General features: G+C 34.7%; 62 protein-coding genes (1 of these 62 running past the window's edge). 4 read left to right on the forward strand and 58 right to left on the reverse strand.

What is annotated here, in order from left to right:
- The 21 genes from trmD to BJL90_RS16750 form a co-directional block, all read right to left on the reverse strand.
- A protein-coding gene (trmD, locus tag BJL90_RS16650) for a tRNA (guanosine(37)-N1)-methyltransferase TrmD (protein ID WP_070970598.1) crosses the window boundary here: on the reverse strand, nt 1-103 show its 5' portion. It extends 641 nt beyond the left edge of the window; 103 of the gene's 744 nt are visible here — the first part of the coding sequence; it begins with the start codon at nt 101-103; the stop codon falls past the left edge of the window.
- Nucleotides 100-600, reverse strand: a complete 501-nt coding sequence (gene rimM, locus BJL90_RS16655; protein ID WP_070970601.1) for a ribosome maturation factor RimM — start codon at nt 598-600, stop codon at nt 100-102. The genes trmD and rimM overlap by 4 nt, the downstream gene beginning before the upstream one ends.
- A gap of 113 nt (nt 601-713) precedes the next feature.
- Complete coding sequence (locus tag BJL90_RS16660; protein ID WP_070970604.1) at nt 714-941, reverse strand: KH domain-containing protein; 228 nt, start codon at nt 939-941, stop codon at nt 714-716.
- A gap of 28 nt (nt 942-969) precedes the next feature.
- Nucleotides 970-1,215 carry a 30S ribosomal protein S16 gene (gene rpsP, locus BJL90_RS16665; protein ID WP_070970606.1) on the reverse strand — a complete coding sequence of 82 codons (246 nt, stop codon included), beginning with the start codon at nt 1,213-1,215 and terminating at the stop codon, nt 970-972.
- A 30-nt stretch (nt 1,216-1,245) separates the two neighbouring features.
- Complete coding sequence (gene ffh / locus BJL90_RS16670; protein WP_070970609.1) at nt 1,246-2,592, reverse strand: signal recognition particle protein; 1,347 nt, start codon at nt 2,590-2,592, stop codon at nt 1,246-1,248.
- Nucleotides 2,593-2,613: 21 nt separating this feature from the next.
- On the reverse strand, nt 2,614-2,982 hold the full coding sequence (gene ylxM, locus BJL90_RS16675) for a YlxM family DNA-binding protein (protein WP_418219415.1): 369 nt from the start codon (nt 2,980-2,982) through the stop codon (nt 2,614-2,616).
- A 101-nt stretch (nt 2,983-3,083) separates the two neighbouring features.
- Nucleotides 3,084-4,412 carry a signal recognition particle-docking protein FtsY gene (gene ftsY / locus BJL90_RS16680; protein WP_070970615.1) on the reverse strand — a complete coding sequence of 443 codons (1,329 nt, stop codon included), beginning with the start codon at nt 4,410-4,412 and terminating at the stop codon, nt 3,084-3,086.
- 11 nt (nt 4,413-4,423) lie between these two features.
- Nucleotides 4,424-8,008, reverse strand: a complete 3,585-nt coding sequence (gene smc, locus BJL90_RS16685; RefSeq protein WP_070970617.1) for a chromosome segregation protein SMC — start codon at nt 8,006-8,008, stop codon at nt 4,424-4,426.
- 80 nt (nt 8,009-8,088) lie between these two features.
- Nucleotides 8,089-9,129, reverse strand: a complete 1,041-nt coding sequence (locus BJL90_RS16690) for an elongator complex protein 3 (RefSeq protein WP_070970621.1) — start codon at nt 9,127-9,129, stop codon at nt 8,089-8,091.
- A 6-nt stretch (nt 9,130-9,135) separates the two neighbouring features.
- Nucleotides 9,136-9,843, reverse strand: a complete 708-nt coding sequence (gene rnc / locus BJL90_RS16695) for a ribonuclease III (protein ID WP_070970624.1) — start codon at nt 9,841-9,843, stop codon at nt 9,136-9,138.
- Between the two features lie 262 nt (nt 9,844-10,105).
- Nucleotides 10,106-11,347 (reverse strand): beta-ketoacyl-ACP synthase II, encoded by a 1,242-nt coding sequence (fabF, locus tag BJL90_RS16700; protein WP_070970627.1) that lies wholly within the window; start codon nt 11,345-11,347, stop codon nt 10,106-10,108.
- A 58-nt stretch (nt 11,348-11,405) separates the two neighbouring features.
- Nucleotides 11,406-11,636 carry an acyl carrier protein gene (gene acpP, locus BJL90_RS16705; protein ID WP_070970630.1) on the reverse strand — a complete coding sequence of 77 codons (231 nt, stop codon included), beginning with the start codon at nt 11,634-11,636 and terminating at the stop codon, nt 11,406-11,408.
- Between the two features lie 37 nt (nt 11,637-11,673).
- Nucleotides 11,674-12,417 carry a 3-oxoacyl-[acyl-carrier-protein] reductase gene (gene fabG / locus BJL90_RS16710; RefSeq protein WP_070970633.1) on the reverse strand — a complete coding sequence of 248 codons (744 nt, stop codon included), beginning with the start codon at nt 12,415-12,417 and terminating at the stop codon, nt 11,674-11,676.
- Between the two features lie 12 nt (nt 12,418-12,429).
- A complete protein-coding gene (fabD, locus tag BJL90_RS16715) occupies nt 12,430-13,371 on the reverse strand; it encodes an ACP S-malonyltransferase (RefSeq protein ID WP_070970636.1) in 942 nt (313 codons plus the stop codon).
- 1 nt (nt 13,372) lies between these two features.
- Nucleotides 13,373-14,326: an enoyl-[acyl-carrier-protein] reductase FabK gene (fabK, locus tag BJL90_RS16720; RefSeq protein WP_070970639.1), complete on the reverse strand. Its 954-nt coding sequence runs from the start codon at nt 14,324-14,326 to the stop codon at nt 13,373-13,375.
- Between the two features lie 19 nt (nt 14,327-14,345).
- Nucleotides 14,346-15,344, reverse strand: a complete 999-nt coding sequence (locus BJL90_RS16725) for a beta-ketoacyl-ACP synthase III (protein WP_070970641.1) — start codon at nt 15,342-15,344, stop codon at nt 14,346-14,348.
- A 1-nt stretch (nt 15,345) separates the two neighbouring features.
- Nucleotides 15,346-16,344 (reverse strand): phosphate acyltransferase PlsX, encoded by a 999-nt coding sequence (plsX, locus tag BJL90_RS16730; protein ID WP_070970644.1) that lies wholly within the window; start codon nt 16,342-16,344, stop codon nt 15,346-15,348.
- Complete coding sequence (fapR, locus tag BJL90_RS16735; RefSeq protein WP_070970647.1) at nt 16,341-16,919, reverse strand: transcription factor FapR; 579 nt, start codon at nt 16,917-16,919, stop codon at nt 16,341-16,343. The genes plsX and fapR overlap by 4 nt, the downstream gene beginning before the upstream one ends.
- Before the next feature lie 223 nt (nt 16,920-17,142).
- The gene (rpmF, locus tag BJL90_RS16740; RefSeq protein WP_070970650.1) at nt 17,143-17,325 is read right to left on the reverse strand and encodes a 50S ribosomal protein L32; all 183 of its coding nucleotides are present in this window, start codon (nt 17,323-17,325) and stop codon (nt 17,143-17,145) included.
- A gap of 13 nt (nt 17,326-17,338) precedes the next feature.
- Entirely contained in the window at nt 17,339-17,863 is a 525-nt protein-coding gene (locus BJL90_RS16745; RefSeq protein WP_070970653.1) for a YceD family protein, read from the reverse strand.
- Nucleotides 17,864-18,083: 220 nt separating this feature from the next.
- A complete protein-coding gene (locus tag BJL90_RS16750) occupies nt 18,084-19,277 on the reverse strand; it encodes an acetate/propionate family kinase (RefSeq protein WP_070970656.1) in 1,194 nt (397 codons plus the stop codon).
- Between the two features lie 470 nt (nt 19,278-19,747).
- On the opposite strand from BJL90_RS16750, the gene BJL90_RS16755 reads away from it, so the two are divergent.
- A complete protein-coding gene (locus BJL90_RS16755; protein ID WP_070970659.1) occupies nt 19,748-21,019 on the forward strand; it encodes a nucleotidyltransferase in 1,272 nt (423 codons plus the stop codon).
- Nucleotides 21,020-21,284: 265 nt separating this feature from the next.
- Nucleotides 21,285-22,601, forward strand: a complete 1,317-nt coding sequence (gene ylbJ, locus BJL90_RS16760) for a sporulation integral membrane protein YlbJ (protein ID WP_156778835.1) — start codon at nt 21,285-21,287, stop codon at nt 22,599-22,601.
- 25 nt (nt 22,602-22,626) lie between these two features.
- Here ylbJ and BJL90_RS16765 read toward each other — a convergent pair whose 3' ends face one another.
- The 6 genes from BJL90_RS16765 to BJL90_RS16790 all read right to left on the reverse strand — a co-directional run bounded on the left by BJL90_RS16765 (nt 22,627) and on the right by BJL90_RS16790 (nt 28,457).
- Nucleotides 22,627-23,079, reverse strand: coding sequence for an ATPase (locus BJL90_RS16765; RefSeq protein WP_070970662.1), 453 nt, complete (start codon nt 23,077-23,079; stop codon nt 22,627-22,629).
- Between the two features lie 29 nt (nt 23,080-23,108).
- Nucleotides 23,109-23,582: a pantetheine-phosphate adenylyltransferase gene (gene coaD, locus BJL90_RS16770; RefSeq protein ID WP_070970665.1), complete on the reverse strand. Its 474-nt coding sequence runs from the start codon at nt 23,580-23,582 to the stop codon at nt 23,109-23,111.
- Nucleotides 23,579-24,142, reverse strand: a complete 564-nt coding sequence (rsmD, locus tag BJL90_RS16775) for a 16S rRNA (guanine(966)-N(2))-methyltransferase RsmD (protein ID WP_070970668.1) — start codon at nt 24,140-24,142, stop codon at nt 23,579-23,581. Before rsmD ends, coaD begins: the two co-directional genes overlap by 4 nt.
- A gap of 219 nt (nt 24,143-24,361) precedes the next feature.
- On the reverse strand, nt 24,362-26,413 hold the full coding sequence (gene recG / locus BJL90_RS16780) for an ATP-dependent DNA helicase RecG (protein ID WP_156778836.1): 2,052 nt from the start codon (nt 26,411-26,413) through the stop codon (nt 24,362-24,364).
- Nucleotides 26,414-26,462: 49 nt separating this feature from the next.
- On the reverse strand, nt 26,463-28,043 hold the full coding sequence (locus BJL90_RS16785) for a DAK2 domain-containing protein (RefSeq protein ID WP_070973353.1): 1,581 nt from the start codon (nt 28,041-28,043) through the stop codon (nt 26,463-26,465).
- Between the two features lie 57 nt (nt 28,044-28,100).
- Nucleotides 28,101-28,457 carry an Asp23/Gls24 family envelope stress response protein gene (locus BJL90_RS16790; RefSeq protein WP_070970674.1) on the reverse strand — a complete coding sequence of 119 codons (357 nt, stop codon included), beginning with the start codon at nt 28,455-28,457 and terminating at the stop codon, nt 28,101-28,103.
- Between the two features lie 357 nt (nt 28,458-28,814).
- Here BJL90_RS16790 and rpmB point away from each other — a divergent pair, with 357 nt between their 5' ends.
- A complete protein-coding gene (gene rpmB, locus BJL90_RS16795; protein WP_070970677.1) occupies nt 28,815-29,006 on the forward strand; it encodes a 50S ribosomal protein L28 in 192 nt (63 codons plus the stop codon).
- A gap of 296 nt (nt 29,007-29,302) precedes the next feature.
- On the opposite strand, the gene BJL90_RS16800 is transcribed toward rpmB, so the two are convergent.
- The 18 genes from BJL90_RS16800 to dapF all read right to left on the reverse strand — a co-directional run bounded on the left by BJL90_RS16800 (nt 29,303) and on the right by dapF (nt 46,748).
- Nucleotides 29,303-29,935 (reverse strand): thiamine diphosphokinase, encoded by a 633-nt coding sequence (locus BJL90_RS16800; RefSeq protein ID WP_070970680.1) that lies wholly within the window; start codon nt 29,933-29,935, stop codon nt 29,303-29,305.
- Nucleotides 29,936-29,947: 12 nt separating this feature from the next.
- On the reverse strand, nt 29,948-30,601 hold the full coding sequence (gene rpe / locus BJL90_RS16805; RefSeq protein WP_070970683.1) for a ribulose-phosphate 3-epimerase: 654 nt from the start codon (nt 30,599-30,601) through the stop codon (nt 29,948-29,950).
- Between the two features lie 3 nt (nt 30,602-30,604).
- On the reverse strand, nt 30,605-31,483 hold the full coding sequence (rsgA, locus tag BJL90_RS16810) for a ribosome small subunit-dependent GTPase A (protein WP_070970686.1): 879 nt from the start codon (nt 31,481-31,483) through the stop codon (nt 30,605-30,607).
- Nucleotides 31,484-31,501: 18 nt separating this feature from the next.
- Nucleotides 31,502-33,475: a Stk1 family PASTA domain-containing Ser/Thr kinase gene (gene pknB / locus BJL90_RS16815; RefSeq protein WP_070970689.1), complete on the reverse strand. Its 1,974-nt coding sequence runs from the start codon at nt 33,473-33,475 to the stop codon at nt 31,502-31,504.
- Nucleotides 33,476-33,490: 15 nt separating this feature from the next.
- Complete coding sequence (locus BJL90_RS16820; RefSeq protein WP_070970693.1) at nt 33,491-34,225, reverse strand: Stp1/IreP family PP2C-type Ser/Thr phosphatase; 735 nt, start codon at nt 34,223-34,225, stop codon at nt 33,491-33,493.
- Between the two features lie 97 nt (nt 34,226-34,322).
- Nucleotides 34,323-35,372 (reverse strand): dual-specificity RNA methyltransferase RlmN, encoded by a 1,050-nt coding sequence (gene rlmN, locus BJL90_RS16825; protein WP_081562065.1) that lies wholly within the window; start codon nt 35,370-35,372, stop codon nt 34,323-34,325.
- Nucleotides 35,373-35,402: 30 nt separating this feature from the next.
- A complete protein-coding gene (rsmB, locus tag BJL90_RS16830) occupies nt 35,403-36,740 on the reverse strand; it encodes a 16S rRNA (cytosine(967)-C(5))-methyltransferase RsmB (protein WP_070970697.1) in 1,338 nt (445 codons plus the stop codon).
- A gap of 203 nt (nt 36,741-36,943) precedes the next feature.
- On the reverse strand, nt 36,944-37,630 hold the full coding sequence (locus BJL90_RS16835) for a zinc metallopeptidase (RefSeq protein ID WP_070970699.1): 687 nt from the start codon (nt 37,628-37,630) through the stop codon (nt 36,944-36,946).
- A 6-nt stretch (nt 37,631-37,636) separates the two neighbouring features.
- Complete coding sequence (locus BJL90_RS16840; protein ID WP_236904942.1) at nt 37,637-38,251, reverse strand: DUF116 domain-containing protein; 615 nt, start codon at nt 38,249-38,251, stop codon at nt 37,637-37,639.
- A 160-nt stretch (nt 38,252-38,411) separates the two neighbouring features.
- Entirely contained in the window at nt 38,412-39,347 is a 936-nt protein-coding gene (fmt, locus tag BJL90_RS16845; RefSeq protein WP_070973357.1) for a methionyl-tRNA formyltransferase, read from the reverse strand.
- 11 nt (nt 39,348-39,358) lie between these two features.
- Nucleotides 39,359-39,802 (reverse strand): peptide deformylase, encoded by a 444-nt coding sequence (gene def, locus BJL90_RS16850; RefSeq protein WP_070970707.1) that lies wholly within the window; start codon nt 39,800-39,802, stop codon nt 39,359-39,361.
- 19 nt (nt 39,803-39,821) lie between these two features.
- Nucleotides 39,822-42,308, reverse strand: a complete 2,487-nt coding sequence (gene priA / locus BJL90_RS16855) for a primosomal protein N' (protein WP_081562066.1) — start codon at nt 42,306-42,308, stop codon at nt 39,822-39,824.
- 309 nt (nt 42,309-42,617) lie between these two features.
- Entirely contained in the window at nt 42,618-43,808 is a 1,191-nt protein-coding gene (gene coaBC, locus BJL90_RS16860; RefSeq protein ID WP_070970710.1) for a bifunctional phosphopantothenoylcysteine decarboxylase/phosphopantothenate--cysteine ligase CoaBC, read from the reverse strand.
- Entirely contained in the window at nt 43,808-44,029 is a 222-nt protein-coding gene (rpoZ, locus tag BJL90_RS16865) for a DNA-directed RNA polymerase subunit omega (protein ID WP_070970713.1), read from the reverse strand. Before rpoZ ends, coaBC begins: the two co-directional genes overlap by 1 nt.
- Nucleotides 44,030-44,044: 15 nt before the next feature.
- On the reverse strand, nt 44,045-44,647 hold the full coding sequence (gmk, locus tag BJL90_RS16870) for a guanylate kinase (RefSeq protein WP_070970716.1): 603 nt from the start codon (nt 44,645-44,647) through the stop codon (nt 44,045-44,047).
- A 21-nt stretch (nt 44,648-44,668) separates the two neighbouring features.
- Nucleotides 44,669-44,950 (reverse strand): extracellular matrix/biofilm regulator RemA, encoded by a 282-nt coding sequence (gene remA / locus BJL90_RS16875; RefSeq protein WP_070970719.1) that lies wholly within the window; start codon nt 44,948-44,950, stop codon nt 44,669-44,671.
- 11 nt (nt 44,951-44,961) lie between these two features.
- Nucleotides 44,962-45,843 (reverse strand): YicC/YloC family endoribonuclease, encoded by an 882-nt coding sequence (locus BJL90_RS16880; RefSeq protein ID WP_070970723.1) that lies wholly within the window; start codon nt 45,841-45,843, stop codon nt 44,962-44,964.
- 50 nt (nt 45,844-45,893) lie between these two features.
- Nucleotides 45,894-46,748, reverse strand: a complete 855-nt coding sequence (gene dapF / locus BJL90_RS16885) for a diaminopimelate epimerase (protein ID WP_081562067.1) — start codon at nt 46,746-46,748, stop codon at nt 45,894-45,896.
- Nucleotides 46,749-47,015: 267 nt separating this feature from the next.
- Here dapF and BJL90_RS16890 point away from each other — a divergent pair, with 267 nt between their 5' ends.
- A complete protein-coding gene (locus BJL90_RS16890; protein WP_070970726.1) occupies nt 47,016-48,788 on the forward strand; it encodes an Rqc2 family fibronectin-binding protein in 1,773 nt (590 codons plus the stop codon).
- Nucleotides 48,789-48,829: 41 nt separating this feature from the next.
- On the opposite strand, the gene pyrR is transcribed toward BJL90_RS16890, so the two are convergent.
- From pyrR to BJL90_RS22135, 13 genes are all read right to left on the reverse strand, one after another.
- Nucleotides 48,830-49,366: a bifunctional pyr operon transcriptional regulator/uracil phosphoribosyltransferase PyrR gene (gene pyrR, locus BJL90_RS16895; RefSeq protein ID WP_070970728.1), complete on the reverse strand. Its 537-nt coding sequence runs from the start codon at nt 49,364-49,366 to the stop codon at nt 48,830-48,832.
- 349 nt (nt 49,367-49,715) lie between these two features.
- The gene (locus BJL90_RS16900; protein ID WP_070970732.1) at nt 49,716-50,636 is read right to left on the reverse strand and encodes an RluA family pseudouridine synthase; all 921 of its coding nucleotides are present in this window, start codon (nt 50,634-50,636) and stop codon (nt 49,716-49,718) included.
- A 3-nt stretch (nt 50,637-50,639) separates the two neighbouring features.
- On the reverse strand, nt 50,640-51,089 hold the full coding sequence (gene lspA / locus BJL90_RS16905; protein WP_070970736.1) for a signal peptidase II: 450 nt from the start codon (nt 51,087-51,089) through the stop codon (nt 50,640-50,642).
- An 85-nt stretch (nt 51,090-51,174) separates the two neighbouring features.
- Complete coding sequence (locus BJL90_RS16910) at nt 51,175-51,843, reverse strand: TraR/DksA C4-type zinc finger protein (RefSeq protein ID WP_070970740.1); 669 nt, start codon at nt 51,841-51,843, stop codon at nt 51,175-51,177.
- 20 nt (nt 51,844-51,863) lie between these two features.
- Complete coding sequence (locus BJL90_RS16915) at nt 51,864-52,157, reverse strand: DUF5665 domain-containing protein (protein ID WP_070970743.1); 294 nt, start codon at nt 52,155-52,157, stop codon at nt 51,864-51,866.
- 210 nt (nt 52,158-52,367) lie between these two features.
- On the reverse strand, nt 52,368-53,066 hold the full coding sequence (locus BJL90_RS16920; RefSeq protein ID WP_070970746.1) for a 5'-methylthioadenosine/adenosylhomocysteine nucleosidase: 699 nt from the start codon (nt 53,064-53,066) through the stop codon (nt 52,368-52,370).
- 120 nt (nt 53,067-53,186) lie between these two features.
- A complete protein-coding gene (locus BJL90_RS16925) occupies nt 53,187-53,645 on the reverse strand; it encodes a DivIVA domain-containing protein (RefSeq protein ID WP_070970750.1) in 459 nt (152 codons plus the stop codon).
- 17 nt (nt 53,646-53,662) lie between these two features.
- Entirely contained in the window at nt 53,663-54,451 is a 789-nt protein-coding gene (locus BJL90_RS16930) for a YlmH family RNA-binding protein (protein ID WP_070970753.1), read from the reverse strand.
- The gene (locus BJL90_RS16935) at nt 54,445-54,726 is read right to left on the reverse strand and encodes a YggT family protein (protein ID WP_070970756.1); all 282 of its coding nucleotides are present in this window, start codon (nt 54,724-54,726) and stop codon (nt 54,445-54,447) included. Before BJL90_RS16935 ends, BJL90_RS16930 begins: the two co-directional genes overlap by 7 nt.
- A 20-nt stretch (nt 54,727-54,746) precedes the next feature.
- Nucleotides 54,747-55,193, reverse strand: a complete 447-nt coding sequence (locus BJL90_RS16940) for a cell division protein SepF (protein ID WP_070970759.1) — start codon at nt 55,191-55,193, stop codon at nt 54,747-54,749.
- Nucleotides 55,194-55,210: 17 nt separating this feature from the next.
- Nucleotides 55,211-55,909 carry a YggS family pyridoxal phosphate-dependent enzyme gene (locus BJL90_RS16945; RefSeq protein WP_070970762.1) on the reverse strand — a complete coding sequence of 233 codons (699 nt, stop codon included), beginning with the start codon at nt 55,907-55,909 and terminating at the stop codon, nt 55,211-55,213.
- A 20-nt stretch (nt 55,910-55,929) separates the two neighbouring features.
- Nucleotides 55,930-57,207 carry a biotin/lipoyl attachment domain-containing protein gene (locus BJL90_RS16950; protein ID WP_070970765.1) on the reverse strand — a complete coding sequence of 426 codons (1,278 nt, stop codon included), beginning with the start codon at nt 57,205-57,207 and terminating at the stop codon, nt 55,930-55,932.
- Between the two features lie 266 nt (nt 57,208-57,473).
- A complete protein-coding gene (locus BJL90_RS22135) occupies nt 57,474-57,629 on the reverse strand; it encodes a hypothetical protein (protein ID WP_156778837.1) in 156 nt (51 codons plus the stop codon).
- Nucleotides 57,630-57,671: the final 42 nt, after the last annotated feature.

Raw genomic sequence — 57,671 nt, forward strand, 5'->3', positions numbered from 1 at the left:
ATTCTATATCTAACAAACCTTTTTCCTGTGCGTTTTTTATGATGCTTACATTTAAAGGACCTTGAAACATTTCAGGAAATAAAGTCAAAACTTTTATAATCATTCTATCATTCCCTCAATTGGACGAACAATAATTTTACCTTTTTCTAAAGAGATTTCTGGCATAAATTCCTTTACAGCCGGAATCATGATTTCTTTTCCTTTATCATCTTTAATGATGTAAACTTCATTAGAGCCCGCTTGTAGCACTTGGACTACCTTCCCCAAATATTCATCCTGCAGGGTATAAACCGCCAGTCCAATAATATCTGCAATATAGTAGGTATCCTCTGGCAAGTCCCTCTTCTGACTTTCATCAATAAGCAAATATCTTCCTTTGAACTTTTCTACTAAATTAATATCCCCATAGTCTTTGAATGATAATAGGATATCTTTGGGGCGGTATTTTACTTTGTTGATATAAAATCTTTCTTCATAACCTTCTATGTACACCCACTCTAGCTCTTCAAATCGTTCATCATAATCTGTTAAAGAAAATATTTTCATTTCACCCTTTAGTCCATGGGTATTTAATATTTTACCAACTTTTAGATATTTCATAAGCTTACACCCTTTTAATTGATATATCTTAAGTATTGACCTAAAAACACTTTTTAAAACGCTTGTACAGAGTAAAATTTGAACAAGGATTAGGTTTGCCTAATCCTTGTGGGTTAAATAATTTCTACAATAACTCTTTTGTTTTCTTTGGTAGCAGCAGCCTTAACTACTGTTCTTATAGCTTTAGCAATTCTTCCCTGCTTACCAATGACTTTTCCCATATCTTCTGGGGCTACTTTTAGTTCTACTATAATTGATTGGTTGCCTTCAACCTCTGTAACAGTAACTTCTTCTGGATGATCTACTAGTGCCTTAGCAATTATCTCCACTAATTGACCCATGTGTATACCCCCCTAGTTTAAAAGATTATTATTCAATAATCCCATTCTTTTTGAATAAGTCCTTCACAGTATCAGTTGGTTGTGCACCATCATTTAACCACTTTGTTGCTTTTTCATTATCTATTCTAAGTTCCTTTGGTTGAGAAACTGGATTATAGTATCCGATTTCTTCAATAAATCTACCATCCCTAGGAGCTCTAGCATCAGCAACTACTATTCTGTAAAAAGGCTTTTTCTTAGCGCCCATTCTCTTAAGTCTAATTTTAACTGCCATCTTTTCACCTCCTTTAAATAATCACTTGTTTTATTTTCCAAAGAAAGGAAATTTAAATTTCCCACCTTTTTTTGCAGACTTTTCCATATCAGTAAACTGCTTCATCATCTTTCTTGTTTGTTCAAACTGCTTCATTAAGCGGTTTACCTGCTGTACTGTAGTACCACTACCAAGAGCAATCCTTTTTCTTCTACTACCATTAATCATGGATGGGTTCAGTCTTTCTTCTCTTGTCATAGACTGGATGATCGCTTGTATATGAAGTAGTTCTTTCTCATCAACTTCAAGGTTTTTAAGCTGTTTACCCCCAACCCCCGGAATCATTTCTAAAATTTGACTAAGAGGTCCCATGTTTTTCATTTGCTGTAATTGTTCTAAAAAATCTTCAAAGGTAAATTGTTGGGTTTTTATTTTGTTATGCAGATCCTTTGCTTTTTCTGCATCAAAGGAAGCCTGCGCTTTTTCTATAAGGCTTAAAACATCCCCCATACCTAATATCCTAGAAGCCATTCTATCAGGATAAAAAGGTTCTAGATCTTCAAGTTTTTCCCCTAACCCAACAAACTTTATGGGCTTATGGGTAACCGACCTAACAGATAGGGCAGCTCCACCTCTAGTATCTCCATCAAGTTTTGTTAAAACCACACCATCTATACCTAATTTACCATTAAACTCTTCTGCAACATTTACAGCATCCTGTCCTGTCATGGAATCTACTACTAATAATATCTCGTGAGGCTTAATCGTAGATTTTACATTCTGCAATTCTTCCATCAGTTCTTCATTAATATGAAGTCTGCCGGCGGTATCAATAATAATAACATCATTACCATGATTAACACCATGTTCAAACCCTGCCTTTGCAATATCTACAGGACTCATTTTGTCTCCCATTGTAAATACTGGAACCTCTACTTGACCCCCAACTACCTGCAACTGCTTAATAGCAGCTGGTCTGTAAATATCCCCAGCTATCAACAAAGGTCTTTTTCCTTGCTTTTTTAACAGTCCTGCTAACTTACCACAGGTAGTCGTTTTACCTGCCCCCTGTAGCCCCACTAACATAATCACCGTTGGCGGCTTAGAAGCAAAGGTAAGTTTGCTTTGGGTTTGCCCCATAAGCTCTGTTAGCTCTTCATTAACAATTTTTATAATCTGTTGCCCCGGTGTAAGACTTTCCAGCACTTCTGCGCCTACAGCCCTTTCCTTCACCTTTTGCACAAAATCTTTAACAACCTTAAAATTTACATCGGCCTCTAAAAGAGCTAGTTTCACTTCCCTCATCGCCTCAGCTACATCTTTTTCTGTCAACTTTCCTTTACCCTTTAACTTTTTTAGGGTATTTTGAAGCTTCTCCGCTAATCCTTCAAAAACCATTTTTTCACCTGCCTCGGGGACTCAATTATTTAATAACTCATCAAATACCAACTTCATAGCATTTATTTCTTTTTTTAGTTCTTCTATCGATGCGCCTTCATTAATTTTGTTTTCTAAGGCAAATACTTTTTCCTGAATTTTTTCTATATTGATCATTTTAGAATGAAACAAATGAAAGAGTTTTAATTTTTTTTCATAATCATACAAGATTTTTTCTGTTCTTTTAATGGTATCATAGACCGCCTGCCTTGACACATGAAGATCTTCTGCTATCTCTCCCAAAGATAAATCCTGATTATAATATAGGTCAATCATATCTCTTTGTTTTTCTGTAAGAAGTTGACTGTAAAAATCATAAAGCATAGATATTTCTACTTTTTTTTCTATCACCACAGTTCACCTCATACTTTTAATGTAAAGTATATTTCCTTTACATTAGGATTTTATACTAAAACATCTTAGCTGTCAAGTATTTTTTATTGACATTTTTTTTACTCTTCCCCAAATAGTGCCTTTACAAAGGCTTCTGAGGAAAACTCCTGTAAATCCTCCATTTGTTCTCCTACACCAATTAACTTTACAGGAATATTTAGTTCTTTGCTAATAGCAACAACAATTCCTCCCTTTGCAGTACCGTCTAACTTTGTTAAGACCAAACCAGAAATATTTGCTACTTCTTTAAATGTTTTAGCTTGCTGTATGGCATTCTGTCCTGTAGTGGCATCTAGCACTAATAACACTTCTTTGGTTGCTTGTGGGAACTCCCTTTCCACTACCTTAAACACTTTACCTAACTCATTCATAAGATTTTTCTTGTTATGAAGACGTCCAGCTGTATCACATATTAATACATCTACACTTCTAGCTTTAGCTGCTTGAATAGCATCATAGATAACAGCAGCAGGATCAGAACCCTCCTGGTGCTTAATTACATCCACCCCTACTCTATCCCCCCATATTTTCAATTGATCGATAGCAGCAGCTCTAAAGGTATCTCCAGCAGCCAACAACACCTTTTTACCTTGATTTTTTAACTTATGAGCAATTTTACCAATAGAAGTTGTCTTACCTACACCATTTACTCCCACAACTAAGATAATTGAAGGGGTTGGTTCAATATTCAAATCACTAGAAGCCAGTTTATCTAAAATTTCTGCTAGCTTTTCCTGTAATAGTTTTCTAATTTCCTGAGGATCAGTAATCTTTCGTTCTTTGATAGTATCTCTTAAATCATCAATTACTTCCATTGTTGTGTTTACGCCAAGATCTGCTGTGATAAGTATTTCTTCTAACTCTTCAAAAAGTTCTTCATCTATTTTTTGATAAGATTTAATAAGTACATCAATCTTATCAGTAATACCTTTCTTGGTTTTTGATAAGCCTTCCTTTAATCTTGCAAATAGGCTGACCTTTTCTACTGGTTTTTCTTTTTCTATTTCTTCTTCTATTTCTTCTTCTACTTCTTCTTCTATTTCTTCTTCTACTTCTTCTTCTATTTCTTCTTCTACTACTTCTTCTACTACTTCTTCTACTACTTCTTCTACTTCTTCTTCTATTTCTTCCTCTACTTCTTCTTCTATTTCTTCCTCTACTTCTTCTTCTATTTCTTCTTCTACTTCTTCTTCTATTTCTTCTTCTATTTCTTCCTCTACTTCTTCTTCTACTTCTTCTTCTATTTCTTCCTCTACTTCTTCTTCTACTTCTACTTCTTCTTCTACTTCTTCTTCTACTTCTTCTTCTATTTCTTCTTCTATTTCTTCCTCTATTTTCTCTACTTCGTCATTCTTGTTAAGTAGTTTATTCCATAGTTTCTTAAACATTAAATTTCCTCCTAACTAGCTATTTCTTTTTTTATTTCATTCTTCAATTTTACAGAAACAATCTTAGATATACCTTCTTCCTCCATAGTAACCCCATATAGCGCATCTGCATTTTCCATAGTGCCCTTCCTATGGGTTACAACAACAAATTGTGTCTCTTGGGAAAGTTCCTGTAGAAACTTTGCAAACCTACTGACATTGGCATCATCCAGTGCTGCTTCTATTTCATCTAAAATACAAAATGGAGTAGGTTTCACCAATAATATACCAAACAACAGTGCTATAGCTGTCAAAGCCCGCTCTCCCCCAGATAACAACGATAAGCTTTGCAGCTTTTTCCCAGGAGGCTGAGCAATGATTTCAATGCCACAGCTCAATAAGTCCTTCTCCTCTTGTAAAATCAGCTCTGCCTTACCCCCAGCAAAGAGTTTTACAAATACCTCATTAAAGTTCTTCTTAATTTTGTTAAACTCCTCAAAAAATTGCTTTTTCATGGTTTCTTCCATATCTATAATAACTTTTACTAAAGCTTCTCTTGCTTTTTCTAAATCATCTTTTTGCTGTCCTAAAAATTCGTACCTCTCTTTTACATTTTTATAATCTTCAATAGACTGAAGATTGATGGGCCCTAAATCTTTTATTTGATCCTTTAAAGCTTTAATTTCTTTCGTGATATTCAGTTGTTCTGGGATATCTTCTCTTATTTCCTTGGCATTGCTATAGGTCAGCTCGTATTCTTCCCATAACTTATTATAGAAGGTTTGTTGTTGCATTTCTAATCTAGTACACTTCATATCCAGTTTATAGATACTGTCATTTAAATCCTTTATTACTTCTTCAATTTGACCTAACAGTTCTTTCCTCTGGTTTTGCACCTGTAAAAGGCCATGTTTATCATTTTTTAGCTTTTCTAATTTATTCTGTAGGATCTCTAAGTTTTGGTTGAATTGTTGTAATTGATTTTTATTTTCACAAAGCTGCTGCTGTAACGCTTCATATTCTCTATTGCTCTTAATAATTTCTTTTTCTCTTTCCTGCGATTGAACTTCATTAACGCTAATCAGGGTTTGTAAATTCTCGATTTCCTGTAAAATTGATTTTTTTTGCTCCTTCATAGAGGCCAGATTAATTTTAACTTTGGTAATCTCATCCGTCAATATTTCCATTTGTTGTTTTCTACATGAAAGGTGTTTTTCATGGTCCTCCAACGTATGTTTTGTTTCAGAAATCTTCTCCTCCATATTTCGGATCTCTTGATGTATTTTCGTGTATTGTTCTAAGGTAGTCCCTTTAGCTGCTATAAGCTCTTCTGTTTCCCTTTCCATTTGTCTCATTAGACCAGCAATATGCCTGTTTTCTTCTTGTGCCTGTTGTATTTTGCTTTCCAGTGTTGCTTGCAGTATTTTATTTTCTTGTTGCTCTTCATACAAAACTTTTAATTTTTTATCTAGAATATCTATCGATGCTGCTAGGCTATCATACTTTGTTTGAATACTTACTTCTTGTTTTTTTAGCATTTCGATTGTCCCACTTAACTCCTCTAACTCTCTTTTTCTACCCAAGATGCTATTTCCTTTGAAGGCTGAACTTCCCCCCGTTAATGCTCCGCCTACATTCATCACATCTCCGTCCATTGTTACAATTTTAAATTTATATTTTAGTATCTTGGCAGCTTCTGTACCTACGTCCAAATTCGGAACAATCAACACCCTAGATAATAAACTAGAAAAAATCTGACTAAATTCATCATTAAAGTTTATTTTATCTATGGCGACTTCCACATTAGAAAGTTGCTTTAGAAGGCTTAATTCCTCTTGATTTATCTGTTTTTTTTGTATAGAAGTTAGTGGTAGAAGTGTAACTCTTCCTAAGTTATATTTTTTCAAATAGTGAATTAACCGCTTAGCATCTTCTTCATTTCTGGTAACAATATTTTGTATTGCTGGACCCAAAGCCGTTTCAATAGCAATCTCATAACCTTTTGACACCTTAAGCAAATTAGCTACAACACCGTAAATACCTTTCCCCAGCCCCAAATCCTTTTCACAAGCCCGTAAAGCATTTTTGACACTTTTATTATAGCCGTCATGGCCTTTTTCCATTTCTTCAAGAATACTTTTCTTGGATTTCTTATGGTTAACTTCATTTTTTATGGATTCCAGTTCCTTGTATGCTTGTTTTTTTTGATTTTCAAGATCGATTTTCTCAGCAGTTATTTTACTTACTTCTTTATTCGCATGACTTAAAACACCAGTTACTTCTTTTAAGTTTTGTTGTAACCCTCCGAACTTTTGTTGACCCTCTTCCCTCTTTCTTCTATAATCCATCTTATCTTTATCAACCTGTTCTATCCGTTGCTGCATTGTATTTATTAAGGTTTTAAAACTATTTTCTTCGCTCTTTTTATCCGCAATATCGTTTAAAGCATCAATAATGTAGGATTTTGATTTTTCCATATCCTGTTCCTTTAATGCGCTCAAATGGGATAAGTTTTTATATTCTAAAGTCTTATTCTCTAAGACACCAATCATATCTTGTATATCTGTATCGACTTTTTTTAATATATCAAGCTTCATCTCTAGCTCCTGCGTATTTTTGATGGTAGCCTTATGAATATCGTCAATTTCTCCTTTTAATCGCCCCTTATTTTGATCTAAGTGCATCAATTTCTCTTGATTTAAGTTGATCTCCCCCTCCTTTCTACCGATTTCATTCTGCGTATGGTGAAACTCACTTTGATAGATTTGTATTTCTTCTTCCCATGAGGTTATTTGCTTCTGCACTTCCATTAACTGTGCCTTATATGTTTCTTTTTCACTCTTTTTAAGGGCTAAGGACTTCTTAATCATCTCCACTTGTTGATGAATATGTTTCAATTCTATATCAGTTTTATCGATTTCCTTTATAAATAAATTTACTTCTAATTTTAATAGCGCTTCTTTAAGCCTCTTAAACTTTTCAGCTTGTATACTTTGGTTTTCTAAAGGCTTTAATTGTTTTTCCAGTTCTTGCAGTATATCTGTAAGTCTTGTCAGATTATCCTTTGTATTATCTAATTTTTTTTGTGCTTCATGTTTTCTATGTTTATACTTGACGATTCCCGCCGCCTCTTCAAATAATTGTCTTCGATCTTCTGATTTGCTACTTAATATCTCATCAATTTTTCCTTGGCCAATAACGGAGTATCCCTCTTTTCCTATGCCGGTATCCATAAATAATTCTCTAATATCTTTTAATCTACAGGAGGATTTGTTTAAATAATACTCACTTTCTCCAGAGCGATACATTCTTCTAGTAATGGTTACTTCTTCATAAGCTACAGGTAAAATTTGAGAACTATTATCCAGGGTTAAAGAAACTTCCGCTATACTTAAAGGCTTTTTGCTACTGGTACCTGAAAAAATAACATCCTCCATCTTACTACCTCTTAAGGATTTAACGCTTTGTTCCCCCAAAACCCATTTTATAGCATCAGAAATGTTACTTTTTCCACTACCATTAGGCCCTACCACAGCAGTAACTCCTTCTTCAAAATTCATCTCTATTTTATTTGCAAAGGATTTAAACCCATAAATTTCTAGTCTTTTTAAGTACAAAGAACCTACCTCCCAAACTTGCCTCAAAATAATTATAAAGCTATTTTAGCATAGAACATACAAATGACTCCATAAAGATTTTATAGATTTCTATCAAATATCAAAGATATCCTTATTTCTCCTTTAGGCATCTCAAGACAGTGCTTAATTATCATTTTTGATATTTTATATTTAGCAGCGAAATACTTTTTATTCCCCTGTTTAAAGCCAGCTACCTTAGAAGCGATACTAGGATGACAGTAGACCAGCAACATGGCTTCTCTGTCCTCATAAACACTTTTAAGCTTTTCTTCTATCAAGTCCTTGTAAATCTCCCCTTCAACAATTTCTCTAAAAGCAGGATGATAAGGTCCTGCTACAATCGTTTTTCCATGAGAAATATCTTCAGTATTCTGAAGACCTAATCGAATCACTGGTATATGATTTGCCTGAAACTGTAGTAAAAGTTCTTTGCATATAGCTACTGTTTCTTCAAAAGAAAAAGGCGTATATTCTCCCTGATAGTATAGGGCTTCTAAATGCGTATCTTTGATAACCATTGTAGGATAGATTCTAACAAAATTAGGTTTTAGTGAAATAATATCTTTCGCTGTCTGATGTATACTAGCGCTATGATCTCCAATGAGTCCCACCATCATTTGAAGGCCCAATCTAAATCCATAACCTTTAATTAGCTCTGCTGCATAAAAAACATCTTCTCGTTTATGTCCTCTACGGTTTAGTGCAAGAATCTCATCATCTGTAGATTGAACCCCTAGTTCAATCGCAGAAACACCATAGCTTTTAAGCAAATCCAGCCTATCTTTATCAATATAGTCAGGTCTTGTAGAAACCCTTATAGCATGAATGCAACCCTTTTTTTTCATTTTAAAAGCTGGTTTCAATAATTCAAGCTGCTTTCTTATAGGAATTCCCGTGAAACTTCCTCCATAAAAAGCCACCTCTTTGTTTGCAGCGTCTTTAGGGAATAGATTTAAATAATCGTCAATAAGCTGATAAACTTCTTTTTCTGTAACATCTTCAATTTCTCCAGCTATCTTCTTCTGATTACAAAAACTGCAATCATGGGGACAACCTTGATGAGGAATAAAAATAGGTATAATATAATTCTTCTTAGACATATTTCTTTAACCTCGCTTAATCGCTTCCTCAGCTGCTCTTTGCTCCGCTTCCTTTTTACTCTTTCCACTACCCCGTCCTATCACCTTTTCTCCTATTAAAACTTCTACATCAAAGCTTTTATTATGGTCTGGTCCATACTCTCTCACAACATTATAGGTAATTTTTTGCGAAGTTTTACTTTGTAGCAACTCCTGCAGATGTGTTTTATAATCCCGAAATAATATCCCTTTTGTGGCAAGATCTATACTCTCTAGGAAATGACTTAAAATAAATGCCTTAGCCTTTTCAATACCTCCATCTAAATAAATAGCTCCAATAACAGCTTCAAAGGCATCTGCTAAAATTGATTCCCTTTGCCTGCCTCCAGTAAATTCCTCACCTCTACCTAAAAATAAGTACTGACCTATATCTATTACTCTACCCTGAGCTGCTAAAGAAGCTTCGCAGACAACATTAGCTCTTACCTTTGTTAGTTCTCCCTCTGGTAAATGCTTGTACTTTAGAAAAACATATTCACTTATCACTAAGCTTAAAACAGAATCACCTAAAAACTCTAGCCGTTCATTATATCTAACTTTTTTATTTTTAGATTCATTTGCATAGGAGCTGTGGGTTAAAGCCTCTTTTAATATATCTATATTTCTAAACCTGTAGTTCAATGTTTCCTGTAGCCTCGAAATATATTCTTCCGTATGACTATTTATATGTGGCATCCTTTTCCCTCCAATAGTTGCTAGTATATTTGTTTTCTATTTTTAGTTTAAAATACAAGGGTTTCTTATATGCAAACAAATGATATATTCTTTTATTAAATCCATGTGTAGGTATATGCCTATATGGACCTGCAACTGTATTACCTTGATCTTTTTATTCGTTATACAAACACATATCTATAATATTTTACTATTAAAGTCTTTCAAATGCAAAAAATAATTATAGAAATCCTAGGAGATTTCTATAATTATTTTTTAAACCTTAAGGCTGATACTTTTTAAAAGCAATGGTTGCATTATGTCCCCCAAAGCCAAAGGAATTAGATAATGCATAGTTAACCTCTTTTTCCCGGGCTTTATTCGGTACATAATCCAAATCACATTCTTCATCAGGGGTCTCATAGTTGATTGTGGGAGGTACCATATTATGATAAATCGATAATGCACATACCATCCCCTCCACGCCACCAGCTGCACCTAACAAATGACCCGTCATTGATTTTGTTGAGCTAACGCATAATTCTTTTGCATGCTCTTTAAAAACCTTTTTTATTGCCAAGGTTTCAAACTTATCATTATAAGGGGTACTGGTACCATGGGCATTGATGTAGTCCACCTCTTCATAAGGGATACTGCCATCTTTAAGAGCATTTTCCATTGCTCTAGCTGCACCTTTTCCTTCTGGATCTGGGGCAGTAATGTGATAAGCATCTGCACTCATACCATACCCTACAATCTCAGCATAAATTCGCGCCCCTCTTTTGAGAGCATGATCTAAGTCCTCTAGAATCAACATCCCAGATCCTTCTCCCATCACAAAACCATCTCTATTTAGGTCAAAAGGCCTGCTGGCTTTTTTAGGATCTTCATTGAAGGTAGACATCGCTCTTAAAGAGCAAAAACCTGCCATAGAAAGAGGCGTAATAGATGCTTCTGTTCCACCAGTAATCATGATATCAGCATCTCCTCTTTCAATCACCCTAAAAGCTTCTCCAACGGCATTCGTAGAGGATGCACAAGCAGTGACCACGGTACTATTAGGACCTCTTGCATTAAAGAACATAGAAACTTGACCAGAACCAATATTGGTGATCATCATTGGTATAAAAAAAGGACTAATTCTTTTCACACCTTTATCTAAAAGCTTTAAATTTTGTTCTTCAAAGGTTTCTATTCCTCCTATGCCGGACCCAAGGATTACCCCAAACCTCTCTGATTCAATTTCTTCCACATTTAACTGCGCATCTTCAACCGCTAGCTTTGAAGCAGCAATAGCAAACTGAGTGAATCGATCCATTTTTCTTGCTTCTTTTTTATCTATATAGTCTTCAGGCTGAAAATCCTTCACCTCTGCTGCAATTTTCGTGGGATAATCTGTGGTATCAAACTTTGTAATATAATCTATGCCCGAAACTCCAGTAGTAAGATTTTTCCAAAAATCATCCTTGCCCTTGCCTATAGGCGTAATACATCCCAGCCCTGTTACAACAACTCGTCTTTTCATATGGTCCTCCTTTTTCCACCTATTTCCAATTTTTATCCATAGGGGACTTTAGAAATGTTTATAAGTTTTTCTCTACATAGGCGATGATATCACCGATATTTTTGAAATTTTCTGCTTCATCATCTGGTATTTCTACACCAAATTCATCTTCAATCGCCATAATAATTTCTACAGCATCTAATGAATCTGCTTCTAGATCTGCTATTAATGAAGTTTCTTTCGTAATTGACGCTACTTCCTCAACACCTAATTGTTCAGCAATAATATTTACAACTTTTTCAAATACCATAACAAATTCCTCCTCATAATTTTTTTGATTTTTATCCCTAAATAGCCATACCGCCATCCACATGAATTACCTGGCCGGTAATATAGTTTGCTAAGTCACTGCTTAAAAAAGTTACAAGTGCTGCTATATCTTCAGGCTTTCCATATCTTTTTAGTGGAATACCTTCAATTAATCCGTTTTTTATATCTTCGGATAATACAGCTGTCATATCTGTATCAATAAATCCTGGCGCAATGGCATTGACATGAATGTTTTTGCCAGCAACTTCTCTAGCTACCGATTTAGTAAAGCCTATAACACCAGCCTTTGAAGCTGCATAATTCGCTTGGCCAGCATTTCCTACAACCCCCACTACAGAGGATATATTAATGATCTTACCCTGTTTTTGTTTCATCATTTTCCTAATGATGGCTTTGGTACATAGAAAAACACCCTTTAAATTTACGTCCATCACCTGTTGCCATTCTTCTTCCTTCATACGTAACAATAAATTATCCTTTGTAATACCAGCGTTATTCACTAGAACATCTATGGTATCAAAGTTTTCTTCCGCTATCTCTACCATTTTTTTTACATCATCACTATTGGTCACGTTACATTGAACTGCCAAGGCCTTAACACCATAACCTTCCATCTCCCTTACCACTGCTTCAGCAGCCTCTTTATTACTGGTATAGTTAATCATGACATTTGCCCCATTTTCCGCCAATCCTAGAGCAATTGCTCTACCAATCCCTCTAGAACCACCTGTAACAATAGCATTCTTACCTTTAAGGTTCAATTTTATCCCTCCTTAGTAATTTGGAATTAAATCCTTTAAACTCTTCATATCTTCTATGCTATAAAGATTTACTTTTACATCAAAATTTTTTGCTATTCTTTTAATAAAAGCCGCCAGCGTTTTCCCTGGACCAACTTCAATAAAGGTATCCATCCCATTTTTTATCATCAATTCAATAGAGTCCTGCCATAATACAGATCTACTGACTTGATCTACCAGCGATGGTATAACTTGTGTCTTACAATTTAATATTTTTGCTTCTGCATTGGTTACAATAGGGACTTTTGGAGAATGAATCTCTAAACTTTCTAAGTCTGCCTTCAATCTTTCTCCCGCCGGCTTTAATAAACTACAGTGAAAGGGAGCACTTACAGGAAGAACCACTGCCTTTTTAGCACCTAGTTCTACCGCTTTTTTCACTGCCATCTTTACTGCCTCTACCTCACCAGAAATTACAATTTGCCCAGGACTATTATAATTTGCAGCTTCTACAATGCCATACTGTCTACAGCTATTGATACATTCCTGCAACGGTTGCTTTTCTAGCCCTAAAATAGCCGCCATAATCCCTACCCCTTGAGGCACCGCCTCCTGCATATATTTACCACGATTTTTCACTAATTTCACCGCGTCACCAAAAGCAAAAACATCAGATTTTACTAAAGACCCATATTCACCTAGACTTAATCCTGCTGTCATTTGACATTCAATACCTAACTCTTCCAATACTTTTAAAATGGCCACACTTGTAGTCAAAATAGCCGGTTGTGTATTTTCAGTCTTTAACAATTCTTCCTCAGGCCCATCGAAGCAAAGCTTTTTCATATCTAGGCCTAAAACATCACTGGCCTCTTCATAAGTAAGTTTTGCAGCTTTAAAATTATCTGTAATGTCTTTTCCCATTCCCACATACTGTGCACCTTGACCAGGAAATACAAAGGCAGTTTTTCCCATATTACAATTCCTCCTTGCTTAAAAACTTCAATCTCTGTAATTGCACCTTTGCGTCATTTATTACTTCATCTATAATTTCCTCACAGGATTTAATGTCTTTTACCATAGCAGCGATCTGTCCCGCCATAACAGAGCCGTTTTCAATGTCTCCTTCTACTACTGCTAGCCTTAGCTTCCCTATACCGATTTGTTCCAACTCTTCGAAGGGAACATTTTCTTTTTCTAACCGGGCAATTTCTTTAGCAAATTTATTTTTCAGCACTCTTACAGGGTGTCCACTGCTTCTAGCAGTAACAATAGCATCCCTGTCCTTTGCCTTAATCACCATTTCCTTATATTTTTCATGAGCAGTACATTCGTTAGAGCAAATAAATCTCGTCCCCATTTGCACGCCTTGAGCTCCCAGTGCTAAAGCTGCCACCAAACCTCTTCCATCTGCAATACCTCCAGCAGCGATTACAGGTATCTTCAATTCATCTACCACCTGAGGTACTAAAGCAAAGGTGGTTAGTTCTCCAATATGTCCTCCAGCTTCAGTTCCCTCCACAATCACTGCGTCTACCCCTAAGCTCTCCATTCTCTTTGCAAGAGCTACCGAAGGAACCACAGGAACGATTTTGGTTCCTATTTCTTTTAGCTTTTTAATATATTTGCCAGGATTACCTGCCCCTGTAGTAACAACAGCTACTTTATACTTATAGATGATTTCCATTACGTCTTCAACAAAAGGAGATAAAAGCATGACATTCACACCAAAGGGTTTATCCGTTAGTTCTTTTGCCTTTTGAATTTCTTTCTCTACAATATCACCAGGAGCATTTCCCGCTGCAATAATCCCTAGTCCACCAGCATTCGATACTGCTGCTGCTAACTCCGCTGTAGCAACCCATGCCATGCCTCCCTGGAGGATTGGATATTCAATATTTAAAACCTCGCATAAATCTGTACGTAACATTTATATCATCCTTTCTTGATCATTCCTTGCACCACTTTACTACTGTAGATCCCCATGTCAGTCCTCCCCCAAAGGCTACCATAACAACAGTATCACCTTTTTTTATAAGACCTTTCTTCACAGCTTCATCTAAAGCTACTGGTACAGAAGCAGCTGACATATTTCCATATTGATCTAAATTAACATAGACTTTTTCCATAGGAAGCTTTAACCTCTTGGCTGCTGCTTCTATAATCCTAATATTGGCCTGATGGGGTATTAAAAAGTCCACTTCTTCTAAATTTATATTGCTTTTTTCCAGAGCCTTAAGCGCTGCACTTGCCATCACCCTGACAGCAAATTTAAACACCTCGCTGCCATCCATTTTTATGCAATGTAATCGATTATCCACGGTTTCGTAAGTTGCTGGTAGTCTAGAACCGCCTGCCGGTATTGTTAAACAATCTCCACTTTCTCCATCTGCTCCTAAATAAGAAGATAAGATTCCCATGCCTTCTTCTGTTTTTTCTAGCACTACTGCTCCCGCCCCATCACCGAATAGTACGCATGTATTACGATCCTGCCAATCAATCACCTTCGACATCGTTTCAGCCCCAATAATTAACGCATTTTTGTAAAAACCTGTCTTTATAAACTGTTCCCCCACAGTGAGAGCATAGACAAACCCTGTACAAGCTGCTGAAATATCTAAGGCAGCTGCGTTTACAGCAGCAATATTTTTTTGAACAATACAGGCTGTAGAAGGAAATGCCATATCTGGTGTGGCAGTTGCAACAATAATTAAATCTATCTCTTTCGCATCCATACCAGCATCTTCTATGGCTTTTTCTGCAGCTTTGGTAGCTAAATCAGAAGCAGCCGTTTTTTCATCAACAACTCTTCTTTGTTTGATACCCGTTCTCGTCACAATCCACTCATCAGAGGTTTCTACCATCTTCTCTATGTCGCTGTTGGTGAATATTTTATCTGGTAGATAACTTCCTATCCCTGTTATCCCCACAGCAAATTGTTTAGTCAAATTAATCCTCTCCTAGCCCATCGATTTCCTTGAAAATTTCTTCTACTACATTATTTTCTACAAAGGCCTTCGCCTGTCTAATGGCATTTTTAATAGCTTTAGCATTGGAGCTTCCATGAGCTTTAATCAAATTTCCTTCTACACCTAAAAAGGGAGCTCCGCCATATTCTGTATAGTCAAACCTTTTCTTAAAATCCTTGAGTCCTGACTTCAAAATCCCAGCAGCTAGTTTACGTAATGTGTTTTTAGTAAACTCTTCCTTCAATATACCAAATATCGTTGAAGCTATACCTTCAGTTAGTTTTAATATAATGTTTCCAGTGAATCCATCACAAATAATTACATCTGCATAGCCCGAAGGAATATCTCTTGCTTCTATATTGCCTCCAAAATTAAACTTTGCCTTTGCACAAAGTTGATAAGCTTCTTTTGTAACATCATTTCCTTTGGTTTCTTCAATCCCAATATTCACAGTACATATTTTTGGATTTTGTATGTTCAATACCTTCGAGGCATAGACTTCACCCATAATACCAAATTCCAAAAAATTTCTTGGCTTACAATCAGCATTAGCACCACTATCTATCAATACAGAGGCTCCTTTGGTTGTTGGGTAAGCCGTAGCCAATGCAGGTCGATCAATTCCTTTAATCCTTCCTAGTATAAACAATCCTCCCGCCAATAATGCACCTGTGTTTCCTGCAGAAATGATGGCGTCAGCTTTTTTTTCCTTTACTAGGTTTAGCCCAACCACCATGGAGGAATCTTTTTTCTTTCTAATAGCGGCTACAGGCTTATCTTCATTGGTGATTTCTTCACTACAGTGAAGAACTTCTATCTGCTTTTTAGGATACTGATACTTGCTTAATTCTTTTTCAATTTTGTTTTTATCTCCGGTTAAAATAATAGTTATAGGGTATGCTTTAACAGCTTCGATAGCCCCTGGTATTGTAACAGCAGGACCATGGTCTCCTCCCATTGCATCTACAACCAGTTTCATTCTATCCCTCCCTCTTCAATAACGACCAATATAAACTTTCCTCTAAATACTTGTACTTGATCTACTTTGGTCCGAACATGTACAAAATGGTTATTTCCCCTAACCCTTACGACTTCTGCCTTAGCTACTAACTTATCTCCAGCCTTTACAGGATTTAAATATTTAATGTTCGACACACCGGTTAGTGCAACCTCTGCATCAATGACTGCCATAGCTAATGATTCTGCTTGAGAAAAAATATGATGCCCCCTTACAAGGTTTGTTTTACTAAAAGCCATATCCTGAGTAGTCTGCAGTACAGATATACCGCTGACTCCTAAGTTTAAATCAATTAATTCTCCTACAATCTCTGTTCCAATAATACTTCTAACCTTTTTGTAGTTTTTTTCCGCGACATTTTTTATTCTTTCTCTAAGTTCCGGTATCCCTAACTCTAATCTATCTAATCTTATGGTCTGTATACTAACACTAAATTTAGTGGATAAATCTTCATCCGTTAAAAAAGGTTGTTCTTGAATCAGCTCCAGTAACTTTTTTTGGCGAACTGATTTGCTAGCCTTACCTGGCCCTTTCATTTCTATCACCTCGTAATTAGTACTAAAGATTAGTACCTGATACTAATATTTAGTATATATTATTCCCTATGAAAAATCAAGAACTTTATGGTTAGTATTTAAAAAACAACTTCAAGTTATTTATAATAATTGTAAATAAAAAAAGCAGCGAAGTTTATTATTACTACTTTTAAAATGCATAAAAAAATAGTAATGAGCCTTCATTACTATTTTTTCATGATTATTATTCATTTACTGTAATTACCTCTTTGTTTTTGTAATATCCACATTCAGGACATACACGGTGTGATAATTTAGGTTCGTGACATTGTGGGCACTTTACATACCCTGGTGCAACATATTTAGAATTTGCTGCTCTTCTCATATTCTTCTTTGATTTACCTGTTTTACGCTTTGGTACCGCCATGTTTAACACCTCCTTAATCTTGTTGTAACAATTCCTTTAATTTAGCAAATCGAGGATCTATATTATCTTCACTATCTTGATTACATTTACATTCTTCTAGGTTTAAGTCTTTACCACATGTTTTACACAGTCCCTTGCAGTCTTCACTGCATACCACCTTCATAGGAAGATTCATGATAATTTGTTCTTTTATCATTTCATTAAAATCTATGCTATTATCACGATAGATAGCAATGTCTTCTAAATCATCATTGTCCTCCAACTTTTCCTCTTCAACTAATTCAACGTCAATATTGTTTTTTAGTAAATGAGTAAAGGGCTTTAAACATCTTCCGCAGTGAACCTCTAGTTCTGTTTCAATATTACAGGACAGAAAAATTTTTTTCCCAACACTATATATTGTTCCCAAAACATGTATAGGCCTTATCACCTTAAGAACATCACCATAATAGTTTATATTATCAAGGTCAACAGTAAAGTCTATATTTAGTTTATCATGTTCCCCTCTTTTTATGGTGTTTAAATCAAACTTCAACATCCTCACCTCTATTAAGTATACCACAGTTTTCTCTATAAAAGCTTTAAGAAAATAGCTTTTACGAATATATCAACAAAAATGATTATACAAATCAATTGATTGTTTGTCAAGCATTTTATCTTGATACGTTAAAGGAATCATAGAATTTCAAATCGAAAGGCAAATATCCCTCTCCTTCATAATGAAAAGGTAGAGAGTTTTCCCTACCTTTTTGCTTTGATTATCCTACAAGGGTCTTTGTATCTCTTGCGATCATTAATTCCTCATTCGTTGGGATTAATAATACCTTTACTGCAGCGTCATCTGTTGAAACAACAGTTTCTTTGCCACGTACATTATTTTTCTCATCATCAATCTTAATACCTAAAAATTCAAGACCTTTACAAATCTCTTTTCTAGCTATAAAAGAATTTTCGCCTAATCCCGCAGTAAATACTACTGCATCTAAACCGCCCATTTCAGCAGCATAAGCTCCTATGTACTTCTTTACTCTTTGATAATATAAGTCTAAAGCTAATTGTGCTCTTTCATTTCCTTTTTCTGCAGCTTCTTCAATATCTCTGAAGTCACTACTAATTCCTGATACACCTAACACACCAGATTTTTTGTTCATTGCATTGGTTGCCTCTGCTATTGTTAGGTTTTCTTTATTCATCCAGTAGTCAATGATGGCCGGATCTATGTCACCGCATCTTGTTCCCATTGCTAATCCTTCTAATGGTGTAAAGCCCATACTGGTATCAACAGATTGTCCATGATTTACTGCTGCAATACTGGCGCCGTTTCCTAAGTGACATGTAACAATCTTTAAATCTTTTAGTGGTTTTCCTAACATTTCAGCTGCTTTATCTGAAACATACTTGTGAGAAGTACCGTGGAAACCATATCTTCTTACTTTATATTTTTCATATAATTCGTAAGGTAGGGCATACATATAAGAAGCAGCAGGCATGGTTTGATGGAATGCAGTGTCAAATACTGCCACCATAGGTGCTTGAGGTAAAATTTCTTTACATGCATTAATTCCCATTAAGTTTGGAGGATTATGTAATGGCGCTAATTCTGCACACTCTTCTATTGCTGTTTTTACTTCGTCATCAATTACCACAGAACTAGAGAATTTGTCTCCTCCATGAACAACCCTGTGACCTACGGCAGAAATTTCTTCCATAGATTGAATTGCACCATACTCGCTATTTGTTAAAGCATCTACAACGATTTTGATAGCTGCTTTATGGTCATTCAATGGTTCTTCAATAACAACCTTCTCTTTACCTGTTGTCTCATGTTTTACAAAAGAACCATCTATGCCAATTCTCTCTGCTATTCCTTTTGCTAATAATTCTTCATTTTCCATATTAATAAGCTGGTACTTAAGTGAAGAACTTCCACAATTCATAACTAATACCTTCATTTTAATTTAATACCTCCTATTTAATTGAATGTAAGTAATTTGATAAATACTTGTCAGAAAATCTCTTAACATTACAATCATAATAAATTTCTAATGTTTTTTCAAGTTTTTCGATGATTTTTATTAAAATTTATCTTTCATTTATATTTTTTCTTCAAACAACTACATTATTATCTGTTATATTTACTATCGGTATACGCCTTGAAACTTGAATTTTAATATCCAAGATCATATGATTTCGCCTTAGCTAAAAAACGTAGCCAAGGACTGCAAATGTAACCCTTAGTATATTAAAATCCATAGGCGTATGTCTATAAAATAACCTTATTGATAACAATCTATACATGATTAAACATTCGTGTTATATTTTATTAAATAGATTCTTTTTATTCACCGATTATAAAAAAGCGATATTTACATATAGTAAGTTTTAATAATTTCGATAAAATAAAAATAATGGAGGTTTTTTTATGAAGGTATTGGGCTTAATCACTGAATATAATCCTTTTCACAATGGACATCTATATCATTTAAATGCATCTAAGGAACTTACTGGTTGCACCCATGCGGTGGCTATCATGAGTGGAAACTTTCTTCAAAGAGGGGAACCTGCCTTAGTTCATAAGTGGGATCGAGCTAAAATGGCGGTACAAGCTGGTGTTGATTTAGTTATTGAACTTCCCACCCCTTATGCCTGTGCTACAGCAGAGTTGTTTGCCTTTGGCTCAATAAGCCTACTTCACGCTATGGGGGTAGTAGATGCATTGTGTTTTGGAAGTGAATACGGAGAAATTTCCTTGCTAAAAGTAATTGCCAATGTTTTATTTTTATCGCCTCCTAAATTCAAAATTTTTCTCAAAAACCACTTAAAAAAGGGCTTATCTTTTCCTTCGGCACGAACAAAAGCTTTGGCTGATTATTTTAATCTAGATGACGATTGTAATCTTAAAACCTCAGACTTAGAAGTCATAGAAATGATTATGAATAGTCCTAACAATATTTTAGCGATAGAATATATGAAGATGTTAAAGAAATTAAATGCTTCTATTCTTCCCTATACGATTCCTAGAATCAAGGCCGCCTATCATTCAACTAAACTTGAAGGCAGCATCGTAAGCGCTACTGCTATTAGAGAGCATTTTTATAGAAAAAATCATCTTCAAGAACTAAAAGGAACCATGCCCCCCTCCTCCTTGAATATCTTGGAAGAAGCTTTTGAGAAAAAATTGGCCCCTATCTTTAAAGAGGATTTTGAAAAAGTTATTTTGACGCTATTAAGGCGGGAAAGTAAGGAAAGCCTTTCCCATTATTTTGACATAAGAGAAGGGTTAGAAAACAAAATTTTTCAGTGTAGTCATCACTGTAATTCCTTAACGAATTTATACCATTGTGTAAAAAGTAAAAGATATACACAAACTCGTTTTCAGAGGATTTGTATGCATGTGTTATTAAATCTTAAGAAAAAAGATATTATAGATTTTACTTCTTCCGGAGGTCCCCAATATCTTCGGGTTCTTGCTCTAAATAATAAAGGCAGGGAAATTTTAAAGGCCTGTAAGTTAAAAGCTACTTTGCCTATTATTAATAAGATTAATCAATATGTTCCCTCAAATGAAATCGCTAAAAAAATGTTAGAGATAGATATAAGAGCAACGAATCTATATGCCTTGGCTACAAATAACGAAGATTATTCTACCCGTCCTTTAGACTTTTATATAAGTCCTTATTACCAAGTAACATAGTAATTAATATCTTATTCTCCCTATATAAAAGAATATATACTTTTAAAAACAAATATATATTTATTAAAGGTTTATTGTCAATTTTATATAGATACGCGCTTCTAAAGTTAAATTTTAATATACACGGTCTACGGTTTCGCCCCAAAACCGTGGGCTGCAAATGTAGCCCTTAGTATATTAAAATTTAAGGGCGCACATCTATAAGCATATTAACTTTAACCTTACATCCTTCTTTGAAGGATCCATCTTATCTAGGGGGAATACTATGTCTAGCTTCTTTATCCTGCTACTGATGTTGGTAGTAATTATATTTTTCATTCGTTTTAAAGATTACAGAAAAAGGTTTCAAAAACTTGTGATGGACTACTTCATTATATTGATGGTTGTTGTCCTGGTGGTTTGTATTATTATTTTTCCAAATCAATCGGTAAAAGCAGCTTATGAAGGACTAAAGGTCTGGTTTGCTGTTGTATTACCTGCTTTACTTCCCTTTTTTATTGGCTCAGAATTACTGGTAGGATTAGGTGTTGTTAAGTTTATCGGTACATTATTAGAGCCTATTATGCGTCCACTTTTTAACGTTCCAGGGGAGGGCTCCTTTGCCTTTGCTATGAGTGTCACCTCTGGTTACCCTGTTGGGGTGAAAATCACTACGAAATTGCGGTCAGAGGGATTATTATCAAAGATAGAGGCCCAACGTCTCGTATCCTTTTGCAGTACTTCAGGACCACTGTTTCTTATTGGTGCTGTTTCTATCGGGATGTTTCAATCCTCTGAAGTAGGCTTACTTTTAGCTATTTGCCACTATACAGCAGCTATTGTTGTTGGTCTTTTTTTTAGCTTTTATAAAAGGTCCTCTAGTGAAGATACTTCTGCTTTTTTATTGTCAAAACATAAAAACTTAATTAAAAAGGCTTTTGTACAATTAAATATTGCCCGTAAAAAAAATCCTCCCTTTGGAATTTTATTAGGCAATGCTGTCAGAGAGTCTATCAATACGATGTTGATGGTAGGAGGATTTATTGTTTTATTTTCTGTCATCATCAATATCTTTGATATTGTTGGCTTGATTGATGTGGTCGCCAATTGTTTATATTTTTTGTTTCAAGCGCTTCCTATAGATTTTTCTATTATCAAAGGGCTCATTACAGGCCTTTTTGAAATAACAATAGGTTGTAAAATGATAGCAGATACTTTGCATGCTGCTCTTATTCATCGCATTGCTGCTGCTGGATTCATCATTGGTTGGAGCGGCTTTTCAATTCATGCACAATCTATTAGTATTTTGAGCACTACTGATATTAATCTCTGTCTTTACATATTTTCAAAGCTATTGCACGGCATTTTTTCTTATCTTCTTGTTTATTTGGTTTATCCTATATTTACAGTGCTTTATGCTTTTACTACCCCTACTTTTTATCATCACGAGGAATTATCCCTATATGAAAAAATTATTAACAACTTAACCCTTTCAATAGAAATTTTTCTGATGCTCTTTGTTGGCGTTTTGTTGATTTCTTTACTTACTGGTTTTTTTATTATGACTATAAATAATTTTAAAGGAAAAAAACGAAATAAATAGGATGAATTAAAAGGGATGAAGAAAATTACTTCATCCCTTTTAATTCATCTCTATTGTTTTTTACAGTTTCCATTAACCCATTTAAAATCTCTTCAATATTGGATAATATTTCATCTGCATAATCTCTAGCGCCTAAACGCATTTCCTTTGCCCCTATTTGAGCTTCAGTAATGATTTCTTCTGCCTGTCTATGGGCTATCTTTGTAATTTCATCTTGCTCTACCATAGCTATTACATGTTCATTAGCTTCCTGTATGATGGTATCTGCCTCCTGCTGCGCTTCTACTAAAATTCTTTGTCTTTCTTCCTTAATCCATTGTGCTTGTTTTACTTCATCTGGTAAATGTATTCTAATTTCCTTAATAACCTCCAGCATTTCATCTCTATCTACCAGAACTTTATGGGCAAAGGGTATTGACGATCCACTTTCTACAATTTCTTCTAACTCCTCTAACAACTTTAATACTTCCACAATCATTCCCCCTATTTATTAAAAAATTTACGTTTTTAAATTTTTTGAAAGATTGCTTTTTTAGTTGATTCTGGAACTAATCCCTCTATGCAGCCGCCAAACTTAGCTACTTCTTTCACTAAGCTAGAACTTAGATAAGAATTTTCACTGCTGGTCATCAAGAAAATTGTTTCTACATCCGGTGCTAATTTTCTATTCATCAATGCCATTTGAAATTCATACTCAAAATCTGATACAGCTCTTAAGCCTTTGATGATGACTTTAGCATCATTTTTTTTAACATAATCTATTAATAAACCAGAAAAACAATCTACTGTAACATTTTTATAAGCAGCTACAGCTTCCTTTATTAAAGTAACTCTTTCCTCTAAAGAAAATAATGAATTTTTATTAGGGTTTTGTAGTACAGACACAATAACTTTATCACATAATTTAGATGCTCTTTCAATAATATCTAAATGTCCATTGGTAATCGGATCAAAACTCCCAGGATAAATACCTGTTTTCATTGAACTTCCTCCTTTTGTTTGTAAAAAGTAGCACTTGTATTACCGTAATTTTTGCAGCGAAATTGTAGAATAGAATCTATCTCCCCGGGTATATCCTCGTTTTTATCATGCTCCACAACAACGATACCTAAAGGGTGCAGGAGCTTATTTCTAATGATTTCTTCTAAAGCAACAACTGCTAATCCTTGCTTATAGGGCGGATCCATAAAAATAATATCAGCTTGTACATTTTTATTGGCCAGTTTATGAATAGCAGAAACTACATCTGCATGCAGTACTTCTGCCTTTGAAATAAAATTGGTTTTATGTAGATTTTTCTTAATAATCTCTATGCTTTCTTGACTTTTATCTACAAAGTATACTTTTTGAGCCTTTCTTGATAAAGCTTCTATACCTAGATTTCCTGTACCAGAAAACAAGTCAATAACAGTACCATCATATAAATAGTTCTGTACTATATTAAAAATCGATTCCTTCACACGATCTGACGTAGGCCTTATCTGTAAGTCCTTTGGTGTAAAAAGCCTAAGCCCTCTAGCCTCTCCAGCAATAATTCTCATAAATTTCCTCCTTAAACAGCTCTATCTATATTTTAACATACCAACTATTGGTTAACAAAATATTTTTCTAATATATAGGAGATTCCATAAATCTTCTTCTTTGTACTTAAACTTTATTCTATATATAACTTATTCACTCTATATCTCACATTGTACAACTTTTTTATGCCTTTTATACTAACAATAAAAGGAACAACCTCTGCTGTCCCTTGTTATCAATTAAGTTCCTTCAAATCCCTTGAATTTTTCTTCTAACTTTTCTTTTAATAAAGGATGTTTTTCTAAGGTTAAGTAAGGATCTTCTTTTAGCAACTCCTCTACTTGGCTTTGCACCTTTTTTAAAACCTTCATATGCTTAAATAAGTTAGCTATTCTCAAATCTGGTAATCCATGTTGTCTTATACCAAAAAATTCTCCAGGGCCCCTGATTTCCAGATCTTTTTCAGATATAATAAACCCATCTGTTGTTTCTTCCATAATCTTCATTCGTTCCTTAGCTATTTTACTTTTATTATTATGTATTAATAAACAATAGGATTGAAAGTCTCCTCTTCCAACCCTGCCTCTTAACTGATGTAATTGGGCTAAACCAAATCGTTCGGCGTTTTCTATAATCATCATAGTCGCATTGGGTACATTTACACCTACTTCTATAACAGTAGTCGATACCAATATATGTATCTTATTTTCTAAAAATAACTTCATCACCGTTTCTTTTTCTTTGGGATGCATTTTACCATGCAATAGTCCTACCTCATAATCTGAAAAATAAGTGGCAGCCAATTCTTCTTTTATTTCTGTGGCAGCTTTAGCCTCTATCGCCTCAGATTCTTCCACCAAGGGACATACCACATAAGCTTGTCTCCCTAAACGCAACTCTTTTTTAGCGATATGATAGACCCGCTCTTTTTCTTCTGAGGTTAAACTACGGGTTTTTATTTCTTTTCTCCCTGGAGGAAGCTCATCAATGATGGATATATCCAAATCCCCATAGAGTATCAAAGCTAATGTCCTTGGAATAGGTGTGGCCGTCATAACCAAAATATGTGGATTATCACCCTTCTCTGCAAGGATTGCTCTTTGTCTCACCCCAAAACGATGTTGCTCATCAGTGATAACCAGGGCCAATCGATAAAAATTTACAGTTTGTTGAATAAGTGCATGTGTGCCTATAATAATATCAATTTTGCCTTCTTGTATTTCCTGTGATAATTGCTGTTTTTTTGCCTTTGTCAAACTGCCGATTAATAGACCAATCCTTATTCCTAAGGGTTCTAATAGCTGTTTCAAAGAATGATAGTGTTGCTCTGCTAGTATTTCTGTAGGCGCCATAAGAGCCCCTTGACAGCCATTTATAACAGCTTTATATAATGCAATAATAGCCACAATGGTTTTTCCAGATCCTACATCTCCCTGCACTAATCGGTTCATAGGAACCTCTTTCCCTAAATCTTCTAAAATTTCCTTTAGGACAGCTTTTTGAGCCATTGTCAAAGCAAAAGGAAGTCTCTTCAGAAAAACATCTATTCCCTCATTATTTCTAAGAGGAATACTTTTTTGCTGCTTTATTGTTTTTTTCTTTATTTTTATCAGTGCCAATTGCAATAGTAGCAACTCTTCAAAGACCAGCCTATATTTTGCTACCTTTATCTGTTGCAATGAAGTAGGAAAGTGTATATATTTTAAAGCAAATTGTAAGCTACAAAGCTTATTTTTTTTAACAATATCCTCCGGAAGATAATCTACGATCTCTTCAACGACTTCTATGATATTTTTTTGAATATCAATAATTTGCCTTTGTGTTAGCCCCTCCGTAGTGGGATAAACAGGAACAATTCCCTCCTGCATCGTTACTTTATTAGCCTCCATTATTTCATAAATAGGGTTGATCATTTCTAAGCCTTGAAAACTTTTTTTTACCTTCCCATAAAGCATTAAATGGTCGTTAGGCTTAAATTTATTTTTCATATAAGGCTGATTAAAAAAAGTAATGGTAATAGAACCAGTTGCATCTTTTAATAAATATCTATTAATATTTAACCCTTTTCTCACATAAATTGACTGGCATGTTCCCACGACAATACCATATATTGTCGTTTGGTCCCCTGGTTGTACTTCAATAATTTTTTTAGAAATGCTACGGTTCTCATAGTCCCGTGGAAAATGATAAAGCATATCTTCTATGTTAGAAATTTTTAGCCTTTTTAGCAAAGATAGCCTCTTAGGACCAACGCCTTTAATGTATTGAATATCTTTTTTTAGCATTTCCATTATTTTATTCACTCCTAAAACGACAATTCTTATATTAGGCTATTTTTCATCACTCTATAGAAAATATATAATAATACAAAGGTTGTCCTCCATAGTATAGCTCTACATCACAGTGAGAAAAAAGCCCTTCTAATCTTTCTTTTAATTGATGAGCAACCTTTTCCTCCGTTTCTTCACCGTAAAAAATTGTAATCATTTCATCCTCTTCTGTCACAACTTTATTTAATAGTTCAACAGACACATCAAATATTTCTCTACCTACAGCTCGAATTTCACCTTCTCCTATCCCCAGTATATCTCCTTCGTGAATAGCAATATCATTATAACTAGTATCCCTGACAGCATAGGTAACCTGTGCAGTTTTTACATTTTGGATGGCTTCTAGCATCTCTTCTTCATTACCTTGTGGTGTGTTTTCTAAATTAAATGCCATTAAAGATGTAATCCCTTGAGGGACAGATTTTGTTGGTATGACTCTGATATCTTTTTGAGAAATGCTTTTCGCCTGATTTGCTGCCATAATAATGTTACTATTGTTAGGCAAAATAAAAATGGTTGTCGCATCAACGGTATCAATCGCCTTTACAAAATCCTCTGTACTAGGGTTCATCGTTTGACCCCCTTCAATGACACAATCCACATCAAAATCCTTAAATATATCTGTTAGACCTTTACCCATCGTTACAGTAATAAAGCCATATTGTTTCTTTTGTGATTTCGGTCTTATCTCTTCCGTCTCCTCAAAGTTTTGATGCCTATGTTGCAATCTCATATTATCTATCTTTATATCCTTTAAGCAGCCTAGCTTTAACCCATGCTCTAGTACCTCTCCTGGATGATTTGTATGGATATGAACCTTCACAACATTTTCATTTCCCACCACCAACATAGAATCTCCATAATTCTTTATCGTGTTTTTTAGCGCTTCTATATCAGCATCTGCAACATTGATAATAAACTCTGTACAATAACCAAATTCTATATTACCTTCTACAAGCTCTTCATGTTCAACAGTTCGCTGTATAATTTCTAAATCTTCTGTTGTTGGCGTATTCCCTGTAAGTACAGCTAATGCACCTAAATAAATGTAAATTAGACCTTTCCCTCCAGAATCTACTACCCCTGCTTCCTTCAATACCTTTAACATATCCGGGGTTTTTTTCAAGGTTTCTTCTGCTTCTATAATCACTTTTTCCACAAAGGCAATGATATCTTTTTCCTTTTTAGCAATGACTATCGCTTGTTCAGCACTTTCTCTTGCTACGGTTAAAATGGTTCCCTCTACAGGCTTCATAACAGCCTTATAGGCTGTATCAGAAGCCATCTTGAGGGCATTAGCTAAATCTTTTGTTGTAAGTTTTTCTTTTCCCTTTACTCCTTTTGCAAATCCCCTTAGTAATTGAGACAAAATAACGCCAGAGTTTCCTCTAGCCCCCATTAAGGAACCATTAGCTGCTAAGGAAGCTATTTCTTCTAAAGTATCTCCTTTATTGTTTTTTATTTCTTTTACTGCCGACTGCATCGTTAAAGACATATTTGTTCCCGTATCTCCATCCGGAACCGGAAATACGTTTAGTGCATTTACTACTTTTTTATTCATTTCTAAAGATTGTGCTCCAGCGATAAACATCTGCTTTAGTAATTGCTGATCTATGTATTCAACTTTCAAGTTTTGTACCTCCTTAAATTACTTTTGAACTCTGACGCCTTGTACATTGATGTTTACTTTTTTCACATTCATGCCTGTGAGGTGTTCTATATTGTATTTTACTTTTTCGATAATATTATTGGCTACAACAGAGATTCTTGTACCAAATTCCACAATAACGAACAATTCAATCGTTATTTCATCGTTTTCTGTATATACTTTTACACCTTTACTAGAATGTTCTCTTTTTAAAAGCTCTACCAGCCCTCCTGCAGCAGATTTTGCAGCCATACCTACTAAACCATAACATTCCATAGCTGAAGCACCGGCTATAGAAGCTAATACATGATCATCAATAACGATTGTACCAATATCATTGGTTAATTTTCCTGGCATCTGTTACCCTCCTTTAGTATTTTTATCTATAATATTTTAAATATTTTTTCCCTATCATGAAGAATAATGTATGTAACGCCTCGAATATATTTTAAAATCTCTATAACCATTGTATATGAATCTGTAAAATAGTTCAATAGAACAAAGTCTTCCTCAAAACACCTTTCGCTTCATTTTTCTTGAAAATAGCTAAAAAATTGTGCAAGTCCAGCAAAATCTATGATTTTCTATGTTCATAAAAACAGGTTTGTGATTTTTCTTGAATTATTTTCATATTTTCGTTGCAAAATAGGTAGTATTGTGGTAATATTATAATGTTTTTAAAGCTTGAACATGAGCTTGAAGGAGGTGTTCATAATGGCAAGAGTATGTGAAATATGCGAAAAAGGAAAAGTACATGGCAATCAGGTCAGCCACTCCAACCGTCATAGCAAAAGAACTTGGTTACCTAACTTAAGAAGAGTAAAAGCTATCGTTGATGGTGCGCCTAAAAGAATTAACGTATGTACAAGATGCTTGCGTTCTGGTAAAGTAGAAAGAGCTATATAAATAAAAAAAGCCAACCTAAAATGGGTAGGCTTTTTTTGCTTCAGAAATGATAAATCAAGATTCCAATAATCATACATACAAAGGCAAATATGAAAATCCACAGTGTAAAAGGGATGACATAAAGAAATATACAAAGACCTATGATAAACATAATTAAACCAATGAATTTGGACAAAGACATTCCTCGTCTCCTTCGAAACATCTAATCACCTACCTAAGTTCATTATTATTAATATCATATTCAACAAAAACAAAAATGCTACTCAATTATAAAATATATTGAGTAGCATTTTTTCTCATTCTCTTGACTTTATCACCAAAAGCACCCCCGTTTTTACAGAAATCACAGCTTTCTTTTCTGCAAAAACATTGCTTATGCCTAAAGTACTGCCTAACGCTATATCCCTATCTTTTAGAGGATACTCTAATCCTTTAAGAGTAACCCCTTTTACAGAGTTTGTTAAAGGAATGATAGAAATCGTTTCTCCTACCTTACCTTCTATATCCAATTTGCTATTGGTGATGGTAATATAATTTTTTTCATCGATAATTTTACCTTCTATACCTTCTTGTAATATCTTCCATAATAGCATCACGTTAGCTAGGCTATGATCCTGTCTTGAACCCAAGGCCCCAATGATCGTGATGCTTTTGGGTTTTAATTCAAAGGCATACGCCACCGCCAGTTCTGTATCTGTTTGGTCTTTTCTAGAGGGAAATTTTCGGCATTCCACCCCCTGTTGCTGCATCCATCCTAAATCTTCAGGATGAATAGAATCAAAATCTCCCACCAGCAAATTCGGTACAACTTTTATCCTTCTTAAATATCTAGCTGCTCCATCAGCACATATGATATATTTATTGCTGATGGTACCTTCGATGTATCGTAAGCAATTGATGTCTCCATTAGCAACAATGACAATCTCCATAAAATTCCCTCACTATCCAGCGTTTTTTCTTATTTCCTTTACCGTTGCTTCTATGCTATCACTATTGAATATAGCAGATCCTGCAACGATAACATTGGCACCTGCTGCTGTAACCAGATGTACATTATCTGGCTTGATGCCTCCATCCACTTGAATATCCACATCGAGTTTTCTTTCGTCAATGATACTTTTTAATTGCTTAATTTTATCCAGCATGCTAGGAATAAACCTCTGTCCACCAAAGCCTGGATTCACTGTCATAATCAAGACCATATCTAGATCCTCTAATACATATTCAATACTACTTAATGGTGTGGCAGGATTGAGGGCTACCGCAGCCTTTACACCACAGGATTTTATATGTTGTATTGTGCGATGTAGGTGCGTGCAGGCCTCACTATGAACAGATAGAATAGCAGCACCTGCCTTCACAAAATCTTCAATATACCTGTCTGGATCTTCTATCATCAAATGCACATCAAAGGGCATTTTGCTTCTTCCCTTTAAGCTTTGCACAATCGGAGGGCCCAATGTAATATTTGGCACAAAGTGCCCATCCATTACATCGATATGCAATAGATCACATCCAGCTTCCTCAACTCTTTTTATCTCATAGGCTAAATTTCCAAAATCCGCCGATAGTATCGATGGGGCTAATTTTATCATTTGTTAGAACCTCCTATTGCTTCTAATTTCTTGTAAAAACTGCAGATAACTATGATAACGCTCTTTTGCAATCTTGTTTTGCTGCAAAGCATTTTTTATGCCGCAGCTTGGTTCATCTACATGCTGGCAAGAGGAAAACTTACATTCCTCCATGTATTCATCAAACTCCGGAAAATACAAGGCTAATGCTTCTTCTTCTATAAAATCTATGTTTAAAGCACTAAATCCAGGGGTATCTACTACCCAACTATGTTTTTCGATAGGAATCAGTTCTGCATGTCTTGTTGTGTGTTTCCCTCTAGCTGTTTTGGCACTAATTTCACCAGTTTTCAACTGCAGATTGGGGTGGATTTTATTTAATAAGGTAGACTTTCCTACCCCTGATGGCCCTGCAAATACACTGGTTTTATCAAGCAATACTTTTCTTAAATCAGTGATGCTGACTTCATTTTTGGCACTGGTTAATAGCACTTTATAACCTACAGCCCGATATCTATCAGCAATTGGCATATATGCCTCCGTTGTTGCCAAATCTACTTTATTAAAGCAAATAACAATTTCTAGTTCCTGACTTTCTGCTAGAACTAAGAATCGATCTAATAACATAATATTTGGCTCTGGTTGAATAACAGCAAAGACGATAACCGCTTGATTTACATTTGAAACAGTAGGACGAATCAACTCTGTGCTTCTTTCCATGATTTTTTCAACAACCCCAACCTTTTTTTGCTCATCTGTAATAGAAATCTCCACATAATCCCCTACCAAAGGTGTTATCTTCTTCTGCCTAAATATACCTCTAGCTTTACACTCGTAGATTTCTCCCTCCACATCTACATAATAAAATCCACCTATCCCTTTGATCAACCGGCCCTTTTTCATTGGTTTCCTCCTAAAACACTATTTTAATTTTATATTTTTGCTATGTTTTTGACCATTTACAAAAAGTTCAAACTCTTCTTTTGGATAGCCTGTGACAGGTATTGTTATTCTATTGCCTTCATTATCTACATTATGGCTCCTGTTGTATATTTCCCCTCCATCTGATACTCTCTTGATGACAAGTTCTACAATGCCTTTATGTCCTTGCAACTGTATCGTTACATTTTGAGTAGATAAATTTGTCGATGCACTTTGCTCTTCCTCCTGCCCTTCCTCAGGTTCATCTTCAGGTGGTGTTATATCCTCCGGTTCCTGTATCACTTCCGGTCCCCTACTGATGATTAAGTTCACAACAGTATTTTGAGATACTTGTGTTTCCGGTGGAATACTTTGAAAGATCACAAGACCTTTTGCGTACTCATTACTATCTCCTTCTGAGACATTTCCTATTTCCAGTTGCTGTTGTCTTAGTATAGCCTCAGCACGTTCTCTAGTTTCACCTATTAGAGTAGGCATTGAGAAAGTCACCACTTGCGGTCCCTTGCTAACAACATAATCAACCGTCGATCCTGCCGGTAGAGAAGATCCTCCTCTAGGGTTTTGGTCTATTACAGTACCAATAGGAAATTCACTGAATTCTTCTCTTGGTGTCCCCGCCTTCAAACCTCTATTTGCCAGCAACAAGGGGACATTTACTGCATCTTCATGGATCAGATCTGGCACATTCGCCATATCGGGCCCTGCACTTACCACTACCCGAATTGTATAACCAGGCTTTACCTTCATACCGGCATTGGTTTCTTGACTGATAATTTCATTTATTGGGGTCTCTGTAGTATGGGTAGATCTTTCTTCCAATTGTAACCCAAGTTCCTTCACGATTTCTCTGGCTTCCTCAATATTCTTACCTTCCAAGCCAGGAACTACTACTTCTTCTGTTCTAAAAAAGTTAAGGTTGCTTACATAAAAAAGTCCAAAGGTAAACAACAGGGCTGCAATTAGAGCAGCTACAATTGCAGCGGCAATGACCAGCTTATTATTGCTTTTTTTACTTTTGGGTGCAGGTTTGGGTGCAGATACTTTGGGCACTTCAAAGTCTTCCTCCTTAATGCGGGGTATAATTTGTGTTGGTGAATCTTCATGATTTAACATCATTGTCATCTCATTATCAACAGCATCTTCCTTTAACTTACCCAGGCTCACGATTAAACTCTGAGCATTTTGATACCTAGAAGCCTGATCCTTCTGCATCAACTTTAATATAATTTCTTCTAAATTTTTAGATATTGCTGGATAAACTTCTGAAGGAGGAACTGGGTCCTGTTGAATGTGCTTTAAAGCCACCGTTATAGGACTGTCTCCTTCAAAAGGCACTGTTCCTGTAGCCATTTCATACATAACAATTCCCAATGAATATAAGTCTGATTTTTCGTCTATATAACCGCCTCTAGCCTGCTCTGGAGAAAAATAATGAACAGAGCCTATAACACTGCCCATATTGGTTATGGTAGAAGAACTAGCAGCAATTGCAATACCAAAATCCGTTACTTTAGCTCTATTATCCTCTGTAATTAAAATATTATGGGGTTTAATATCCCTATGAATCACATGATTATAATGGGCATGTTGTAATGCTAGTGCAATCTGCTTTGTGTAATTAATAATCTCATTTAAGGTGAGGATACCTTTTTCTTTTATTACTTCCTTCAGCGTTCTTCCTTTAACATATTCCATGACAATATAGTAAATATCATCTTCTTCCCCAACATCATATAGGTTTACAATATTGGGATGCGACAGACTTGCAGCAGCTTGAGACTCTCTTTTAAATTTTTCTATGATGTCTTTATCACTGGTAAACTCTGATCTTAATATTTTCACTGCTACATATCTATTTAATAAATTACATTTGGCTTTGTAAACTAAAGCCATGCCGCCTCCGCCGACTTTTTCAACAATTTCATAGCGACCACCTAATATTTTGCCAATCATATTTTTCACCTACCTTCATACGGGCTTATCTTTTCCAATAAGCACTGTAATATTATCATATCCACCTCGTTGATTTGCTAAGGAAACTAACTCCTTACAGGTCTCCATACAATCCTTCAACGTTAATAATGCCTTCTCTAATTCATGCTTATCAACAAAATTTGTTAATCCATCTGTACATAATAAAAGAATATCTCCTTCACAGAGATCCAGCGAAAAGATATCTACCTTTACCTTTTCACTGGTACCTAAAGACCTCGTTATGATATTTTTTTGAGGATGTTTCATAGCTTCTCGTTCTGTTATGCTACCATTTCTAACCAATTCTGCTACTAAGGAATGATCCTGTGTTACCTGCTCCAGCTCTCCCCCTCTTAAAACATACCCTCTACTATCTCCTACATGACCTATATAGATCTTATTCCTAATAATCAAAGCCATGGTAACAGTGGTACCCATACCTTCACAATTAAAATCCTCTATCGATTTATTATAGATTTCCTTATTTGCTCTATGAAAAGCCTCAAATATGATGCCTTCAATCGATGGCTTTTCCATGTCTTCTGTTATAAACTGACGAATATGATCCTTTATTGTATTGATAGCTATAAAGCTTGCTACCTCGCCACTTTTATGCCCTCCCATGCCATCTGCCACCATATATAACTTTATATTTTTTTCATAAATGCAATAATTATCTTCGTTCACTTCCCTTACTTTCCCAATATCAGTAATTGCTGCTACTGTCACTTGACTCCCCTCCCATCCGAATACATATTCGACATATTTATCTCAAACCCTCCACAAATTTACATCTCTATAGGTAATCATTTTTATCTTTAGCTATCTATTGTTTTTCCTTAATTTTTTTATTTATATAATTATTTCTCAACTGACCACAGGCTGCGTCAATATCCGCCCCCATTTCTCTCCTAATAGTGGCTTCAACCCCTTGGCTTTTTAAAACTTTCTGAAACCTTTTTACCTGCTCCTCCCGAGACTTTTCATACCTTGCCTCAGCTACAGTATTTACAGGGATGAGATTCACATAACAAAGCATTCCCTTCAATAGCTGGCCTAACTGCTTGGCATGCACTTCTTCATCATTTACTTCTTTTACTAAAGCATACTCGAAGGTAATTCTTCTGTTATTTTTCTGCAGATAATATTCACATGCCTCCATAAGTGCTTTAATGGAATATTTTTTTGCAATGGGCATCATGATTTGCCTAGTTTCATCATTAGGCGCATGAAGCGATACAGCTAAATTAATAGGTATTTGTAAATCAGCTAATTTTTTAATTTCAGGTACTAAGCCACATGTAGATAAAGTGATATGTCTATTACCAATATTCAGTCCACTCTCACTATTAACGATTTCTAAAAATTTCATCACTTCTCTATAGTTATGCAGTGGTTCCCCACTACCCATCAAAACAATATTAGAGATTCTTTCTCCCAAGTCTTGCTGCATTTGCAAGATTTGATCTATCATTTCTCCTGCTCTTAAATCCCTTATTAAGCCTCCAATGGTAGAAGCACAAAAACTACATCCCATGACACAACCTACTTGGGAAGAGATACAAGCGGTAAAGCCATGTTTGTACTTCATGACCACCCCCTCTATGATATTTTTATCCTCTAAAAGAAATAAATATTTTGTTGTACCATCTATTTTTGAAACCATCTTTTTTTCAATTTTAACATGGGTGATAAAGGTATTCTTCTGCAGTTTTTCTTTTAAGACTTTTCCTATATTTGTCATATCTTCCCATCGTTTTGCACCCTTATTCACCCATTCAAAAATTTGCTTTCCCCTATACTTTTTTTCCCCCATTCCTTCTACTAAACTCTCAACTTCATCTATTGTTAAACTCAGTAAATCTATTTTTGTCAATTAGAAACCTCCTAACATTTTACAACAAATTTATTTTTTCCTCAACTTACAAATAAAAAATCCATCGGTGCCATGAATATTCGGGTATAATTGTATCATTTTTTCTTTATGATTCCCTGGCAACATCCTTCCATATTGCTGACTTATATTGATTACTTCATAGTCAGAAGATAGGTTTAGAAATTTTTCTATGACTTTATCATTTTCATTGGGATCAATCGTACAAGTACTATAAAGTAGCTCTCCACCTGTTTTTACATATTTAGAAGCATTTATAAGAATTTTTAGCTGCATTTCTGTGATAACACGAATATCGTCAGCTTCTTTGCGATACTTAATTTCAGGCTTTCTTCTAATAATCCCTAATCCAGAACAAGGAGCGTCCACTAATACTTTGTCTGCTGCATTTAACAACTGATGATCTAAATCTTTGCCATTAAACTTTTCTACTTCTATAATATCTATATTCAGTCTTTTAGCGTTCTTTTCTATGAGATTTAATTTATGAGAATGAATATCTCTAGCCAAAACTCTTCCTTTATTCTTCATTAATTGTGCTATATGGGTGGTTTTTCCTCCTGGAGCACTACATACATCAATAACAAATTGATTTTCTTTTGGATCTAAAATTTTTGCCGCCAACATAGAACTAAAGTCCTGAATATGTATCAAACCTTTTTTATAAATGTCTAATACCTCCAGTTCACTAAATCCACCCTCCACCATCAAAGCTTCTGAAATAAAAGGGCTTTTTTCCACCTTTATTTCATTTTCTAAAAGCAACTGTACAACCTCTTCTACATTAGTTTTCAAGATGTTAACCCTTATGCACAGCTTAGGGGTTTCATTATTGCTTTTTAAAAGACCTTCTGTAAAATCTTCAGAAAAATACTTTAAAAATCTTTCTACCATCCATTTAGGATGAGAATATTTTATCGATAGATATTTTGCAAGTTCTTTTTCCTTATTCGGCATTTTTATACTTTCTTTATTTCGAATAATACTTCTCAATACGCCATTGATAAACCCCGATGCTCTTTTACAATATTTTTTAGATAAATTCACCGACTCATTTACGGCCGCAAAATCTGGTACCTTGTCTAAAAAGAAAATTTGGTAAATACTAAGTCGAAGTAAATTTAATGTCCATGTATCCATCTTATTTAATTTAGTCGTAGAGAACTGTTGAAGAATATAGTCAATAAATATGCAATTTTCTAAAGTTCCATAGACCAGTTCCGTAATAAAATTTCTATCTAATTTAGTATATTGTCCATGCTTTATTTCATGATTTAAGGCTATATTCGAATAAGCTTTTTCTACATCAATTTTATGTAAAACCTTTAGGGCACTTTCTCTAGCATTCATCCATTTTACCTCCTGTTTCTACTTATTATATATCATTATAAAATTTATATAAATAAATTTAATCATGATATCTTTTATTTCTCCATATAGGTATACACCTTTAGACTTAAATTTTAATCTATGACGTCTCTACCGTTTTTCTCTACATCTACAAATTCATCTATTATTTTTGCCAAAAAAGTAAAGGCGTCTTTACGCCTTTACTAACTTCTCCTATTTCTAATGGCTATCAACCTAAATAGTTGCGCTAAGGCAGTTGCCATTGCTGCTACATAAGTTAACGCCGCTGCTTTCAGTACTTTTTGAGAAGATCCAATCTCCTGGCTTGTAATAAAACCATTGCTATCTAGCAATCTTAAAGCCCTGCTACTGGCATTAAATTCTACAGGCAGTGTTACCACTTGAAACAATACTGCTGCTGTATAAAGTAAAATCCCCAAATCTATCAAGCTTAACGCATTAAAGATAAAACCACCAAACACGAAAATCCATGCTACTGAAGAACCAAAGCTTGCTATAGGAAAAATAGCGTTTCTAAAGCTTAAGGGGACATAGCCTCTAGCATGTTGTATAGCATGACCTACTTCATGGGCTGCAACGCTGACGGAGGCAATAGAGTTGCCATAATACACCTCTCTAGATAATCTTAATGTCCTATTTCTTGGATCATAGTGATCTGATAAATAACCCTTAGCCATTTCAACCGGCACATCTCTTAAGCCATTTTGATCTAAGATGCTTCTAGCTACATCATAACCAGAGTAACCCTTCCGAGTAGGCACTCTCAGGTATTTATTAAAGGTTGATTTCACTTTGCTTTGTGCATATAAAGCAAAAATAATTGCTGGAATTAAAAATACTATTGTAGAATCACCAAGACCATATAACATATCCCATCACTCCTTTATAAAGTGTAAAATTGCCTTCTCCACTTCTTCTATATCCACCTGTGTGTTGATACAGGGGCCTTGTGGCCTTTTATTGATAATCGCCAGTATTGGTATTTTTTTCACATCCATTAACCCGCTGAACAAATCTCGCTCACAAGCAATAGCAATCACTGCTTTAGGTCTTATCTCCACAATTGTTTTTCTTGCTAAAGTTCCTCCTGTAACAAGATGAAAATGTGTCTTGTATCTTTCTTTTAATAAGATTAACTGGTCTACATCACAACCTCCACACCGTTTACAATTATAGATATCATTTGTAATTTTGTGGGGACAGGAGGACTTTTGAATACAATGGGGTGTTAGAATTAATATTTCCTCCCCTTTAAAATCATATACGCCATTAAAAATTAACCGATTGTTCAAATCTGTATAGGCTTTTCTAATCATATTTTTGTCATATTTTAAAACTTTCCCTAAGCCTATGATGAAAGGATAAGAAAAACTTATAAAGTTTTCCATTACTGTCTTGACAATAGAAGGTATTCTTTTATCGTACCATAACATCATCATGGCAAAAATCGTTAACCCTATCGATACACCAACAATTAGTAATAGTAGCATACTACTAAACACCATAAATTGATAAAAAAACGTACTCCCTTTGAAGGATAGCCAAAGCAAGAAACCTAGCAGGATTAGTACAGATATCAACATAATTACTAATAAAAACGTAAATATTTTTCTCGAACTATCTTTTGTAAAACCCTTATTTAACTCCATGCTATTCTTTACCTAATAGGATATTTTTTTCTATCGTGTTCCCTACTAAAAAATCTTTGACTGCTAAACGTTTCCCACCACTAAACTGTAGTTCCTCTATCACCAATAGGTTTTTCCCCGTACCTACGTAAATTTTATCCTTCTTTACTTCTATAATTTTGCCTGGTTGATGACTTGCATTGCTAACCTCTACACTACTTTTCCAGATTTTCATGATTTTCCCTAAATAAGTAGTATAGGCCATTGGCCATGGAATTGTCCCTCTTATTAAGTTATGAATTTCTCCAGCGGTTTTATGCCATTGAATTTCTCCTAATTCCTTCGTCAACATAGGCGCATAAGTGGATAATTCTTCCTTTTGTTTTTCCCGAGGTGCATTTCCCCGCTCTATCTGTAGTAAAGTTTCTTTAAGAAGCCTACCACCTATAAGTGCCAATCGATCATGAAGCTCTCCAGCTGTTTCATCTTCCCCTATAGGAACTTCTTCTTTTAAAATCATATCCCCTGTGTCTAAGCCTTCCTCCATGTACATGGTGGTAATCCCAGTTGTTTTTTCCCCATGAATAATTGCCCATTGAATAGGGCCTGCACCCCTATACTTTGGTAAAAGTGAGGCATGAACGTTAATGCAACCTAAAGCCGGTATCTGTAATATTTCCTTTGTAAGGATCTGCCCATAGGCCACCACTACAATGACATCAGGACACATTTCCTTAATAGCTTCTACTACCCCTATATCTTTTAAGGAGTTAGGTTGAAACACTTCCAAATGATTCTCTAAAGCTTTTTCCTTTACTGGGGGCATTGTTAACTTCTTACCTCTTCCCTTTGGTCTATCTGGTTGGGTAAAAACACCTACAATATGATGCTCCTCTTTTACCAACGCTTCTAAAGATGGTACTGCAAAATCTGGTGTGCCCATAAAAACGATCCTCATCGTCATCACCTCTACTCATCCTTTATTCTGTCTATAAATAAAATTCCGTTTAAATGATCGATCTCATGACATAAAGCTCTAGCCAACAAGCCACTACCCTCTATTAAAACCTCTTGACCATTTCTATCCAAGCCCTTGACCTTCACTGTTTTAGGACGTATCACATCGCCGGATTCCGTAGGAAGACTTAGACATCCTTCAACTTCACACTGGGTTCCTGCCTCTTCTACGATTTCAGGATTGATTAGTTCTATCAACCCTTCCCCAATATCAATAACAATCACCCTCTTTAAAATTCCTATTTGTGGAGCAGCTAAACCAATTCCCTCAGCATCATACATGGTTTCTATCATATCATCTATTAGTATATGGATTCTTTCATCAATTTTGTCTACTTGTTTTGATAACTTTCTTAAAACTGGATCATCATCTTGCCTAATTATTCTAATCGCCATATTTTCCCTCCTAATCTGTTTATAGAATATATAATGGGTCTATATCAATTCCCACCGTAACCCTTGCAGGTACAAATTTTTGCCTATTATCTATTAGTAAGTACTTGACAATAGATTTTAATAATGTATAAGGAACTTCATGATTCTTTAGCAATACTTGGTACCTATATCTCTCCTTCACTTTTGCTATGATAGCAGGATTAGGACCTAGCACAATTTCATCATATGCAGTATAACCCTTAGCCTTTAATATATATTTTATATTATTTGTAATTTTTTGCGAAATAGTGTGTACTTCTTCTAAATTTTTACTACTAAAACTAATATGAATCAATTGTACAAAGGGTGGATAGAGAAATTCCCTTCTAAGATTTAGTTCCTCATCATAAAAGCTGCTATAATCATGCTTAGAAGCTGCAGCAATACTATAGTGTTCAGGGTTAAAGGTTTGAAGAATTACTTTTCCCTTTTCTAGACCTCTCCCAGCCCTTCCTGCCACCTGAGTAATTAATTGAAAAGTCTTTTCAGAAGCCCTAAAATCCGGTAAATTTAGTGTTGCATCAGCGCCTATAATCCCAACTAAGGTTACATTAGGAAAATCCAATCCCTTTGAAATCATTTGTGTGCCTATAAGTATATTTATTTTTTCCTTTTTAAAATCTTCTAGGATTCTTTGATGGGCACCTTTTACACTTGTTGAATCCATATCCATCCTTCCAATAACAGCCTGTGGAAAATAAGAGGTTATTAAATCTTCTATTTTTTGAGTTCCTGTACCAAAATAGTTGATTTGAGAATCGCCACAAGAGGGACAGATACTAGGTTCACCTTCTTTTTCACCACAGTAATGACACTGCAAATTTTTCATGGTTCTATGATAAGTCATAGCAATATCACAGCGTCTACATTTTACTACATAACCGCACTGAGGACAAGAAATAAAAGTAGCATAGCCTCTTCTATTAAGAAATAATATAGTTTGTTTTTTACTTTTCAAGTTTTCTTCTATTAAGGCATACAACTTCCTGCTCAAAATATTTTTATTGCCTTGATCCAATTCTTCCCTCATATCAATAATCTCTACTTCTGGCAAAGTAGCGCTAGTAGCTCTTTTTGTCAAAGTAAACAAGGAAAAATCCCCTTTACTTCCTTTATAATAACTCTCAATAGAAGGCGTAGCTGAGCCTAAAACAACAATAGCCCCTTCTTCTTTGCCTCGATAGTTTGCTACTTCAACAGCATGGTACTTAGGATTGGTTTCAGATTTGTAAGTATGTTCGTGTTCCTCATCCACGATAATTATTCCGAGATTTTTAAGGGGGGCAAATATCGCAGATCTAGCACCTATGACAATATTTACTTTTCCTTCGATTATCTTTCTCCACTCATCAAACCGCTCTCCCTCTGATAGATTACTATGAAGTACAGCAATTCCTTCTCCAAATCTTCCATAAAATCTTTCTACCGTCTGAGGGGTTAAAGCAATTTCAGGTACTAGAATGATCCCTTGCTTCCCTTTTTTTAAAGTTTCTTCCATAAGCTGCAGGTAAATTTCTGTTTTCCCACTGCCAGTAATGCCATGTATTAAAAAAGTCTTGGTCTTATCCTGCTGAATATAAGTTGTGATTTCTTGAATTACTTCTTTTTGCTCTATATTTGGTATCATTTTAGGTAAACTTTCAAATTTAATATTTTTATAAGGCTCCCGCTTATACTCCTGATCTATTAGCAGGATATAACCTTTGTTTACTAAACTATTTAAAGGCGCTCTCGTGATTTTAAGTAAGTCTATTAATTCTCTAACAGTACACATTTTATGCTGTTTTAGAAATAATATGATTTCTCGTTGTTTTTTTGCATTTTTCAAGGTATTTATTATAGGCTCGATCTCATCTTCTTCTAAATTTAGTTTTGCATACTGCTGGGTTTGTACTTTTACTCTAGAAGAAATGTCATATTCTATTTGAATGATTTTTTTTTCCTCCAGCAATTTTAGCATACTACTAAGATTTTTTATAGCAAGTCTGCTATATAGTTTCTCTAAAGTAGCCTTGCCTCCTAAACTTTTTAATGTGCGTAAAAGTTCTATTTGATTTTTAGACTTACTACCGATACTTTTTTCCCAGTCCTCCTCTATTAAATGCAGCACTTTTTTTTCTATATTTACGATACCGGCGGGAATAATGCAATGAATCGCATCTATATACTTACAGAGATATTTATTTTTCAACCAAACAATTAACTTAATTTGTTTTTTATCCAGTATAGCTTCATCTTCTATGGGATAAAGAAGTTCCTTTAATGAATACTGGAGTTCCTCTACTACTTTTATATTTAATATATAAGCTTCTAATCTTTTATTTCCCATCCCAAAGGGCACCATAACCCTCATACCCTCTTTTATTGTTTCCAGCAGGTGTTCTGGAATTTTATAGTCAAATATTTTATCCATCTGTAGGCTCGTATGATTTACAATAACTTGAGCTACATGAATTGGTTCCTTCACTCCATCACCTCCTGATATAAAATGAGACTTAATTCAGGGGGAGTTTTTGCTCCCACTGAATTGTAGTCGAATTTACTTCGAGGATGTAGTGTTTGATCTCCCACTTGCAAAAGTGGGAGTCTTAGCAATACACCGAAGGATAAGGCTTTCCCTGTCCATCTGTATCCATTATATCAAATTTTAACTAAAATAAAAAATCCTCTTCACAAAAAAGTCAATCCTTCAATAGACTAAAACTTAGAAAAATCTGCATGCTATAGCTATCTGCCTACTTAAAGGCATATAGCTATACAGCATGCAGATTTTCCACTACAACAGCTCCTTTACTTTATTCAAAATATGATGAGCTATTTCTGTTTTAGAAGACTTATCAATTTTTGTTATATTCTCCGTCTTATCTATTAAGTAAACGATGTTAGTGTCTGTGCCAAAGCCAGCTCCTTCTTGGGTAACATCATTTGCCACAATAAAATCTAAGTTTTTCTTCAAAATTTTTTCTTTTGCATATTCCAGTACATGATCTGTTTCTGCTGCAAATCCCACCAGGATTTTCCCTTCTTTTATTTGACCAAGTTCAAATAAAATATCAGGATTTCTTACCAAAGTTAAAGTTAAGTCTCCCTCTTGTTTTTTAATCTTTTTCTCTGCGCTATATTGGGGACGATAATCCGCTACAGCAGCAGACTTAATAATAACATCCTGTTGAGGAAAATGTTTCATAACAGCATCATACATATCTAATGTACTCTTTATAGGAACAAAGTTTATATTAGAAGGGGGCATAATTTTTGTAGGACCTGATACTAAAGTAACAGAAGCACCTCTTTTGCTGGCAGCTTCGGCTAAAGCATAACCCATCTTTCCGCTAGAATGATTCGTAATGAATCGCACCGGATCAATGGCTTCTACCGTTGGTCCTGCGGTAATTAATACTTTTTTTCCTTCTAAATCTTTTTTTTCTTTTCCAAGTTCAAGCATAAATTCAATAATGGCATCAACTTCTGCCAACTTTCCCTCTCCTATATCACCACAGGCCAATCTACCTGAAGCTGGAGGAATAAAGTGATAGCCGAGTGCTTTTAATTTTTCCATATTAGATTGAAAAATTACATTTTGGTACATTTTTGTATTCATGGCTGGAGCAAAAACAACCTTTGCAGTAGAAGCCATAATCGTTGTAGATAATAGATCATCAGCAATACCATGGGCTACCTTGCCAATAATATTCGCTGTAGCAGGAGCAACCAAAAGAATATCTGCTTTTTGTGCTAAGGATATATGTTCTATATCCCAATACCTTGGGGTTTCAAAAAGCTCCGTAATAACAGGGTTTTGACTGAGGGCTTGCAACGTATGGGGCTGAACAAAAGCCATAGCGGTCTTCGTCATAATGACATCAACATTGGCCTGAAGTTTTTTTAGCCTACTGACGATGTCACAGGCCTTATAGGCAGCAATACCACCGGTGACCCCCACCACAATATTTTTTCCCTTTAGCATTAGAATTGAACCTTATTGGCTTTATCTTCATCAACAGGTTTATAGGTAACCATATCCTCTACGATTTCCTGTGTTGCTACAGAAACCGGTCTCAAGGAAGCTGCTCTTACCTTCGGTTCATTACCGTCTATAAGCTGTCTCGCCCTCTTAGCCACCGCTACTACTAAAGTATAACGACTATCTACCTTTTTCATCAAATCATTAGTTGATGGATATAACATATTTATCAATCCTCCTTAAAATATAGATTTAATATTTTTGTGAATTCTACTAACCCTGCATTTCTCAGCTGTAATAATAGCTTCTACATCCTTCGTAGCTCTTTGAAGATCATCATTAAAGATCGCATAATCATATTTTATCACTTGTTCTATTTCTTCTATGGCACATCCATAGCGTTTTTCAATATCCTTTTGGCTTTCTGTCCCTCTCGTGACGATTCTTTTTTTTAGCTCCTCCAGCGAAGGTGGCAAAATGAAGATAAATACACCATCTGCAAATTTTTCCTTCACCTGTAATGCTCCTGCGATGTCTATTTCTAATAAAACATCATTGCCATTTTCTAGATTTTCCAGCACATACTTTTTGGGTGTACCATAGTAATTATCATATACACTTGCATACTCCAAAAGCGCATCCTGCTTTATCATATCTTCAAATTGTTCTTTAGAGATAAAATAGTAGTTTTCCCCTTCCACTTCTCCTTTACGAGGATCTCTTGTAGTGGCAGACACGGAAATTTTTATTTGTTTATTTGATTTAAGTAAATTTTTGCAAATCGTCCCCTTCCCAGCCCCTGAAGGTCCTGAAACAACGATCAACAATCCTTTTTTATCCATATCTATCTCCTCTTTCTTATGCTACTCACCTTCAACAATAGCTTCTGTATCTTTATTACTATCTTTAGCACTTAATCTATGGGCAACTGTTTCAGGCTGTACTGCAGACAAAATGATATGATCACTATCTGTTACAATCACAGCTCTTGTTCTGCGTCCATAGGTAGCATCAATTAACATACCTCTATCTCTTGCTTCTTGAATAATTCTTTTTATCGGTGCTGACTCAGGACTAACAATAGCTACAATTCTACTGGCAGATACAATATTACCAAACCCAATATTAATTAACTTAATATTCATTGCTTTGCCTCCTATTCAATGTTTTGAACCTGTTCTCTAATCTTTTCTAACTCACTTTTCACCTCTACGACAATATTTGCAGTAATCAAGTCGTTAGCTTTTGAACCTATTGTATTAATTTCTCTATTCATTTCTTGAATAATAAAATCTAATTTTCTACCCACTGCTTCCTGCTGCTCCATTGATTTTTTAAATTGAGCTATATGACTATTAAGTCTAACAATTTCTTCAGTAATATTACTTTTATCAGCAAATAAAGCCACTTCTAAAGCAACTCTAGCTTCATCTATCTCTAGTTCTTCTTCTAACATTTCCTTAACACGTTTTGTTAATCGTTTTTTATATTCTTTAACGATCTCAGGACTTCTGTCTTCTATTCTTTGTATTAAACCTATAAGTATGTCCAATCGCTTTAGTAAATCTTCTTTAAGCTTCCTTCCCTCTTCAATACGCATTTCTAATAAACTGTTTAATGCATCTACTAAGCCCTCTTCTAAAAGGCCCCATATCATCTCTTGATCCTCTTCTTTTTTTTCTAACTTTAACACATCAGGAAATTTTGCAATAGTAGAAACTGCTACATCTTTTTCTAGACTAAAACGGTCATACATCTCATTCATTGCCTCTATATACTGCTGTGCTAGTGCCATATCGGTAACAACTTTGATATCGCTATCTCCAATATTTTTATAACTAATAAACACCTCTACTCTACCTCTGTGAACTTTTTCCTTAATGATTTTTCTGATAGGTTCTTCTAAATAAGTAAAGCTTTTAGGCATTTTAACGCTTATGTCTATGTACCTATGGTTTACTGACTTTAATTCTATCTGAAAATGTTTCCCCTCCTGCTGTGTATCTCCTCTTCCAAAACCCGTCATACTCTTTAACATAGGCTTCATCCTTCCATTTTTATAACCTTGCTTTTAAAATTTTATGCCTGCTAATTTTCATGATGAAAAAAATATACACCACAGCAAATATCCTCTGCTGGCCCCTCCATATCGATGTTTTTTTCTTGATCTATCGTAATCTTTAGCCTACCACCTTCTGTATCCACCAACACCACTTCCTCTACCAATTTTAAGTGATGAGCTATACCACATACACTAGTCACCCCCGTACCGCAGGCTAATGTATATCCGGCTCCACGTTCCCATGTTCTTACTTCTATGTGGGTAGGATCGATTATTTTTGCAAAATTGACATTCGTATTTTCAGGGAATATTGCATGTTTTTCAATGATAGGACCTACGGTTTTTACCATATTTAAATCCAGATCTTCTGTAAAAATCACTGTGTGGGGAACTCCCATCAAAACCGTTGAAATCATAAAGGTTTTATCGTCAATTTTTAGTTCTTGATTAATAAAACTATGAAGCTCCTCTGTTTTAACAGGTATTTTTGCAGGTTCAAAAACCATTTTTCCCATATTCACATTGACAGCATCTGCTTTGCTGTCTGTTTCCTTTATATGGACTGTTTTTATGCCGGCTAAGGTTTCAATGCTAAATTGCTTTGTCTTGATCAATCCTTCATCATATACAAACTTTGCAAAGCATCTTATCCCGTTACCACACATATTTGCTCTTGATCCATCACTATTATAATAATACATTTTAAAATCAGCCTTTTGCGACGAGCCTACCATCATCAAACCATCTGCCCCTATGCCAAAGCGCCTATGGCAACTTCGGATAGCCAGTTCACTGAATCTTTCTTCATAGGGAAAACTCTCATACTTTATAATAACGAAATCATTTCCTGCACCATGTAATTTTTTAAAGGGAATATTCACTATTTTTACACCTCACTTTATTTTAAAGTGTTAACATTTTTTATTAAATTTATTTTTGAAAAAAGATGCTAACAATAAATTTGTAAAAAATTTTTCCATAAATATGCAATCAATAAAATTTCTTTTAATATTAAAAGCATACTAATAATAACTATAGAATGCAATAGTTTCCTTTAGAAATTATAGAAGTTTCTTTTTGAATTTTGCATTTGTTATTGTTTTATGCTATATTATCTATGATTACTAAATCAATGGGAGGGGTTCATTATGGCCTTAGATGGATTAGTTACTTCTGCTTTAGTTCATGAGTTTCAAAGTTTATTAAGCTTTAATAGAATAGAAAAAATTTATCAGCCGGAGGCTGACGAAATCATCATACTCTTAAGAGGTCAAGGTAAAAATTTAAAATTATTATTATCTGTTAATAGTAATTATCCTAGAGTGCACTTTACTAATATCAGCAAAGAAAACCCCGCCACACCCCCAAGTTTTTGTATGTTACTGCGAAAATATCTACAAGGGGGTAAAATCGTAGCCATCACCCAACCAAATTTTGAACGCATCATCAAGTTCAAAATCGAAACATTGGATGAGTTAAACATGGTAAAATCTAGGGAACTCATCATTGAAATGATGGGGCGACATAGCAATATTATTCTTATAGATTGCGAAACCAACAAAATTTTGGACAGTATTAAAAGGATATCCTTCGATGTAAGTCGGTATCGTCAAGTACTTCCAAGTTTACAGTATACCATGCCTCCTTCTAAAAATAAATATAATCCTTTAGAAGTTTATGATTTTGAAGCATTTCACGTAGTCCTTTTACAGGATCTACAGTACTCTGTAGAAAAAAGTTTATATCATGCTTTTATCGGAATCTCTCCCTTAGTAGCAAGAGAAATTTGTTTTATTGCTAAGATTGAAGGGGATATGCCCTTAAGTCAATTATCTACCGATGCGCTTCATCGTTTATACAAAAGTTTTTCTGCCTTATTTCAAAGGCTTCAATCTCATGACTATAGACCCTATTTATTTTTAGATACCAATCATCAAAAATATGTTGATTTTAGCATTATAGAGATCACCCACCTTTCTCTTTATCAAAAACAAGAGCTTTCTTCTATTAGTGAGATGTTAGAGGTTTTTTACAGAAATCGTGATGCGCAACAGCGAATGAAACAAAAATCCTATGACTTAAGAAAAAGTATTACTACAAAATTGGACAGACTCTATAATAAGGTGCAAAATCTCCACCAAGACTTAAAAAATGCAAAAAAAGCAGACACCTACAAGCTCAAAGGAGATCTTTTAACAGCTCACCTCTATCAGATTCAAAAAGGTGATGAAAACGCAGAGGTCTTAAATTACTATGATGAAAACCAAAGTATATTAAAAATCCAACTGGATAAAAGGCTATCTCCTTCACAAAATGCTCAAAGCTACTATAAAAAGTATAATAAAGCAAAAAATGCTCTACTTGAGGTAGATAAACAGCTAAAAAAAGCTAAGGAGGAGATTGACTATTTAGAACAGATTGTGATTAATATCGATCAATCCACCTATCTTTCCGACTTAGAAGAAATTCATAGTGAATTAATAGAAACCGGTTATCTTAAAAAAAGGGTGACAAAAAAAAGCATAATGAATTTCAAAAAAACAGGTTATTTAAAATATATGTCCTCTGATGGTTTTGAAATTTTAGTAGGAAAAAACAATAAACAAAATGACGAAATTACATTAAAAATTGCTGATAAAGACGACCTATGGTTTCACATCAAGGATATGCCAGGATCTCACGTGCTTTTAAAAACAACAGGTCAACCCTATAGCGAAACAGCAGTTTTAGAAGCAGCTATTTTAGCTGCTTACTATAGTAAGGCAAAAAATGCTACCAAAGTAGCTGTAGACTATACTACGAAAAAAAATGTACGAAAACCAAAAGGTGCTAAACCTGGTATGGTGATTTATGATTCTTATACGACCATCCTAGTGGATGGAGATGAAAAGTCAGTTTCTCGTATTAAGCAAATTCTTTAAAGGGTAAATCATAAAAATAATGGGCGGTCAAAGACCACCCATTATAGCTTTTCTATCACAACAAAATTATGATTATCTACTTCTTCCAAATTTACTTTGACGATCTCATCTTTTGAAGTAGGCACATTTTTTCCCACATAGTCTGCCCTTATAGGCAGCTCCCTATGCCCCCGATCTACTAAAACCGCCAATTGTATTGTCTTAGGTCTTCCCATGTCCACCAGAGCATCTAGCGCTGCTCTAACCGTCCTTCCTGTATACAATACATCATCCACTAAGATTACTTTTTTATCATTAATATCTGTACTGATTTTAGAATCATAAATAATAGGATCAATATTTTCCTTTGTCAAGTCGTCACGATACAGCGTAATATCTAGAAGGCCTACAGGTACGCTGGTTTCTTCGATTAGTTTAATTTTTTCAGCCAAGCGATTTGCTAAAGGCACACCTCTTGTTTTAATGCCTACCAAAACAAGATCGTTTGCGCCCTTATTTTTTTCTAAGATTTCATGGGCAATTCTAGTAATAGCTCTGCTGATAGCTTTTTCGTCCATTAAATGTACTTGATTTTTCATTTTTACACCTCACTTTATTTATAGATAACCAATTTTATACCTTAACAAAATACGCCCTCTTGCGGTTTCAGAAATGAACAATGTTAGCAATTCACTCCAGTGAAAAATCCTAAAATTTGCAAACTCGCTACCGCTCAAACATGCAAATTTCTTTACGGATTTTCCACTTACATGAATTGAACATTGTAGTCATTTCCTGCAAATGCATACGGTCTGCATTTTATTAAGCTTTGTAGTTGGTTATCTATATAGATGCGCGCTTCTAAAGTTAAATTTTAATATACACGGTCTACGGTTTCGCCCCAAAATCGCAGGAAAGCGTGTTTTCTTAAGCAATAAAATTAGTTGTTTATAAAGCATTACTTCTCATAAAGCGCAATACTTTTTCAAAGCTAGAAGGTAAAGGTGCTTCAAATTCCATATACTCTTTTTTACTAGGATGAATAAATCCCAGCACCTTTGCATGAAGAACCTGCCCAACCAAGTTAAATTTTGTCGTCTTACCGCCATAAACCTCATCCCCTAATAAGGGATGTTTTATATAAGATAAATGTACTCTAATTTGATGGGTTCTGCCTGTCTCTAGTTTTGCTTCAATATATGTATAACCTTTAAACTTTTCCAACACTTGAATATGCGTAATAGCATTTCTACCATTCTCTACCACTGCCATTTTAAGACGTTGTGTAGGATGCCTGCCAATGGGTGCATCTATGGTAGCTTTGTTTTCTTTTATGTTTCCTAAAACAATAGCATGATATCTTCTAGTGATGGAATGCTCCTTTAATTGCTCTGCTAACTCTCTATGGGCAACGTTGTTTTTTGCCACCATTAATAAACCTGAAGTATCTTTATCAATACGGTGTACAATGCCGGGACGAATGATACCATTGATAGAAGATAATTTTCCTTCACAATGGTATAGCAGGGCATTTACTAAAGTGTTTTCATAGTTGCCGACAGCAGGGTGTACCACCATATCTTGTGGTTTGTTGACAATAATTACATCCTCGTCTTCATAAACAATATCAATAGGAATATTTTGTGGCTTAACATCTAACGCTCTAGGTGGAGGTACTAAGACTTCTATTTCGTCCCCCTCTTTTACGATATATTTATTTTTCTCATACTTAGTATTTACCTTAACCAGCTGATCTTTGATAAGTTTTTGTATGTAGCTTCTGCTTAAGTCTTCGTATTGCTGGGAAATATATAGATCTAATCTAGTGCCTTCTTCTTCCTCTGCTACAAAAAACACTTCTCTGTCCAAAGCTTACATCTCCTTTTTACTCAAGTCATCATATTTTAAAATCACATAGATGACTAGTATTTGCCCTATAACAATGGCTGAGTCAGCAATATTAAATACCGGCCATATCCTAAAATCAATAAAGTCTACAACAAAGTTATACAGGACTCTATCTACTAAATTTCCTAATGCTCCACCGACAATTAAGCTTAAACCCAGCATCATAGGCTTAGGATAGTGTTTATTTTTTCTAAAATAAACGATGATAAAGCCAATAATCAGTATTGTAATAAGAATAAAAAACCACCTTTGACCCTGTAAAACCCCAAAGGCTGCTCCTCTATTTTCTACATAAGTAAAATGTAGCACATTATTTATAATAGGAATTTCTCCAACATCCTTTAGATACTTTAGCACCAATATCTTACTTATCTGATCTAACAAAAATACAACAAAGGATATAATATAATTCATCATTCAACCCCCTTCCATCCAATACTTTAATGATTATACCATTATAAATAGAAAAAAGATACAAAAAGTACCTTTTTCCCGGGTCTTATTCTAAGTCTATGTCTGCTTCTCTCTCTCTCCTTGTACTAGGCAACTGTCGTTTATAGTAGTCTTCAGTTATATTATCAACATCTTCTACAATTCCTGGAGCAAAATCATCAAACACACCTTGATGGTCTCCTGTGGAAAAGGAAGGATCATTTTTAACTTCGTTGTATTTTGCAACTTCTTGATAGGCATCTTCTCCGTCATAACCAGTATAGTCGTCGGTGTTTTTATGGGTTCTTCCAAAAGGAGCCCGCAGCAGCCTTTCTTCCACAGGGCGATTAGCATCAGAATCATATAATGCCACTTCTCCTTTTTCACATTCCATACAAGTATCTGCCTCCGGCAATATTTCTAGGCGTTCTTCAGAAATTTCAGCACCGCAACCTCGGCATATAGCGTACTCACCATTTTCTATCCTTTTTAATGCTCTATCAATTTCATGAAGTCTATACTTTTCATTGTTTTCAAGGTTTGCTTGCATAGCCGTCATAAACATTTCAGTTCCTAAATCCGCAGGATGATTGTCATAAGCGGATAATTCTTCTGTATACTCCCTCATAGAGGCACTGTGTGGTTGATGTTCCTCCATCCGTTTTAGGGTATCTAAAATTTCTTTTTTCTCCTGCAAAAGTAGTTGTTTAAAATGTTTTTGTTTTTGTATATCCAAATTGCTATTCCTCCTCTATTCTAATTATAGTTTTCGATGATTTTTATTAAGTCTGCTATAATTTTACCTATATAAGGAAGATTCACCCAGCTTCGTAAAATATAGGCTAAGAGAGCCACAATAAGCCCTGTTAATAGGGTAAATCCTATCCCCATGCCTATACCTCTTACTACCCCTAATAAAAAGTTCATAAAAATAAGTCTTTTGGGATTAGAATTTAATTCTACGTATTCTGCTACCCGCATATTATCCATTTTTCGAGATAGATTTTCCAGCTTATCTCCTAAGTTAGGTTTTTTTCTACGATTAGGCATAGTTTACTCTCCTCTGTTAATATATTTTATCCTTTTCAGTAAATTTTATTTCTGTTATTTACTTATAGATATGAATCTTTCTACTTGAATTTTTATCTATTAAAATTCAAAAATTCATAGGCATCATCTATATCGCAAAGGGCATTCAGCCTTTATATTAATCATTTGAAGGAGAGTTTTATGAATATGAAGAGGATACATCACTTGTCACTACATTTGGCTTAACATATGCATCACGATTTCTTTAGAATGCTGGGATGCAACTTCAACGAATTCATTAAAGTTAGCATGGGCAGATCCATCAGCTTTGTCGGACATAGCTCTTATAATAACAAAAGGAACTTGATTTAAGTAACAGGTCTGGCCAATAGCAGCTCCCTCCATTTCTGTACAATAGGCTTGAAATACATCCTGCAGCCGATCCTTCAAAGCAGTGCTGCTTACAAAAACATCTCCAGATACAATTTTCCCTTTAAATATATTCTGATCCTTTAAAACTTTGCCTGTAGCCCTATAAGCTTTGTCCACCAAATCTTCACTGGCTTTAAAAACAGATGTCTCCATCCGTGGTATTTCTCCTATCCCATATCCAAAACCAGTAACATCAAAATCGTGTTGTTGTACCTCTGTCGAAATAACTACATCTAAAACCTCTAAAGCCTCATGGACAGCCCCCGCTACACCGGTATTAATAACAGCTGTTACCTCTAGCTGTCCAATTAAAACCTGCGTACAAACCGCCGCATTTACCTTGCCTATACCACAACGCACCAGCACAATATCTTTTCCCTCTAGAATGCCTATATAGAAGTCCATATTCGCTATATTTTTAATTTCTTTAACAACCATTTCTTGTTTTAAAATATCTACTTCCTCGTCCATTGCTCCAATAATTCCTATTCTGCTCATCTTGCTACCTCCTTATTGTTGGTTAATTTTTTATACACAAAGGAAAATCCCGTTCACTACAAGGATCTAGAACGAGACTTTTTGTTTTGCTTTCATGAATATAAGAAGAAATACAGCTTCCTAGCCCTCTTGCAATTCTTCCTTCGTTTCTAATAAAACTTCTAATTGCGACTGTAATAAAGTTTTATATCGGGTTTTAAATATTTCCATCTGCCTTTTTACTTCCTCATACTCATGTCTTACATGCTCTACATCTTTTTTAGCAGTATGAATAATTTCCTTCGCTTGCATTTCTGCTTCTTCAATAATTAACTGCGCTTTTTTTCCAGCATTCGTTTTTACTTCTTCCGCTGTATTCTGTGCCACCACCAACGTGTTTTTTAATGTTTCTTCTAAGTTCTTATATTGTTCTACCTGTTGATGAGATTTTTCCATTTTATCCTTTAACTCAGCATTTTCCTTAAATAACTTTTCGTAATGTACCATAATCTCATCTAAAAATTCGTCTACTTCGTTTTCTTTATAACCCCTAAGACCTTTTTTAAATTCTTTGTTTTGAATATCTAAAGGCGTAAGCATCAAAATCACCCCCATCGTTATATTGGTTTTTTAAGCTTAATATGTATCCTACCTGATTTAGTCTTTCTTTGAAAATCCTCTATAATTACTCTTCCTTTACCCCTAACTGAAATAACATCTCCATTACCTACTTCAAAGAAGTTTTTGTTAGCAATACCCCAATTTATATAAACTTTTTCTTTAGCTATTAAATTTTGAGCCTCAGCCCTCGATACTTTAAACCCCAAACTAACAATGCTGTCTAATCTCAAGGAAGCAACAGTACCTCCTATCTCTTTATAGCTAATCTCTAAAGGCTTTATTTCTTCCAAAGCTATTTCTTTATTCTCTATAGATGTATTTCCTACCTTATTTAAATGGAGTTGAAGAAAATCCTTTAACTCCTCTTTTATAATCACTTGACAATTATCTTCATTGATAATGATATCTCCAATTTTTCCACGCTTTATACCTAGAGAAAGTATTGCGCCTAAATAGTCTCTATGATTTAAAGTTTTAAACTGCATATTTCCCATAAGTTCTAAAACAGCTAAAGGAATTTTTATGGAGGTAGCAGGCAAATAATCTTGAAAAATGATTAAAATTTTTCTTTCTGCTCCCTCATAACCTCCTGTTGCCATCCACGCAATGTCTTGAAAAGTAGATAATATTTCAATCGCAGCCCTTAGTTCATAGGGATTTAAAAAATCAGTTGTTTTGATATCATGGTTTTTTAGAACAAGTTCCACTTGATCTAATATCTTTACTAGTAATTGTTTTAAATCATGATCTTTTATATGCTGTAAATAACTTTCCTTGTTTACCACAGTCCTATTACCAACCTTGCTAATAAGGAATAACCCATATTTACTAAAAAGATTGCTGCAATTGGTGAAAAGTCTATCATCCCATTATATCCAAGTCTATAAATCAGTTGTCTTACAGGAGAAAGGATGGGTTCTGTTACAGCATAAATAAATTGTACCAAAGAACTATGTGGGTTTGGGTTCACCCATGAGAAGATCACTCTAACCAATATAAAAATATTAATGAGTCTAGATAAATAATATAGTGCCCCTATAATATCTGAGGTCGAAACCAAACAAAATCACACTCCTTTTGCTATTTTTGCCAGGGAAATACACCTTTGTTTTTTAACTCTTCTTTAATGTTTCCAGAAATATCTACATTATTGGGAGCTAATATAAAAATACCGGTAGACACTTTTTGTATATTGCCATCTAACGCATAGATAGCACCATTTAGAAAGTCAAAAAACTTTTTAGCCAACTCTGGCTCTACGTTTTCTAAATTTATAATAACGGGTTTTCTATTTTTAAGATTATCTACAATGCCTGAAGCTTCATCAAAGGCACTAGGTTCATAAATAATCACTTTCATTTGCGTAGTTGTATGTATATTTAATATTTTGTTCTTTTTATTATTACTAACAATAGGCGTCATTTCATCTTGATGCTGGAATTGCTCCTCTTCTCCCTCTACTTCTTCTTCTTCAAAAACGTCTAATCCCATAAAATACTTTACTTTATCTATTAACTTTCCTGACATTTCTCTTCCCCCTAAATTTAATAATTACGTTCTCCAAAAATACTACTACCTATTCTGACTAAATTAGCGCCCTCTTCAATTGCAACCTCAAAATCGTTAGACATTCCCATGGATAGGTAATTCATATGAATATTTTCAAAGCCTAGTTTATCTATTTCTAAAGATAATTGCTTTAAATCTTTGAAGTATTTTCTCACCTCTTCTGGGTTGTCTGTATAGGGTGCCATTGTCATTAAACCCATAATCCTCATATTGTTTAATTCACTGACCTCCTTCAGTAATGATTTTACCTCTAAAGGACTTATACCATATTTTGATTCTTCGCCAGAAACATTGATTTGCAGTAAACATTTCATTGTTTTTTGAATTTTTTTTGCTCTCTTATCTATTTCTTTAGCTAAATCATAAGAGTCCAACGAATGAATCATTTCTACTTTATCAATAATATATTTTACTTTATTCTTCTGTAGATGTCCAATCATATGATACCTAACTTTGTTTCCTATGATTTCATACTTTCTTATAATTTCTTGAACTTTATTTTCCCCTATATCTGTAACGCCATAGTGAATAGCCCCTTCAATTACTTCAGGTTCTACTGTTTTCGTGACAGCTATTAACTGTACCTCTTGGGGATTTCTACCAACCTTGATGGCAGCATCAGAAATTCTGTCTCTTATTGTGCTCAAGTTTTTTTCAACATCTAATAATGCCAAAGGGATTCCTCCTTAGTATCTTATCGTATTTTTTCACCCTCACTTATATGTTGAGCATTTACTACAATTTCATCATAAAAATTCATAGTATTTACTCTCTTGGTTTCGCCATCCTTCGTATCATCAAAGGATCCATAATAAACAATCGAGTATTCACGATTACTTCCCTTCACCTTTATGGGTATAAATCTTGCAAAACCATTAACATCTAGCCTATAGATTCCTTCTCGCCCTTCTCTTTCTACAATCGCTGAATTGGGAATCATAATACCTTCGAAGCTACTTTTTATCATATCAAAAGCAATCAGCCTTTTATTATAAAAATCTTCTATAAAATCTGTTAAATCCAGTATGACAATAATTTCCTCCTCATTGACCTCTATGATTTTTCTTACAGTAGCACGATATTCTTTACTATCCCCACGTAACCTAATCATCACTCTTCTATTTTCTCCGATACCCTCTATTTCTACTTCTTTTAACTTTGCAACAATACTCCAACGATGATTTTCTATGATCCTTAAGCTATTTTGTTCTAAAGCGTCAGATTTAGGTTTGTAGGTGTTTTTTATGGTTTGCCATTCTTGTTCTGTTATGTTTTCTATATTTTTAAGATTTAAAAGTTCTTCTAAGCCATCGTTACCTATAGCAAAAACCCCTGGAAATTCACTGTAAACTACTTCAACCGAAGCATTGATTTTACTCTGCAAAGATTGCTGCTGTTTCTCCAGCTGATCCAAATTTTTACCTGAGAAGCTCTTTTCTCCGCTGATAACACTCTTTTTTTCTACCAAAGTTGACAGGTTTTCCTTTAATAATGAGACTCTTTCATAGCTACCTTCATTGATATGCTGCTGAACCTCTTTTAGTATAGCGTTTATTTCTCCATCAATCTTTTCTATATCTTTTGAAAAAACCTGTTGTTCAGACTGCTGCTCTTTAATATTTTGTATCCTTAGGTTAATTATTTCCAAATCCTTGCTTGTTTTTGCATCTATTTCTTCTAGATATATTTCTGCTAATTTTTGATTCCTCGCCACCTTTTCTCCTTCAGATACATAAAGAACCACTTTTCCTTCTCCTAAGTTTTTCATCACCTTTTCATCTCTTACAATATATCCTTCTGTAGACACGGCAGCTTCTATTTTTCCATACTCTGCTATATAGGTTTTATTGGTTGCTTGGCTAAAGAAAGGCGTAACGCGTGATAAAAAATATCCCAACACAATAGTAGCTATAAATAACTTTACCAGTTTACTTAATGATAACCTTCTTCTCTTTTTTCTTTTGTTCTTCATAAACTTCACCTGCCTGCCTAATTATTATATAACTATTCTTCATCTTCCTTTAAATTCCTTCATAGAATCTAATAAATTTTATAATATCCTGGTACTATTTTATTAAAAGTGATAAAATCCATTTAAGCCTTTATGCTTTGACATTTTTCTTCTGCTGTATATATGCTTCTTTTGAAAATAAAAATACTCCTCCCTCGGTAATAGATTGTATCGTTCAATCTGTTACTGAAGGAAGAGTATTTTACAACATCAGCGGACTTTTTATACTATATTTCAAATAGCAACATCAGTAAACCAAAAAGACATCCAAGCAACAAAGAAAATTCTATAATATTTAAAATAGCTTCATAGATATACTGATTTTGTCTCTGTTTCATCTCTTGTATCGTAAGTTTTTTTTCACAAGATTCTTTTTTAGTCATAGATTTATTCTCCTAGACTATTTATTTTTGTACAATCATTAT

It is taken from the genome of Clostridium formicaceticum, from assembly GCF_001854185.1.
GTDB lineage: Bacteria > Bacillota > Clostridia > Peptostreptococcales > Natronincolaceae > Andreesenella > Andreesenella formicacetica.

Bases quoted from the DNA above. Each gene is read 5' to 3' on its own strand.
- rimM (WP_070970601.1), bottom strand. From the start codon at position 600: ATGAAATATCTAAAAGTTGGTAAAATATTAAATACCCATGGACTAAAG.
- BJL90_RS16660 (WP_070970604.1), bottom strand. From the start codon at position 941: ATGGGTCAATTAGTGGAGATAATTGCTAAGGCACTAGTAGATCATCCA.
- rpsP (WP_070970606.1), bottom strand. From the start codon at position 1,215: ATGGCAGTTAAAATTAGACTTAAGAGAATGGGCGCTAAGAAAAAGCCT.
- ffh (WP_070970609.1), bottom strand. From the start codon at position 2,592: ATGGTTTTTGAAGGATTAGCGGAGAAGCTTCAAAATACCCTAAAAAAG.
- ftsY (WP_070970615.1), bottom strand. From the start codon at position 4,412: ATGTTTAAGAAACTATGGAATAAACTACTTAACAAGAATGACGAAGTA.
- BJL90_RS16690 (WP_070970621.1), bottom strand. From the start codon at position 9,129: ATGTCTAAGAAGAATTATATTATACCTATTTTTATTCCTCATCAAGGT.
- rnc (WP_070970624.1), bottom strand. From the start codon at position 9,843: ATGCCACATATAAATAGTCATACGGAAGAATATATTTCGAGGCTACAG.
- fabF (WP_070970627.1), bottom strand. From the start codon at position 11,347: ATGAAAAGACGAGTTGTTGTAACAGGGCTGGGATGTATTACGCCTATA.
- acpP (WP_070970630.1), bottom strand. From the start codon at position 11,636: ATGGTATTTGAAAAAGTTGTAAATATTATTGCTGAACAATTAGGTGTT.
- fabD (WP_070970636.1), bottom strand. From the start codon at position 13,371: ATGGGAAAAACTGCCTTTGTATTTCCTGGTCAAGGTGCACAGTATGTG.
- fabK (WP_070970639.1), bottom strand. From the start codon at position 14,326: ATGTTACGTACAGATTTATGCGAGGTTTTAAATATTGAATATCCAATC.
- plsX (WP_070970644.1), bottom strand. From the start codon at position 16,344: ATGAAACTGGTTGTAGATGCAATGGGAGGAGACCATGGTCCTGCTGTT.
- fapR (WP_070970647.1), bottom strand. From the start codon at position 16,919: ATGAAAGGGCCAGGTAAGGCTAGCAAATCAGTTCGCCAAAAAAAGTTA.
- rpmF (WP_070970650.1), bottom strand. From the start codon at position 17,325: ATGGCGGTACCAAAGCGTAAAACAGGTAAATCAAAGAAGAATATGAGA.
- BJL90_RS16745 (WP_070970653.1), bottom strand. From the start codon at position 17,863: ATGTTGAAGTTTGATTTAAACACCATAAAAAGAGGGGAACATGATAAA.
- BJL90_RS16750 (WP_070970656.1), bottom strand. From the start codon at position 19,277: ATGAAGGTATTAGTTATGAATTGTGGAAGTTCTTCACTTAAGTACCAG.
- BJL90_RS16755 (WP_070970659.1), top strand. From the start codon at position 19,748: ATGAAGGTATTGGGCTTAATCACTGAATATAATCCTTTTCACAATGGA.
- ylbJ (WP_156778835.1), top strand. From the start codon at position 21,285: ATGTCTAGCTTCTTTATCCTGCTACTGATGTTGGTAGTAATTATATTT.
- BJL90_RS16765 (WP_070970662.1), bottom strand. From the start codon at position 23,079: ATGATTGTGGAAGTATTAAAGTTGTTAGAGGAGTTAGAAGAAATTGTA.
- coaD (WP_070970665.1), bottom strand. From the start codon at position 23,582: ATGAAAACAGGTATTTATCCTGGGAGTTTTGATCCGATTACCAATGGA.
- rsmD (WP_070970668.1), bottom strand. From the start codon at position 24,142: ATGAGAATTATTGCTGGAGAGGCTAGAGGGCTTAGGCTTTTTACACCA.
- recG (WP_156778836.1), bottom strand. From the start codon at position 26,413: ATGGAAATGCTAAAAAAAGATATTCAATACATTAAAGGCGTTGGTCCT.
- BJL90_RS16785 (WP_070973353.1), bottom strand. From the start codon at position 28,043: ATGTTTATCGCTGGAGCACAATCTTTAGAAATGAATAAAAAAGTAGTA.
- BJL90_RS16790 (WP_070970674.1), bottom strand. From the start codon at position 28,457: ATGCCAGGAAAATTAACCAATGATATTGGTACAATCGTTATTGATGAT.
- rpmB (WP_070970677.1), top strand. From the start codon at position 28,815: ATGGCAAGAGTATGTGAAATATGCGAAAAAGGAAAAGTACATGGCAAT.
- BJL90_RS16800 (WP_070970680.1), bottom strand. From the start codon at position 29,935: ATGGAGATTGTCATTGTTGCTAATGGAGACATCAATTGCTTACGATAC.
- rpe (WP_070970683.1), bottom strand. From the start codon at position 30,601: ATGATAAAATTAGCCCCATCGATACTATCGGCGGATTTTGGAAATTTA.
- rsgA (WP_070970686.1), bottom strand. From the start codon at position 31,483: ATGAAAAAGGGCCGGTTGATCAAAGGGATAGGTGGATTTTATTATGTA.
- pknB (WP_070970689.1), bottom strand. From the start codon at position 33,475: ATGATTGGCAAAATATTAGGTGGTCGCTATGAAATTGTTGAAAAAGTC.
- rsmB (WP_070970697.1), bottom strand. From the start codon at position 36,740: ATGAATGCTAGAGAAAGTGCCCTAAAGGTTTTACATAAAATTGATGTA.
- BJL90_RS16835 (WP_070970699.1), bottom strand. From the start codon at position 37,630: ATGTTATATGGTCTTGGTGATTCTACAATAGTATTTTTAATTCCAGCA.
- BJL90_RS16840 (WP_236904942.1), bottom strand. From the start codon at position 38,251: ATGCTACTATTACTAATTGTTGGTGTATCGATAGGGTTAACGATTTTT.
- fmt (WP_070973357.1), bottom strand. From the start codon at position 39,347: ATGAGGATCGTTTTTATGGGCACACCAGATTTTGCAGTACCATCTTTA.
- def (WP_070970707.1), bottom strand. From the start codon at position 39,802: ATGGCGATTAGAATAATTAGGCAAGATGATGATCCAGTTTTAAGAAAG.
- coaBC (WP_070970710.1), bottom strand. From the start codon at position 43,808: ATGCTAAAGGGAAAAAATATTGTGGTGGGGGTCACCGGTGGTATTGCT.
- rpoZ (WP_070970713.1), bottom strand. From the start codon at position 44,029: ATGTTATATCCATCAACTAATGATTTGATGAAAAAGGTAGATAGTCGT.
- gmk (WP_070970716.1), bottom strand. From the start codon at position 44,647: ATGGATAAAAAAGGATTGTTGATCGTTGTTTCAGGACCTTCAGGGGCT.
- remA (WP_070970719.1), bottom strand. From the start codon at position 44,950: ATGAATATTAAGTTAATTAATATTGGGTTTGGTAATATTGTATCTGCC.
- BJL90_RS16880 (WP_070970723.1), bottom strand. From the start codon at position 45,843: ATGTTAAAGAGTATGACGGGTTTTGGAAGAGGAGATACACAGCAGGAG.
- BJL90_RS16890 (WP_070970726.1), top strand. From the start codon at position 47,016: ATGGCCTTAGATGGATTAGTTACTTCTGCTTTAGTTCATGAGTTTCAA.
- pyrR (WP_070970728.1), bottom strand. From the start codon at position 49,366: ATGAAAAATCAAGTACATTTAATGGACGAAAAAGCTATCAGCAGAGCT.
- lspA (WP_070970736.1), bottom strand. From the start codon at position 51,089: ATGAATTATATTATATCCTTTGTTGTATTTTTGTTAGATCAGATAAGT.
- BJL90_RS16915 (WP_070970743.1), bottom strand. From the start codon at position 52,157: ATGCCTAATCGTAGAAAAAAACCTAACTTAGGAGATAAGCTGGAAAAT.
- BJL90_RS16920 (WP_070970746.1), bottom strand. From the start codon at position 53,066: ATGAGCAGAATAGGAATTATTGGAGCAATGGACGAGGAAGTAGATATT.
- BJL90_RS16925 (WP_070970750.1), bottom strand. From the start codon at position 53,645: ATGCTTACGCCTTTAGATATTCAAAACAAAGAATTTAAAAAAGGTCTT.
- BJL90_RS16940 (WP_070970759.1), bottom strand. From the start codon at position 55,193: ATGTCAGGAAAGTTAATAGATAAAGTAAAGTATTTTATGGGATTAGAC.
- BJL90_RS16950 (WP_070970765.1), bottom strand. From the start codon at position 57,207: ATGAAGAACAAAAGAAAAAAGAGAAGAAGGTTATCATTAAGTAAACTG.
- BJL90_RS22135 (WP_156778837.1), bottom strand. From the start codon at position 57,629: ATGACTAAAAAAGAATCTTGTGAAAAAAAACTTACGATACAAGAGATG.